Raw genomic sequence first — 56,699 nt, forward strand, 5'->3', positions numbered from 1 at the left:
TGCCGGATCCTGGTGACGCTGCTGCACGAGATGGTCAAGCGCGATGCGAAGCGCGGGCTGGCGTCGCTGTGCATCGGTGGCGGGATGGGCGTCGCGCTCGCGGTCGAACGCGGTTGAGCAGGGTCTGACGATATTGCACGCGTGCGGCGCCGGCCGGTGCCACCCGCGTGCGCAGCAACCTTCGCGCGGAACAAGCAACCAACAACAAGCGTGATGTACCGGTGCGCCGTGCCCGCCTTGCGGGTGCCAGCGCATCGCAGCGGTGGGGCGGCAGCATGTGCCATGCCGTCGCTCCGCATCATTGACTACCTTTTTGTCGGTAACTTATAGGATGACTAAGCGAATTGCAGTTGTGACTGGTGGAATGGGCGGCCTCGGCGAAGCGATCAGCATCCGGTTGAACGATGCGGGCCACCGGGTCGTCGTCACGTATTCGCCGAACAACGCGGGCGCCGGTCGCTGGCTGACGGAAATGCATGCGGCCGGCCGCGAATTCCATGCGTATCCGGTGGACGTGGCCGACCACGATTCGTGCCAGCAGTGCATCGACACGATCGTGCGGGACGTCGGCCCGGTCGACATCCTGGTGAACAACGCGGGCATCACGCGCGACATGACGCTGCGCAAGCTCGACAAGGTCAACTGGGATGCGGTGATCCGCACCAACCTCGATTCCGTGTTCAACATGACGAAGCCGGTCTGCGACGGCATGGTCGAGCGCGGCTGGGGACGCATTGTCAACATCTCGTCGGTCAACGGCTCGAAGGGCTCGGTCGGCCAGACCAACTACGCGGCCGCGAAGGCCGGCATGCACGGCTTCACGAAATCGCTCGCGCTCGAGATCGCGCGCAAGGGCGTGACGGTGAATACGGTATCGCCGGGCTACCTCGCGACGAAGATGGTGACGGCGATCCCGCAGGACATCCTCGATACGAAGATCCTTCCGCAGATTCCGGCGGGACGGCTCGGTCAACCCGAGGAAGTCGCGGCGCTGATCGCGTATCTGTGCTCGGAGGAGGCCGGCTTCGTGACGGGCTCCAACATCGCGATCAACGGCGGCCAGCACATGCACTGACGTGCGGCGGCCCGGGCGGCGTTCGCGCGCGCGCCCGGGCCGTGCTTCCGCTGTATCCAGCGCCGGGATGGCGCGGCACGCGCGCGGTGACGGATCACGGACGCAGGTTCGCCGCGCATGCGGCGGGCCGTGTGCGCCCGCGCTCCGACTACCGCGTCGCGGCACGCGCGCCGCCCCGGCCTCGCATTCCGGAGGAGGCATGGGTGACACCTGGATGGGACTCGCGATCGGCGGCTCGGCACTGGCCGTCGCGCTGACGATGGCGATCGCGCTTCACTGGCTCGAGCGGCGCCGTGCGCGGCTGCTGCGCAACTTCGATCCTCTCGATTGCTGGCTCGTCGCGTATGGCAAGCGCCTCGCGCGCGGGCCGGCGCGTCGCACGCGTAGCGGCGCGCGCTGACGGAGGCGGTGCGGCAACGGCGCGTTCACGCGTCGTGCCGCCTCGCGCGCGTTCGTGTGCGGTACGCGGAACGCCCGCGCTCAATCGCTGCTTTTCGCCGAACCTTCGCCCGAATCGTTCTTGTGGAAGATCCGCTTCGTCGTGCGCTTGGTGGCATCCCAGCCCTCGCGCGACGCGTGCGCGATGCCGTGGCCGACCGTCTTCGCGGCGCTCGCGGTTGCGTGGCCGAAGCTTCGCGCGGCCTCGCCGGTCTTGTGCGCAGCTTCTTTCGAATCGCGCTTGATGTCCTGCTTCACTTCCGACATGTCCGCGTGCGCGATCGGGCTGATCAGCGCGAGAACGAACGCGGTGCAAATGAACTGACGTACTTTCACGACCTGGTTTCCTTGGGGCTAGTCATCGAGGGTCCGCGCCGCCGGCAGGCGGCGGAACGAATACGCCGGCCGCCGATGCATCGAGCATCACCGCGGCGCGGCCGCCGAGCAGCACGCGCTCGCCGCAGCGCAGCGTGAAGCCGTACAGCACGGAGCGGTCGTCGCCGCCGATGCGCTCGGCGTCGACGATCAGCGGCAGCTCGAACGTGTCGAGCCGATCGACGAACGCGTCGACGTTGCGCACGCTCGCCAGATAGCCGGCGCGCGGCCGCGCAGGTTCCGTCTGCGCGTGTTGCGTACCGACCAGCGCGCCGTGCACGGCCATCGCCTGTGCCGCGTATTCGATTCCACAGACCGATGCGAGCCGGTCGTGCGAGCGAAGCGGGTTGTGCGGATCGCGATGGCTCGTCGCGCTGCAGCGGATCCGCACGGCATCCCATGCTTCGACGCGATCGAGCAAGCACATCGCGCCTTCGTGCGGAATGTGCGCGGCGATCCATGCGCGATCGAGCGTTGCCGTCGTCAGCGCAGGCGTCGGCGTCGTCATTGCGCGTGCTCCGCCGTGGGATTCGCCAGCGCGATATCGACCTGCACGCGCGTATCGTCCAGATAGTCGAGCACGACGCTCGCCGTGTGCCGAGCGGCGAGCGCGTCGAGCAGCGGCAGTGCGCGCGCGGCCGGATTGCCGGTGCGCAGCGCGTCGAGTTCGGGGTTCGCGAGCGTCGTCGCCGGCGCGTCGGTGAGCTGCACGTCGATGCGCGCGAGCGTGCGTTCGCTCGCGTCGGGCACGAGCACGAGCGCGACGCCGAATGCGTCGACGATCGGTCGCACCGCACGCAGCGGCTCCGGATAGTCGGTGTCGTAGGCGATCAGCAGGCTCGGCACATGATCGACCGCGACCTGGCACAGGCTCTCCAGCAAGCCTGCGGCAAAGCTGCCGTCGTGAGCGCACAGCACGTTCGACGTCGCCATCGCGCGGGTCGCGATGCTCCAGTAGCCGGCCGGCGCGTTGTGCACGGAGTTGTGAAAGCGGGTGGGCGACAGGTGGCGATCGTCGCCGGCGAGGGTCTCGCAGATCGCGTGGCAGTTCTGACCGTCGCCGCCGGACGCGCTGAACACGGTCGCGAGCGTGGCGGCATCGCGCCCGCTCGCGGCTGCCGCCTCGAGGCCGACTGCAAGCGCGACGCGCACGACGGGGCCGGTGCGGCGGCGTTCCGCCGGCGGCAGGCTGGCGGGCGGCGGCAGCACGGTGCGCGCGCTCGCATAGGCCGCGCGGCCCGCGAGCACGTCGGCCGCGTGTGGCCAGTCGTTCAATCCCGGCCCGACGAGGCCGACACTTTCGATGAAGGCGGTGAGGGTCATGTCGGCTCCCGGCGGCGGGCATGCTCGGCGCGGCCGAGGATCAGGCTGCAGTTCGTGCCGCCGAATCCGAACGAATTCGACAGGACCGCACGCACGCGCGCCGCGCGGCTCGCGAGCACGTAGTCGGTGGCCAGCGCCGGGTCGGGCTGCGTCGTGTTGACGCCGGCCGGCACGAACTGCTCGCGCAGCGCGATCGCGGCGACGACCGCTTCGAGCGCGCCGGCCGCACCGAGCGTGTGCCCGGTCGCCCCCTTCGTCGAGCTGCACGGCGTGCGCGCGAGCAGCGCGCCGACGGCGCGGCTTTCGGCGGCATCGTTGCTGGGCGTCGCGGTGCCGTGCAGGTTCACGTAGTCGATGTCGCCTGCCGCGAGGCCGGCCGATGCGAGTGCCTGTTCGATCGCGATGCGCGCGCCGAGCCCTTCCGGATGCGGCGACGACATGTGATGCGCATCGCTCGATTCGCCGATGCCGAGCAGCAGGATCGCGTCGTCGTCGAGCGCGGCGCGTGTATCCGGCACGCGTTCGAGCAGCGCGAACGCAGCCGCTTCGCCGATCGAGATGCCGTCGCGCGCGACGTCGAACGGCCGGCACGGCCTGCGCGACAGCAGTTCGAGCGAATTGAAGCCGTACAGCGTCGTCAGGCACAGCGAATCGACGCCGCCGACGACGGCCGCATCGATCAGCCCCGCTTCGATCATCCGGCGCGCCGAGCCGAATACCTTCGCGCCGGACGAACACGCTGACGAGATCGCCATCGCCGGCCCGCGCAGCGCGAAATACGCGCGCACGAACGCGGCCGGCGAATACGGGTTGTGCGTGTGCGCATAGCGGAACCCTGCGGGCAGCGCGCCGCTCGCCGGATCGCGTTGCGCGTACGCGCGTTCGGTCTCGAGGATGCCGGACGTGCTCGTGCCGATGAACACGCCGACGCGCGCGGCGCCATGGCGCGATACGGCCGCCGCGACGCGTGCGTCGAAGCCGTCCTGGACGAGGCCGAGTTGTGCGAGGCGGTTGTTGCGGCAGTCGAAGTCGGCCAGATCCGTGCGCACGGGATGCGCATCGACGCCGTCCACCGCGCCGATCCAGGTGTCGAGATCGGCGCGTTCGAAGTCGCACGGCGTGAGCCCGCCGCGTGCGTTGCGCAGCGCGTCGACGGTCGCATCGAGGCCGCTGCCGATGCAACTGGTGGCGGTGAAGTGCGAGAGCAGGAGAGGTTTCACGAGGGTCGTATCCGGTGGCCGGAACGGGCGCCGCAGCAGGGCTGGCGGGCGCGCCGGGCAGGGTCAGATTTTATCAAACGGGGGGGCCGGCGTGCCGGGCTGGGCGGGCGATTCGGGCGCGAGCGCGGCGCGCAGCGTGGTCCACTGCAACTGCGCATCGGCGGCGGCGCGCAGCAGCGCCGGCAGCACGTCGAGCACGACCGGTTCGCCGCGCGCGTCGCGTGCCGCGTGGCCGTCGTGCACGAGCAGGATGTCGCGCGGCGCCAGACCGTCGAGCAGGCGGCGCGTGACGATGTCCGCGTCGCTCGCGCGCGTGTCGAAGCCGCGGCGCGTCCAGCTGGCGAGCTGCAGGCCGAGCTCGCACAGCACCGGCTCGAGAAATGGATTGCGCAGGCCGGCCGGCGCGCGGAAGAAGCGCGGGCGCGTGCCGGCGATCTCGGTCAGCGTCTGCTGCGCGGCCGCGATCTCGCGCCGCAGCGCGGCGGGCCCCGACAGCGAGAACGTATGCCGGTGCCGCTGGCTGTGGTTCTCGACCGCATGGCCGCGCGCGACGATCGCTTCTATCCACCGCGGATGGCGGCGCGCGAGATCGCCGATGCAGAAGAACGTCGCGCGCGCATCGTGACGATCGAGCAGGTCGAGCACACGCGGCGTGACGTCGGGGTCCGGGCCGTCGTCGATCGTCAACGCGATCCGACGGCCGGCGCCGTCCGGCAGGCGCGTCCAGTTCGGTCCGAGCAGCGCGCTGCGCGGCCACAGGCCGGCGGCAGTCAGCGCGAGATGCGACGCGACCACGCCGCCGGCTGCCCACGGCCATGCAGCCGGTTGCGCGACGACGGCCGCGAGCGCGCCCGCGTGCAGCGCCGCCGTGCCCGCGATCAGCGGCGTCGGTTTCCAGCGGCGCGCATCGCCGGGCTGCCGCGGTGGAACGGACGACGGCGCATTCATGCGCGGGCTCCTGTCAGGTTGGGACGAGCGCTGCTCGTCGCTGCGGCGCGTGGCGCGAGAATCGCGGCGAACGCGAGCGCGAGCATCGCGCCAGGGCCGACGGTCAGCCCGAAGGTTTCGAGCAGCGGCACGCGCGACAGCGCGAGCAGGCCGAAGCCGGCCACCGTCGCGAGGTTCGCGATCAGCAGCGACACGAGCGTGTGCGGCGTGACCGGTTGTGCGTCGTCGCGCTTGTTGAAGAACAGCGCATAGTTCGAGCCGACCGCGACGATCAGCAGCATTCCGACGAGATGCAGGATGGTCAGCGGCACGCCGGCGAGCGCGAAGCCGGCCGTCACCACCAGCACGGCCGCGACCAGCGGCGCGAGCGCGCGCACGACGCGACGCGGCGAGCGCAGCGCGATCAGCAGCAGCACGGCGATCGCCGCGAAACCCGCGAGCGACAGCCGGATGTCCTCGTGCACGTAGTTCACGTACAGGCGGTCGGCCTCGGCCTTCATGTCGACGAACAGCGCATCCGGCACGCCGGCGCGCGCGACCGCCGCGCGGATCGACGCGGCATCGAGCGCCGGCGTGGCCGCCGACGCGGTACGTGCGGCATCAGGCGCGCGCAGCGGCAACATCGCGCTCCAGCGGCCCGCGCGCTCGGTCAGCAGCGCGTCGACGGCGAGCGCCATCGACGTGCCGCGCAGGTCCGCGCGCGTGATCGGCGGCGCGCGGCGTGCGGTCTCGATATCGGCGATGAACGGTGCGAACAGCTCGGGCCGGACCGAGATCGGCTGGTTCGCGACGGCCGCACGCATGCGCGCGGCAAGCACGTCCGCGTCCGGCAGGCTCGCCTGGCGCGCGCGCTGCGCGGCTTCGCTCGGCAGATAGCGCGCGGGACTTTCGAAGCCCGCGAGCGTGCCGCGATCGACGAGCGGCTGCAATTGCGCGGCGACCTGTTCCGCGCGTTCGAGCGCGGCCTGTTCGGTCGGCGCGGAAATCATGACGAGGTAGCGCACGTCCGGCGCGCCGACATCGGCGCGCAGGCGTGCGTCGAGTGCCTGCGCGCGGGCGGGAACGGGGCTCAGCGCTGCAAGCTCGCGGCTCCACAGGCCGTCGCGATGCAACACGAGCGTCGCGCACGCGGCGAGCACGAGCACGGCGAGCGGCCAGCGCAGCCGCGGCGCCGCGGCGGCCGCACGCGCGAGCACCGCGCCGACGCGCGACACGTCGCGAATCGCGACGTGCTCGCCGCGCAGGTGAGGCAGCACGAAGCGCGTGACGAGCGCGGCGGCCGTCAACCCGGCGATCGAGTACAGCCCGAGCTGCACGAGGCCCGGAAAACCGGAGAACAGCATCGACGCAAAGCCGCACACGGACGTCAGCACGCCGAGCCTGATCGTCGGCCAGTACGTGGCGACCCATGCGCGCGTCGCGTCGGCAGGCCGCGCAGTGCCGCGCGCGCCGACCTGCGCCGATTGCACGAACAGGTAGATCGAATAGTCGACGGCTTCGCCGATCAGTGTCGTGCCGAAGCCGAGCGTCAGCCCGTGGACCGTGCCGAACACGATGCTGACCGCCGCGATGCCGGCCGCGATGCCTGTCAGCACCGGCAGCAGCCCCAGCGCGAGCGTGCGCGGCGAGCGGTACAGCGTCATCAGCAGCGCGACGATCAGCACGACGCTCGCCGTCGACAGCCGCTCGACGTCGTGCCGGATCGTGTCGCGCGTGTCGACCGAGAACACGCCGGGGCCGGTCATCGCGAGCGTGTACGCGGCGCGGTTCGACAGCGTCTGCGTCGCGGCGGAGAACGCGTGGCGCACCGCGTCGATCGCGCGCGCCTGCGCGTCGGTGTCGGAGCCGGCGGCGGCCGTCTGCACGACCAGCACCGCGCGCGTGCCGTCGCGCGACGTCCACACGCCATCGCGCATCGCGGGCTGCGCGCCGCTGTCGAGCTGGTCGACGAGCGCGGTCACTTCGCCGGTCGGGTCGCGCGGCAACATCGCCTTCGCGACGAGGCCCGCCGACGAGCTCAGCAGGTCGAGGCTGTCGCCGAGCGCCTGGTGCAGGCCGCCCGCGCTGAAGCGTTGCGGCGAGACGGCCGGGCTCAGCAGATAACGATGGTCGAACACGAACTGCCGGTCTTGCACGTCGTTGACCGCTTCGCCGTTGTTGATCGCCGAGAATTGCCGGTCGGCGCGCAGCGTGCCGGCGACGCGCCGCGACAGCGCGGAGCGCGTGGCCGCATCGCCGCCGTCGATCGCGACGAGGATCAGCCGCGACACGATGCCGTCACGCAGTTGATCGACGAGCACGCGCTGCCCGGCGCTCGGCGCGCTCGGCAGGAATGCGGACAGGTCAGTCGTGAAATGCGCACGGGCGATCGCGATCCCGCATGCGACGAGCGCAACCAGCCACACGAGCACGGCGCGCTGCCGCCACGCGGACGGGCGATGCGCGACGGGGGCGGTCGGCCGGGTGCGCTCGTCCATCACTTCGCCGGGACGGGTTGCAGGCGCATCGTCGAATGGTCGCCGTCGGCCTGCCGGATCGCGACGCTGCGCAACTCGTCGCGCGAGCCCTCGAGCGTGATCGTGCTGACGACCTTCAGCATCCGCGAATCGAGCGGCGTGAGCATCAGCGTCCAGTCGTCGCCGCGACCGGCGAGTGCGACCTTGTAGACCTGCTCGAGCGCGTAACGATTGCCGGCGAGCGTCGCGCGGATGCTGTCGATGAACGCGCCGAGTTCCGGATAGCGCGCGAGCGCGAGCGTGTACTTGCGGTTGTTGCGCTCGACGGTGAGCATGTCGCCGTCGACGACGAGATGTTCGGGCTTCGGGCTCAGCGTGTGCTTCTCGAGGTGGTCGGGCGCGACGAACACGAGCTCGCCCGACGATTCGAGCGGTTGCGCGGCGATCGATAGCGTCTTCGTCTCGATGAACGTCGCGCGTCCGGACTTGTGCTGCGCGAGCGTCGACATCAGCCGGTCGAGGGTCCACGCCGAACCGGTGTCGGCCGCGTGCGCGGGCAGCGCGAGCGCGACGGCGGCCGTGATGGCGAACGTGCGCGCCGAGCGGCGCAGCGCGGGCGCGGACGGTAGCGGAAACAGCGACAGGAAGCGGAGAACGGCGGTCATGCGTCGGAATCCCTCGTGGCGGACAGGTTGGCGCACGCGCGCGCATCGTCGCGGCGCGCGGCGGCCGTGCCGGTCTGCCAGAAATCGAAATAGTTGAACCAGTTGTACGGGGCCGCGCGGCAATACCTGTCGAGCAGCGCGACGTAGCGCGCGAGCGCCGCGTCGACGGCCGCCGCGCGCGCGTCGCGGCGCACGTCGGAGAAATCGGCGAGCGTCTCGAAGTGCACGTCATAGCGGTTGCCGTCGCGATAGAGGCCCGTCATGAACAGCACCGGGCGCCGCAGCATCGCGGCCATGTACAGCGGCCCGAGCGGGAACGCGGCCGGTGCGCCGAGCAGCGGCAGCCGCCGCATCGAGGTTGCTGCATCGTCGAGCAGCGTGCGGTCGGCGAGCATGCCGACCATGCAGTTCGCGTCGAGACGCTCGCGCACCTTCAGCATCGAGTCGACCTGCCCGAGCGGAATCACGTCCGGTTTCGCGGCCGGGTTCACGGCGGCGAGCGTCGCGTTGATCTTGCGCGCGTTCTCTTCGAACATCGTGACGACGACGCGCAGGTCCGGACGCGTGCGGCCGATCGCGCGCACGACTTCGAAGCTGCCGAGGTGCGCGCCCATCAGGAATGCGCCGCGCCCGCCGGCGAGCGCATCGTCGACCCGCGTTTCGCCATGCAGCCGGATGTCGAACAGGTCGAAGCGGCCGTTCATCAGGTAGACGCGGTCGTGGATCGTCGCCGCGAACGTGAATACGTGCCGGTACACGTCGCGCCAGCGCGCTGGACGGCCGAGCACGCGGCGCAGATAGTCGCGTGACGCCGAGCAGGCGGCCGGCGAGAACAGCACGAAATAGGTCGCGATGGCGTGCAGCACGACACGCGACGGCCGCCGGCCGAACCGCAGCGAGATCCAGGTCATCGCGCGCAGCAACGCCGCGTTGCTGCGTTCCTGGCGCTCGGCCCATGCGGTGCGCTTCATGGCCGTGCACCCTCCGGCGCGGCGGCCGGTGCGGACAGCACGCCGGTGGCGACGTCGCGTGCGCCGGCGCGCAGCGTGAAGCGGATCGCGCCGCCGGCCGCTGCATCGAACGCGAGATCGAGCGGCTCGCCGGGCGCGACCGGGCTCAGGAATTTCGCGGAAGCCAGCCGCCACGTGTGCAGCGGGCGGTTCAGCGACGCACCGAGCGCGGCGATCGCGTGGTCGAGCAGCACGACGCCCGGCACGATCGGATGACCGGGGAAATGACCGGGCAGTGCCGGGTGATCGGCGGGAATCGTGAACGCGAGCGGCGCAGCCGTCACGACGCGCTCGCCCGCTTCGGCCGCTGCGGCGCGCGTGTGCCGTGCGACGAGCGTGGCGAGCACGTCGCGCGGCAGCTTGCCCGTTTCGTTGCGCGGCAAAGCGTCGACGAACACGAGCGGACGCGGCATGAACGCGGGATCGATCCGTTCGCGCAGCGCGCGCTGCAGGTCGGCCGCGGCGAGCGTCGGCGCGACCACGAGCGCGACGAGCCGCGTGACCGGTTCGCGGGTCGCATCGGCATCGGCCGGCGTGGCGTCGTCCGGCATGAAGAACACGCCGTCGACGACGTCGGCGATCGCGTTCAATTGGTGATTCAGATACGCGAGCGACGTGCGTTTGCCCGCGATGTTGACGAGGTCTGCCTTGCGGCCGTGCAGCAGGAACCGGCCGTCGCCGAGCAGTTCGAGCGCGTCGCCCATCGGCACGGGGGTTTCGACGTGTCCGCCCGACGCCCACACGGTCGGACCGCTGTCGTCGCCTGCGGTGTCGCGGCCCGGCGCGTCATGTGCCGGGCGTGCGTCGAGGCGGATGCCCGGGAACAGCTGCCACGTCGCGCCTTGCGACGTGCGGCGCGTCGCGATCTGGCCGGTCTCGGTGCTGCCGTAGATCTCGACGAGCGGCGCATCGAGCGCGGCCTCGGCTTCGCACGCGAGCTTTTCCGACAGCGGCGCGGTGGCGGACAGCACGAGCGCGGCCGGCGGCAGCGCATGGCCGGCCGACAGCAGTGCGCGCAGGTGAATCGGCGACGTGACGAGCACGCGCGGCTGCGGGATCGCGGCGAGTTCGTCGCGAATGTCGACGGGGTAGAACGGCTGGCGGTTGCTGAACGCGAGGCCGCCGATCAGTGCGAGCAGCACCGTCGACTCGAAGCCATACATGTGTTGCGCGGGCACGGTGCCGATCAGCGTGGCCGCGCGGCCGTCGAGCAGGCCGAGGCGGTCGGCCGCCGCGCGCACGCAGCCGACCAGGAAGCCCCAGGTCTTGCGATGCGGTACCGGCGCGCCGGTCGAGCCCGACGTGAACACGTACGCCATGATTCGCGACGCGTCGATCTGCGGCACCACGCACGGCGCGTCGTCGGGGAGGTCGACGGGTGCGGCGTCCGGATAGGCGAAGCGCGGCAGGTCGATCGTGCAGTCCGGCGCGTCGTGCAGGCAGAACGCGTCCGGTGCGAACGACGCGAGCTGGCGCACCATCTCCGGCGTGTGTGTCGACGGCAGCAGGCTGATCCTGCCGGTGACGAGCGCCGCGCACAGGCTGACGGCGAAGCGGTAGCGATCGCGGCACACGTTGAACACGTGGCCGCCGGCGGGCAGCGCGGCGGCCACGCGCGCGACGTCGGCGACGAACGCGCGCACGCTGACGGGCGTGCCGTCGCGCCAGGCAATCACCTGGTCCGGCGAGGAATGGAACACCAGCGGGTAAGTCGGCATAAATCGGCGAAAGCGGGAGACGGTCACCGGCGCGGCCGCGATGCGGCGCCGCGCCGGTCATGAATTCATCGTGACGGCTGCGTCGACGCGCGGTACGCGCGCACCGCGTCGATCATCCTCGGCCGTGCGTCGTGCGGCAGTGCGAAGCGCCGGCACGCATGCTCGGCGGCGAACATCACCGCGACGAGCGGCAGCGACAGGTAGTTCGCGAACGTCGACCATGCGACGATCGGCGCGGTCGCGAACAGCAGCGTCGACACGGCGGCGATCGCGACGAAGAACAGCGTCCATGCGAACGTGATGCGCCGCGTGTAGATCGCGACGGCCGGCGTGATCGTGCCGTGGATCATGGTCGCGAAGCGCGTGCACAGCGGCACCTGGCCGGCCGCGAGCGTGCGGCCGAACAGCAGCGCCAGCGCGAGGTTGAAGCTCGCGTGCTCCAGATACAGGCCCCATTCGAAATGGCGCGCGAGCGGAATGCGCGCGGCCCACAGCGCGGCCGCGGCGAGCAGCCATGCGGACACCAGCCATCCACGCCTCGGCGAGCGCAATGCCGCGCCGAGCGCGAGCAGCAGCGGCGGCACGAGCGCCATCGCGAGGCCGAAGCCGTGCGCGCCGGGAGTCGCGGCCGCGTAGTGCGCGCCGATCTGGTACGCCGCCACTGCGGCGACCGCGCCGACGCCGCGTGCGATGCCGAGCGGCGAGGTCATCGCGGCGCTCCGGGCGCGCGGCGCGTGCGCGCACTGCTGTCGTCCGTCGCGGCGCGGCGGCGGACGGGCGGGCAAACCGGGGCGAGACGAATGGACGGGCGCGGCATGGCTGCTGGAAACATCGGACGGATCGGGGCCGGACGCATTCGTCGGGCCGTCAAACATCATATGAATGGCGGCCGGGACGCGTGTCCGGGCCGGCTGTCGTGCACGCACATTTTAGGGCCGCGGCGCGGCCGTTCGAGGTCGACGCAGCCGGGTTTTGTAACCGAATGTATGGCAGCGCACTGAACCTTTCGCGACGGCGATTCATTTCCGCCCGAAGCGGCTCAAGCGTCTGCTGCGATCGGGGCCTGAAACCGGCCGCGGCGGGGGGCCTTCAGTCTGTAACCAATCCCCGTATACGTGCCGATACCCATCGTCTAGAATCCGCGTAACTTTTACAAACGACCCCCAATAACGCAGGCGGGGAAGCCGGCAGACGCCGGAGGGACGGAGATTCGCGCGCGCTTCGCACGTGCCGGGCGTGCACGACGATTGCCGTTTCCGGGTGCCTCCCGCTGCCATGCGCCGCCTGCCCGCAAGCATGATGAACGCACTGGAACAAGAGCTCGCCACGCTGATCATCGGCGAACTGAATCTCGAAGACGTCCCGCTCGAAACGGTGACGGCCGGGACCCCGCTGTATGGCGAGGGCTTTGGGCTCGACTCCATCGACATCCTGGAAATCGCGCTGCTGATCTCGAAGAAATACGGCTTCGAGCTGCGCTCGGACAATCCGGACAACCAGAAGATCTTCGCGACGCTCGGCGCGCTTGCCGAGTACGTCGCCGCGCATCGCACCAAGTGACGGCGGCGCGCGCGAACGCGACGCGGCACGCAGACGATGACGGCACGCGGCGGCGGTCGCTGGACGAACCACGGCCGCGTCGATCGAGAGGAAACGCCATGAACGGAGCAATGCGATGCGGGCGCTCGTAACGGGTGGCAGCGGCGCACTCGGGCAGGCGATCTGCGCGGCGCTCGCGCAGGCCGGCCACGAAGTCTGGGTGCACGCGAACCGGAATCTCGCGCAGGCGGAGGCGGTCGCGCAGCAGATCGTCGCGGCCGGCGGCACCGCGCATGCGATTGCATTCGACGTGACCGACGCCGATGCGACGCTCGCCGCGCTCGCGCCGTTCATCGACGACGCACCGGTGCAGATCCTCGTCAACAACGCGGGCATTCACGACGACGCACCGATGGCCGGCATGTCGCGCCGGCAGTGGCATAGCGTGATCGACGTGACGCTCAACGGTTTTTTCAACGTGACGCAGCCGTTGCTGCTGCCGATGATCCGCACGCGGCGCGGCAGGATCGTCAACATCGCGTCGGTCGCCGGCGTGACCGGCAACCGCGGGCAGGTCAACTACGCGGCCGCGAAGGCGGGGCTGATCGGCGCGACGAAGTCGCTGTCGCTGGAGCTCGCGTCGCGCGGCATCACGGTGAATGCGGTCGCGCCCGGCATTATCGAATCGCCGATGGCCGACCCTGCATTTCCCGCCGAACGGATCAAGCAGCTCGTGCCGGTGCAACGCGCGGGCCGGCCCGACGAAGTCGCGGCGATGGTCGCGTATCTGGTATCCGATGCGGCCGCTTATGTGACGGGACAAGTGTTGTCCGTCAACGGCGGGCTCGCATGACGACGCGCGCGGCGTCGGCCTGACGCGAAGCAACGGCGCGCAACGCGGCGCGTGGCCACGACGCCGCGAGCCCGCACCGCATAGTGAGGAAATCGAAGTGTCAGTGTATCCAGTCGACGCCGAACGGCGAGCATGTTCCCCGTCGTCCGCCACGACCGCGGTCGCGCGCGAACACATGACAGGCGGAGCCGCCGCATCGCGAGCGGGCATCTCGCCCGCCGCGAACGGCGGCAACCGCGCGCTGCGACTCGTCCAGATCGATCATGCGCGGCTGGCTGCGCTGCTGCACGATGCGCGGCAGCGCGGCGACGCATTCGATGACGTGTTTCCCGGTGCGCTCGGTGCCGTCTGCATCGGTGCGGCCGGAGCGCCGACCGACGCGATGGCCAGCATGCTTGCCGCCGCCGCGCCCGACCTGCCGAGCGCACCGGTGCAGATGGCGCTGCTCGATGCCGGCGGCCACGCACGCGCCGGTGCGGTCTGCGAAATCTGGCAGTGCGACGCGCCCGATCTGCGCAGCGAGCGACGCGGCGCACTGCAGTATCGCTACAGCGAAACGGCGGGGCTCGTGTTCGGCAGCATCGTCGTGCAGGAAGAGCAGGAAGCGGCCGATGCGGATCGCGACGGTGGCACGCCGCTCGAGCGCGCGACATACGATGCATACCGCGCGCTGTTCCACGTGCTCGATGCGCTCGGCATTGCGCATCCGCTGCGAATCTGGAATACCGTGCCCGCGATCAACGCGCTGCAGTTCGGGATCGAGCGCTATCGTCAGTTCAATATCGGCAGGCAGCGTGCGTTCGACGCGTGCCGTCGCGCGCTGACGGGCAGCGTGCCGGCGGCCTGTGCGCTTGGCTCGGTCGTGCCCGTCACGGGCGACACGCCGCCGGCCGCGCCGCTCGCGATCCATTTCATCGCGACCCGCACGCCGGCCGATCCGGTCGAGAACCCGCGCCAGGTCAGCGCGTATCACTACCCGGCGGAGTACGGCCCGCGTGCGCCGACGTTCGCGCGCGCGGCCGCGTGGCCGGGCGACGATGCCGCGCCGCTGCTGTTCGTGTCGGGCACCGCCAGCATCGTCGGGCATCGCACCGTGCATCGTGGCGACGTCGTCGCGCAAACACGCGAGACGATCGCGAACCTGGCCGCCGTGCTCGAGCAGGCCGCGCGACAGGGGCACGGCCCGTTCGCGCTCGCCGACCTGAACTATCGCGTCTACGTGCGCGACGCCGGCGATGCCGTGGCGCTCGCCGCGATCGAACGCGCGCTGCGCGATGCGGCGGGCTCCGGCGTGCGGCCGTTGTTCGTCCACGCGGACGTGTGCCGCGACGATCTGCTGGTCGAGATCGAAGCGAGCGCCGGCCATCCGCTGGAGCACCTGTCGTGAAGCGCGCGGGCCTGTCGCTGCGCGAAGGCGGCGTCGACGAAGCCTGTCGGCAGTCGCCTGCAGGTCATAAACTTTTGTCAGGATCCTCGTCTTCGCAATCGGCCGTTCCCATGTTCAAGCTGCACGCCTCGTCCACCCATCTCGTACTGATTCCGAGCTACAACCCGGGCGTCAAGGTCGACACGACCGTGCGCAACGCCCGCGCGCAGTGGAACCCGGTGTGGGTCGTCGTCGACGGCAGCACCGACGGCAGCGCCGAGCGGCTGCAGGCGATGGCCGAGCGCGACCCCGGGCTGCGAGTGATCGTGCTGCCGGAGAACCGCGGCAAGGGCGCCGCGGTGCTGGCCGGGCTCGACGCGGCGGCCGCAAGCGGCTTCACGCACGTGCTGACGATGGACTCCGACGGCCAGCATCCGGCCGACCTGATTCCCGAATTCATGGCCGCGTCGCAGGCGGCGCCGGATGCGATGGTGCTGGGCCTGCCGAAGTTCGACGCGAGCGCGCCGCAGTTGCGCGTGCAGGGCCGGCGGCTGTCGAACGGATGGGCCGACCTCGAGACGCTATGGGCCGGGATCGGCGATTCGCTGTACGGCTTCCGCGTGTACCCCGTCGCACCGCTCGCCGCGATCATGCATCGCCAGCCGTGGATGCGCGGTTTCGACTTCGATCCGGAAGCCGCCGTGCGGCTGTGCTGGGCGGGGGTTCGACCGATCCGCATCGAAGCGCCGGTGCGCTACTTCGGCGCGCACGAGGGCGGCGTGTCGCATTTCCACTATGGCCGCGACAACGCGCTGCTCGCGTGGATGCACCTGCGGCTCTTCGCCGGTTTTGTGGTGCGGCTGCCGATGCTGGTCGCGCGGCGGCTCACGCGCCGGTCGCGTTCGACGTTCAGCCGGTCATCCGGTCACGGCGATTGATGACCTGATTGCTATCAAATTACTGGGCAATCGCGCCGTTCGTTTCGAATCGGTGAGTAATCAAGCTGTCATTTGATGTAAACGTCTGGTAATTTTCTGCCGGATTATGCAAAATCCCCGCTTCCAAATACAACTACCGAGGGATCCGGGATGCATATCAAGAAAGCGGCGGCAGCGTGTGGCATGGCGTTCCTGTTGAGCGCATGCGGCGGCGTGCAGAATCTCGACGCGAACAGCCTGACGTCGGCGGGGACCAGCCTGTTCAAGGCGGCGACGCTGTCCGACACCGACATCGCGGCGCTGTCGAACGACTCGTGCAAGGCGAGCGACGCCGAATCGAAGATCGCCGCGCCGAACAGCGCGTACTCGAAGCGCCTGACGAAGGTGATGAAGGGCTTCGGCGACATGACGCTGAACGGCCAGAAAATCAACTACAAGGTCTACGTGACCAAGGACGTCAACGCGTGGGCGATGGGCAACGGCTGCGTGCGCGTGTACAGCGGCCTGATGGACATGATGAACGACGACGAACTGCGCGGTGTGATCGGTCATGAAATGGGCCACGTCGCGCTGGGTCACTCGAAGAAGGCGATGCAGACCGCCTACGCGGTCAGCGCGGCACGCACCGCGGCCGGTGCGGCATCGCCGGGCGTCGCGGCCCTGACGAGCTCGCAGCTCGGCGACATCACCGAGAAGTTCATCAACGCGCAATTCTCGCAGACGCAGGAAAGCGCGGCCGACGACTACTCGTTCGACCTGATGAAGCAGAAGAACATGAACCAGAAGGGCCTCGTCACCGCGTTCCAGAAGCTTGCGCAGCTCGATGGCGGCAAGAGCTCGATGATGAGCTCGCACCCGTCGTCGGCTAGCCGTGCGCAGCACATCCAGGATCGCATCGCGAAGGGCAGCTGATCGCCGCCGGGGGCGCCGGCCGCGTTCGGCGCCCGGGATGAACGAAACCCCACGCTCTTGCGGGCGTGGGGTTTTTGTTTTTCGGGGAACCGGAAAAGGGCCGTGCCTCTTGCTTACGGCACCATCCCCGGCAGCACGTAGGCCTGCACGAGCGTGATCAGGCCGACGATCACCGCGAACAACAGGCTGTGGCGCACCGTGAAGCGGAACAGCTCCGATTCCTTGCCGACGAGGCCGGTCGCCGCGCATGCCACCGCGATCGACTGCGGCGAGATCATCTTCGCGGTCACGCCGCCCGTGGTGTTCGCGGCGACCGCGAGCGTCTCGGGCACGCCGAGCTGATGGGCCGTGGCTTGCTGCAGCGAGCAGAAGAGGGCGTTCGACGACGTGTCCGAGCCGGTCAGGAACACGCCGAGCCAGCCGAGGAACGGCGAGAAGAACGGGAACGCGGCGCCGGTCGCGGCCAGCATCAGCGCGAGCGTCGACGACATCCCCGAGTAATTCGCGACGAATGCGAACGCGAGCACGAGGCCGATCGACAGGATCGGGCGCGTGAGTTCCTTCAGCGTCTCGCCGAACGTGACGAGCGCGTCGCGCGGCTTCATCCGCAACAGCGCCATCGAGATCAGCGCGGTCACGAGGATTGCGCTGCCCACCGCCGACACCAGATCGATCTTCAGCACGGCGTCGAGCGCCTTCGGCGTCGCGGCGATCGGCGCGGTCTTCACGACGAGCTGGTCGAGCCCTGCCACATGGAACTTCAGCACGGTCGACGCGAGCGCGCCGTGCGCGGCGAACAGCGCCTTGAACGGCGCGATGCTCCACACGGTGACGACGGCCGTCAGGATCAGGAACGGCGACCACGCGCGCACGGTCTGTGCGAGCGTGTACGGCGACGCCTGCCGGCTCGTGCCGGTGCCGCTAGCGCCGAACCTGCCCGCGCCGAACCCGGCCAGCGCCGCGCCGCCGCCGGACGCGACGACGCCGCCGGCCGGCTGCTGCGCGGTGCGCGGCTGCCACACCTTCAGGAACGCCGCGAGCGCGACGAGGCTGACGAGCGACGACGTGATGTCCGGCAGCTCGGGCCCGATGTGGTTCGACGTGAAGTACTGCGTGAGCGCGAAGCTGCCGCCCGCGACGAGCGCGGCCGGCCAGGTCTGCCGCACGCCGCGCAGCCCGTCCATCATGAACACGAGCCAGAACGGCACCGCGAGCGACAGCAGCGGCAGCTGGCGGCCGGCCATCGCGCCGATGTGGAATGGGTCGATGCCCGTCACCTGCCCCGCGACGATGATCGGGATGCCCATCGCGCCGAATGCGACCGGCGCGGTGTTTGCAATCAGACACAGTCCGGCCGCATGCAGCGGCTTGAAGCCGAGGCCGACGAGCAGCGCGGCCGTGATCGCGACGGGCGCGCCGAAGCCTGCCGCGCCTTCGAGGAATGCGCCGAACGAGAAGCCGATCAGCAGCATCTGCAGGCGCTGGTCGTCGGTGATCGACAGCACGGACGCGCGGATGATGTCGAACTGGCCGGTCTTCACGACGATCTTGTACAGGAACACGGCCGCGACGATGATCCACGCGATCGGCCACAGGCCGTACGCGAAGCCGAAGCCGGCGGCCGCGAGTGCCTGTGGCACGGGCATGCCGTAAGCGAGGATCGCGACGCCGAGCGCCAGCAGCAGCGTGATCGCGGCCGCGACGTGGCCCTTCATCCGCAACGCGGCGAGCGCGACGAAAAAGAAGATGATCGGGATCGCGGCGACGAACGCCGACAGCCCGAGGCTGCCGAGCGGGGTGTAGATCTGATGCCAAACCTGCATGGTTGTCTCCTCCATGGATTTCTATCGGTACGGGTTTGAAAGCGAGGTGGTCTATTCGGGCTGGCCGCGTGCGCGCAGCAGGTCGGACAGGCTGCGCGGCGCCGGTTCGAGCGGCGTGCGGTGCTGCGTCCAGCCCATCTGCTTCGCGGGCGTCAGCGCGCGCAGGCGCGTCGCGGTCCAGCGGAACGCGCGGTACGCGCGCGGATGCGCGAATGCGCCGGACCAGAAACGCCACACGAGGTCTTCCGCGCGGTTGTAGTTCGCGCCCTGGCCGCGCAGCGGATGCGCGACGGGTTCGTCGGGCTTGCGGTTCGCCTCGGTGCGCAGCCGCACGAGCAGTTGCGGGATCGGGATCCGGACCGGGCACACCTCGCCGCATGCGCCGCACAGCGTCGACGCGGTCGGCAGGTCGGCCGTCGCGTCGAGGCCGAGCAGGTGCGGCGAGATGATCTTGCCGATCGGCCCCGGGTAGGTCGTCCCGTACGCGTGGCCGCCGATGCGCGTGTAGACCGGGCAGTGGTTCATGCACGCGCCGCAGCGGATGCACTGCAGCGTCGCGCGCAGTTGTTCGTCCGCGTAGGCCTGCGTGCGCCCGTTGTCGAGCAGCACGAGATGCAGTTCGCGCGGGCCGTCGCGTTCGCCGTCGCGGCGCGGGCCCGAGATCAGGTTGAAGTAGGTCGTGATCGCCTGGCCGGTGGCCGAGCGCGTGAGCAGGCTCGACAGCGGCACGATGTGCTCGAGTTTCTCGACGACCTTCTCGATGCCCATGATCGCGACGTGCGTGTCGGGCACCGTCGTCGACAGGCGGCCGTTGCCTTCGTTCTCGACGAGCCACAGCGTGCCCGTGTCGGCCGCCGCGAAGTTCACGCCCGACAGGCCGATGTCGGCTTCCGCGAATGCGCGGCGCAGCGCGCGCCGGCCGGTCTGGATCAGCTCGTCGACGTCCTCCGTGTAGCGCGTGCCGGGGATGTGTTTCTCGAACAATCCGGCGATGTCGCCGCGCGTCTTGTGGATCGCCGGCATCACGATATGCGACGGCTTCTCGCCCGCGAGTTGCACGATGAACTCGCCCATGTCGGACTCGATGCAGTCGACGCCGTGATCCGCGAGGTAATGGTTCAGCTCGATTTCCTCGCTCGCCATCGACTTGCCCTTGATCACGCGGCGCGCCTTCTTCGCCTGCGCGATGCCGAGCACGATCGCGTTCGCGTCGGCGGCCGTCTCGGCCCAGTGCACGTGCACGCCGGCTGCCGTGAGCTTCGCCTCCAGCCGCTCGAGCAGCGCGGGCAGTTGCGCGAGCGCGTGCTGCCGCACGGCTTCGCCGAGATCGCGCAGCTGCTGCAGCTCGGTGTCGTCGGGGAACTGGGTCGCGCGCTTGCCCTGCAGGAAGTCCATCGCGCCGCGAAAGCTCCGGCGCAGTGCGGGATCGTCGAGCGCGGCGCGCGCGCGGGCCTTGAAGTCGCCGGGGGCGACGAATTGCAGCGGTTGGTCGCTCATCGCGGCAGGTCCTGGCAGGCGGTTGCGGTCGGTTCGGTGACGATCACGACCCAGAGGTTGCGCGGCCCGTGTGCGCCATACGCGAGGGTCTGCTGGATGTCGGAGGTCTTCGACGGGCCCGACACCAGCACGACGTTGGTCGGCATGCCGGCGTGCCAGCGCTCCGCGTGCACGGCCGCGTGGAGGTCCGCGTGCAGCGTGTTCGCATGGACGAGCGCGACGTGCAGCGGCGGCACCAGCGACACCGTGCGCGGCGTGGCGGCATCGGGCGCGAGCACGATGGTGCCGGTTGCCGCGATGCCCGAGCGCGCGACGGTGAAGCCGGCGTCGATCGTGTCGAACAGTTCGGCTTTCCACACGTCGATCGGCCGGTCGAACGGCACTGGCGCGACCGCGTCGGGGAGCGCGCGCGCGAGGGCAGCGGATTCGGCCCGGGCCGGGTCGAGCAGCAGGCGACGCACCCCGGCGTCGGCGAGCCGCGCGGCAAGCTGCGCGGGCCACGCATCGGCGGTGGCGCACCAGACGTCGGCGTGCGACGCGGCGAGTGCGGCCTGCATCGTCTGCGCGAGCGCATGGGAATCGGGGGCGACCGGTGCGCGGCGCGCCGCGTAATGCGAGTCGATGCGCGCATCGAGGGCGGGGGCGGCGTTCGCTGCGACGCCGGGCGCGGCGGCGCGCAGGCGTGCGAGGATCGTGTCGCGCGCGCTCATTGCGCGTCTCCGCGCAGCGAGCCGGCGCCTGCCGTGCGGCGCCACAGGAAGCTCGCGAGATGCTCGACGGGCAGCGTCGCGCCGGCCTTGGCCGCTGCGTGGCCGATGTTCAGCAGGCAGCCGCAGTCCGCCGACACGAGTCGGTCGCAGCCCGTCGCGCAGGCCGATGCGACCTTGTCGTGCACCATCGCGCCGGAGATGTCGGGGTGCTTCAATGAGAACGTGCCGCCAAAGCCGCAGCATTCCGATTCGCGTTCGTGTTCGACGCGCGTGACGCCCGGCAGCGCGTCGACGAGCGCGACGCCGTGCACGCGCGTGCCCATTTCCCGGCGGGCCGCGCACGACGTATGCAGCACCACGCGCTCATCAGGTCCGGCGTTCGTGTCGATGCGGTCGAGCCGCACGTCGAGCACGTGGACGAGGAATTCGGCGAGTTCGTAGGTGCGCTCCGCGATCGCGCGCGCCTTGGGGCCGTGCACGGGGTCGTCGGCGAACAGGGCCGGCCAATGGTGCCGGATCATGCCCGCGCACGAGCCGGACGGCACGATCACGGGCCACGGCTCGGCGAACAGATCGAGCTGCGCGGCGGCGACGCCGTGCGCCTCGTCGGGATTGCCGCTGCTATAGGCCGGCTGCCCGCAGCAGCTCTGGCCGCGCGGATAGTGGACGGTCAGGCCTTCGCGTTCCAGCAGGCGGACCGCGTCGAGCCCGGCTTCGGGGACGAACAGGTCGACCAGGCAGGTCGCGAACAGATAGACGTGCGCGGGGGCGGCGCCGGGGTAGTGCCTTTCGTTCATGTCTCGCTCCAGGGGGCCGGCCCGGCAGGTGAATGCGGGACGACGATTTCGCTGCATAATTCCCGCGACGGCGCCGTAGCTCAAATTGGTTGGGCCAATCGGCGCGGCGGGTATTCCGATGGAGAGACGGCGATGGCGGCGATGACGGCACGGGGCCGGACCGAAGTGGTGATGCGCAAGATCGAGACGGCGCTGCTCGACGGCACCTGGCCGGCCGGTGCGCGGCTGCCGGCCGAGCGCGTGCTCGCGCAGCAGTACGGCGTGGCGCGCAATACGGTGCGCGAGGCGACCCAGCGGCTCGTCGCGCGCGGGTTGCTGCAGAGCCGGCGCGGCGCGGGCGTGTACGTGACGGACCAGTTGCGCGCGGGCATCGCGTCGCCGTGGGGCCAACTGGTCGCCGACCACCCGGCGCTGCGCGACGACATACTCGAATTCCGTCGCGTGCTCGAAGGCGCGACCGCGTATTTCGCCGCGCTGCGCGCGGATGCGAACGACCGGCGCCGGATCCGTACGCTGCTGCGCGAGCTCGAGACCGCGCACGCGAACGACGACGCGGCCGTCGAGGCATCGACCGACGCGAAGCTGCACGAGGCGATCGCGCTGGCGTCGCACAACACGATGTTCCTGCACCTGCACACGAGCGTGATCGGGATGCTGCGCGAGCACATCTCGATCAACGTCGCGGGGATGACGACGCACGACGAGCAGGCGTCCGAGCTGCTGTTGCTGCAGCACCGGGTGGTCTGCGAGGCGATCTGCGCGCACCGGCCCGAGGAGGCGCGCACCGCGATGCAGACCCATATCGACTATGTGCGCAGCCACTTCGAGCGAAGCGGCGATACGCCCTGAGATTGGTTGGACCATGGGTGCCGCAGGCCTGTCCGGCGGCCGAGCCGCGGGCTGCCGTTCCTGGATGCCCTCGCCGGCGGCGCGCGTAGCGGTTGCACGGCGCCGCATGCGCGAGCCGCGCGATTGACCGGTTCATCGGGCGCCCACTAGAATCGACCGGAGCCACCCGTCAGCCGCACGCTGCGGCGTTTGCGGACCCGTTGATCCGCCTGTCGAGGAAGTTTCCGTGCTTACGTCTTTGATCCGGCGCGCGCCGGCCGCGCTGTCGTGGCGCGCCGCCTGCCGCCCGGCCCGTGCGCTCGCCGTCTGCGCGCTGCTGTCGCTGGTCGCCGCCTGCGCGACGCATCCGCCCGCCACCACGCTCGATCGCCCCGTCTCGCACGCATTGCCGACCGATACCGCGACGCCGCTGCGCAACGCGCTGGCCGCGCCGGAAGCGGCGCATCCGGGGCAATCGGGCTTCCGGCTGTTGCCCGACGGCGCGACCGCGCTGCAGATGCGCATCGCGCTCGCGCGCGCGGCGACGAAGACGCTCGACATGCAGTACTACATCGCGACCGAGGACACGACCGGCAAACTGCTGCTCGGCGCGGCGCTGTATGCGGCCGATCGCGGCGTGCGTGTGCGCATGCTGGTCGACGATCTGAATTTCCGCGACATCGACCGCGTCATGGCCGCGCTGAATACGCACCCGAAGATCGAGATTCGCGTGTTCAACCCGTTCGGCGCGTCGCGGTACGGAATGATCGAGCGCACGGCCAACTCCCTGACGCGAATCGACAGGTTTACGCGGCGGATGCACAACAAGGCGATGATCGCGGACAACCAGATCGCGATCGTCGGCGGCCGCAATCTCGGCGACGAATACTTCAGCGCGAGCCCGACGCTGCAGTTCCGCGATCTCGACGTGCTCGCGGCCGGCCCCGTGACGAACGACATCTCGACGAGCTTCGACGACTACTGGGCAAGCGCGAGCAGCTATCCGCTGCGGGTGCTGAATCATCAGACGTTCGATCCGAAGGATCTCGACGCGATGCGCGACGAGCTGCGCGACCACTGGCGCAAGAACGCAGATCCGTACAACGCGAAGCCGCTGAACGCGACGCCGCTCGCGCAGCAGATCGCGCGCGACGAGCTCGAGCTCGTGTGGGCGCCCGCCGAATTCAAGGTCGACGCACCGGACAAGGTCATGCGGCCGACCGACGCGTACGTGAGCCCGCCGATGCAGCGCCTCGTCGAACTGACGCGCGGCGCGCAGCAGGAATTTCTCGCGTTTTCGCCGTATTTCGTGCCGCACGACGCGGGCGTGAAGATCCTCGGCGACACGACCGCGCGTGGCGTGCGCGTCGCAATCCTGACCAATTCGCTCGCCGCGACCGACGCGGTCGCCGTACAGGCCGGCTACGCGCCGTACCGCGTGCCGCTGCTGCTTCACGGTGTCGAACTGTACGAATTCAAGGCGCGGCCGAACTCGCCGCGTGCGGGCCTGTTCGGCTCACGCTCGCGCGCGAGCCTGCATGCGAAGGCGTATGTGATCGACCGCAAGATCCTCGTGATCGGCTCGTTGAACCTCGATCCGCGTTCCGCGCACCTGAATACGGAACTCGCGCTCGTGATCCACAGCGCGACGATCGCGCAGCAGGCCGCGACGATCTTCGCGCGCGTGACGCAGCCCGACGAAAGCTACCGCGTGAGCCTCGCGACGCCGGCGGGCGGAGGCACGCCCGAACTCGTGTGGACCGGCACCGACAACGACGAGCCGGCCACCTATCACGTCGATCCGCATGCCGGGCTGATGCGCAACCTGATGACCGGCCTCTTCATGCTGCTGCCGTTCGACGACCAGTTGTAAGGGCCGGAACGGCTCGGGCCAAACCCGCGATACCGGCGCGCGGGGAAAGGTGATATGGTTGTGCGCGCAACGATATTCGTATCGTGACGGGTGCCGTCTGACGGCTCGCGCAATGCGGGCCGCGGCGGTGCCGAACGACGCAGCGCACGCGCCTGCGCTTGACGCACCGGCGCGCTGCGTGCGCCGCCAGGAGACGAGGGACGTTGCGCGAGCCGCCCGCGCGGCCGCCGCGCCCGCAACCGGAGTGCCCCATGCAACGTGTACCGAACCAGCCGTTCACGCGTCCCGCCCGCTTTTCCGAAGCCGAATGGCAGGCGCGCGTGCAGCTCGCGGCCGCCTACCGGATCTTCGACCATCTCGGCTGGACCGAGCTGATCTACAACCATATCTCGCTGCGCGTGCCGGGTGAGGACGGCCATTTCCTGATCAATCCGTTCGGGCTCCATTACCGCGAGGTATGCGCGTCGAACCTCGTGAAGATCGACATCGACGGCAACGTGACCGGCCATTCCGACTGGCCGATCAATCCGGCCGGCTTCACGTTCCACAGCGCGATCCATGCGGCGCTGCCCGACGCGCACTGCGTGATGCACGTGCACACGACGCCGACGATGGCCGTGTGCTGCTCGCGCGACGGGCTGTCGTTCTCGAACTTCTATTCGGCGCAGTTGTACGGGAAGATCGCGTATCACGACTTCGAGGGCATCACCGTGCATCTGGAGGAGGGGCGGCGCATCGTCGAGAGCGCCGGCGGGCGGCCCGTGCTGCTGCTGCGCAACCATGGGCCCGTGACGATCGGCGCGACGCTCGCGCAGACCTTCTCGTTGATGTGGCTGCTCAATCGCGCGTGCGAGGTGCAGGTCGCGACCCACGCGATCGGCGACGCACTGCCGATCGCGCCGCCGGTGCTCGAGGGCTGCGTGCGCGATTCGCTTAACTTCGATCCGAAGCACGGCGCGGGGCAGGACGCATTCGACGCGTTGCAACGCATCGTCGATCGGATCGATCCGGGCTATCGCGCGTGAGGGCGCGGTGTCTGCGACGTCGGACTCAATCGCCGCGGCGACAATTGATTCGTGATGCTTGACGGCCCGCGAAGCGGAACGTGCCCGACGATGCGTGCACGCCACCCGGGCACGGGAAAAAAAAACGCGGCCGGATGGCCGCGTGAATACTCGCAGACTCCTTCGGACGAAGGAAACAAGCAACTGTGAGACGAAGTGTAGCGAAAGGCCGCGCGCGGATTCAGGGCTCCCGCTGCAAAGGTCTCTTCCAGGTTCCGTCAAGCTGGCGAGCGACGCAGCGGTGCCGGATCGGCGGCGATCGACTACCATCATGGAACGTCCCCGTCCGGGCGGCGTACCCCGTCGTACAAGGAGGATTCATGCCGAAGCTGCGTTTGCTCCAGGTGGCGTTGCTCGCGGGCGTCCTGGCCGCCGGCAGTGCCGCCGCCGAAACGGTGCGCCTGTCCGCCAGCCTGCAGCCGTCGAGCGAAGTGCCGCCCACCGCGACCAAGGGCGCCGGCGCCGTCGATGCGACCTACGACACGGCCACCCACATGCTGCAGTGGACGGTGACTTACGAACACCTCACGGGGCCGGCCACCGCCGCGCATTTCCACGGGCCCGCGCCGGTCGGCCAGAACGCCGGCGTGCAGGTGCCGATCCCGAAGGACGCGCTCGCGAGCCCGATCAAGGGCTCGAAGGAGCTCACCGACTCGCAAGTGACCGACCTGATGGGCGGCAAGTGGTACTTCAACGTGCACACGAAGGAGCATCCGTCCGGCGAAATCCGCGGCCAGATGATGCCGGCAAACTGAGGCCGGCGTTTGATATAGAGGCTCCCGTCGAGCAGCGCGGCGACGATCGCACGTACCATCGTCACACTGCGACGACGGAGTGTGTATTCGATGAGTTGGCAAAGCAAGTTCGCGTGCTGGCTGCTGCGCTGGCAGTTTCGTCCCGAGACCACGCGCCCGGTGCTCGATCCTGCCCGCGCGCGGCGCTTTACCGACCTGAGAATGATCGTGCCGCGTCGCGCGCCGTCGGGCTACCGGCTGCGCGAATGCTACGGTCCCGGCGACGCGCCGCTGCGCGGCGAATGGCTCGAACGCACCGATGCGGTCGCCGCTCGCGGGCCCGGCCGCACGCTGCTGTACTTCCACGGCGGCGGCTACTACTTCTGTTCGACGAAGACCCATCGGCCGCTCGTGTTCGGCCTCACGAAGCGCGCGGGCGTGCGCTCGTTCTCGCTCGACTACCGGCTCGCGCCCGAGAACCGCTTCCCGGCCGCGCTCGACGACGCGCTGGCCGCGTACCGGCAATTGCTCGCGCTTGGCACGCCGCCCGAGTCGATCGTGTTCGGCGGCGATTCGGCGGGTGGGGGCCTCGCGCTCGCGACGCTCGTCGCGCTGCGCGATCGCGGCGAGCCGTTGCCGGCAGGCGCGATCCTGTTCTCGCCGTGGACCGACCTGGCCGGCACCGGCGACACGATGCGCAGCAACGACGGCCTCGACCCGATGTTCGCGGCTGCGGCGCTGCCGAAGGCAGCGAAGCTGTATCTGGGAGACGAATCGGCGACGCATCCGTACGCGTCGCCGCTCTACGCGGACTTCACGGGGCTGCCGCCGCTCTTCATCCAGGCCGGCAGCACCGAGGTGCTCCTCGACGATTCACGCCGTGTCGCCGACAACGCGAAGGCGGCCGGCGTGCCGGTGGAGATCGAGGTGTGGCCCGACATGCCGCACGTGTGGCAGCTGTACACGCCGATGGTGCCGGAGTCGCGCGACGCGCTCGACCGTGCGGCCGCGTTCCTGCGCCGCGTCGCGGTCGAGCGGGCGGTTCAGCGCGTGGGCGAGCCGTCGATCGCCTGATACGCGGCCTGCACGGCGACCGGGCCGTACTTGCGCTCGAGCCGGCGCACGGTGAAGTGGCCGTGCGCCATCTGCTGGAAGTGGTCGATGAACAGCGTGTTGACGGTCGCGCCGAGCACCGCGCCGATCGCCGGGATCGACTTCGCGGCCATCTGCTCGGTGACCTGTACCGAAAAGCGTGATGCCACTGTCTGCACGAGCTTGAACACCGCCGCCGAGCTGTGCGCGGCGATCCCTTTCGTCGTGATGTCGGACGACGCCTTCGAAATCGCCTGCGCGAGCGCGCCGCGCAGCACGAAATAGCCGAGATCGGCGTCCTCTTCCCGCTCGTCCGCATTGCCGCCCATGCCGAGCACGGCCAGGCACTGCAACTGCGTATCCACCGAGCCCAGGTCCTCGCCCTCGCTGCGCGCGATGTCGCACACCGAGCGGAAGATCAGCGTGGTCGTCACCGGCAGCTCGACCGGCAGCGCGAGGAAACCGAACGCGCCGCCCGCCGCGCCGGTCGTCGCGACCGCGAGCTTGTGCAGCAGGTTGCTCGGCTTGTCCGGCTCGGCATCGGGCGTCTGCGGCTTGCCGAGCGTGCGCAGCGCGATGTTCAGGCACTTGCGCAGCGCAAGCTGCGTCGCGTCGTTGATCTTGCCGGTCGCGAAGTCGGGCAGCCGTGCGATCATCTTCTCGACTGGCGCGCCCAGCACGCCCGTCAGCTTCATCGTCAGCGACGGGCTTTCCAGCACCTGTTTCGCGCGCCGCAAGGCGTCCTGGTCGTCCGGCGACAGCGTCGCGGCAGGCGTGATTGAAATCGGTTCCATCTTTCTCCCTGGCGGCCATAGGCCCCAAATCCGTCGCCAGCCTAGATTACTCCGGCGTGCTAGAATTTTGAGATTGTTTGACTCGTCAAAAGTTGCATCAACAAAAAATGGCCGTCCATACTGCCGCCCACCATTCGAGCGGGCAAGTCCTGCCGTTCCGTGAATCGCTGCTGGCGATGATCGGGATTTCGTTCGTCACCATGCTCGTCGCGCTCGACCAGACGGTCGTCGGCACCGCGTTGCCGACCATCGTCGCCGAGCTCAAGGGGTTCGACCTGTATGCGTGGGTTGCGACCTCGTATCTGCTCAGTTCCGTGATCACCGTGCCGATCTTCGGCCGGCTCGGCGACTATTACGGCCGCAAGCCGTTCGTGATCGTGTCGATCGTCGTGTTCACCGGCGCGTCGGTGCTATGCGGGATGGCCAACGACATGCTGTTCCTGGTGCTGGCGCGTGGCCTGCAGGGGATCGGCGGCGGGATGCTGGTCGGCACCGCGTTCGCGTGCATTCCGGACCTGTTTCCCGATTCCGTCGTGCGGCTGCGCTGGCAGGTATTGATGAGCTCCGCGTTCGGCATTGCGAACGCGGTCGGGCCGTCGCTCGGCGGGATTCTGACCCAGTCGTTCGGCTGGCGCTCGGTGTTCTACGTCAACCTGCCCGTCGGCTTGCTGTCGCTGTTCTTCGTGTGGCGCTACCTGCCGCATCTGCGCCATGTCGAACACGACCGCAAGATGCAGCTCGACTGGCCCGGCGCGCTGCTGATCGCGCTGTCGCTCGGCGCGCTCCAGCTGTTCGTCGAATGGCTGCCGAAGTATGGCGTCATGAGCTGGGCGTCGCTGCTGCTGGTCGTCGCGGTCGGCGCCGGCGTCGGCCTGTGGCATTGGGAAAAGCGCTGCACGCAGCCGATTCTGCCGTTCGACATGTTCGGCAACCGCGCGCTGTCGGCGCTGTTCGTGCTCGCGATCCTTGCCGGCTTCTCGATGTTCTCGCTGCTGTTCTACGCGCCACTGCTGTTCCAGGGCGGCTTCGGAATGTCGCCGAAGGAGGCGGGGCTCGTGATCACGCCGCTCGTCGTGTTCATCACGATCGGCAGCATCATGAACGGCCGCGTCGTCACGCGCATCCGCAATCCGAATACGATGCTGCACGTCGGTTTCGTGCTGTTCGCGATCGCGTGCGCGGGCATCGTCGTGTCGACGCACACGACGCCGACCTGGGTGCTGATGGCGCTGATGGTCGCCGGCGGCATCGGCCTCGGCTTCGTGCTGCCGAACCTCACCGTGTTCGCGCAGCAGACGGCCGGCCGCGAGCACCTCGGCATCGCGACGGCGCTGCTGCAGTCGCTGCGGATGGTCGGCGGGATGATCGGCACCGCGCTGACGGGCACGCTGGTCAACCAGATGTATTCGAGCGGCGTGCGCGATGCGTTGTCGGGCGACCACGCGCTGCAGTGGCACGCGCAACTCGCCGATCCGCAGATCCTGATCGACCGCGCCGCGCAGGGTGGTCTCGTCGCGGAACTGACCCGCGCCGGGCATAATGGCGCGCTGCTGCTGGAAGCGGCCCGCGAATCGCTGGTCGGCGCGATTCACCTGGGGGTCGCGATGGCGGCCGTCGTCGCCGTGGTGTCGGTGTGGCAGTGTCGCCGCGTGCCGCCGATCGCGCTGCGGCGCAAGATCGAACCGCATGTCGCGGCCGATTGAACGATTCACCGATTGAACGAGTAGACATCAGCGCATGGAAGAACAGGACCGCGTCGCGATCTTGCAGCAATTCGGACGCACGTATCGCGCATTCATGAGCGCGTTCGAAACGCACGTCGGGCAGCCGATGCCGCGCTGGCGCATCATGGTCGCGCTGCACACGATGGGCGGGCATTCGTCGCAGAAGAAGCTCGTCGAGGTGTTGCGCATCGATCCGGGCGCGCTCACGCGCCAGCTGAAATCGCTCGACGCGCTCGGCTGGATCGAGCGCGCGTCCGACGCCCGCGACAACCGCGTGACCAACGTCACGCTGACCGAAGACGGCCGCGCCGCGTTCGACGCGTGCCTGCCGCGCCGCAAGGCGTTTCTCGACCAGACGATGGCGCAACTGCCGGACGACGTGCTGACCGCGCTGTCGGGTGCGCTGGCGATGCTGGAGTCGCGGATTGCGGAAGTCGGCTCGACGCCGGCGCAGCACTGAACGGACGGGCGGAAGCGGCACGACGGGGCGCGCCCCGTCGACCGATCCGGATCGGCACGGCATGCGGGTCGCGCGAACCCGCCGCTGGCCGGCGTTTCACTTCATTTCATTCAGCTTCGTCTACAGCTCGATGCGCGTGCCCAGCAACGTGAGGAACTGCGCGAGCCATGCCGGATGCGCGGGCCACGCGGGTGCGGTGACGAACGGCGCGTCGGTCACGGCCGCATCGACCGGGATGTCCGCGTACTCGCCGCCCGCGAGCTTCACTTCCGGCGCGCAGGCCGGGTAGGCCGAGATGCGCTTGCCGCGGATCACGTCGGCGGCCGCGAGCAGCTGCGCCGCATGGCAGATCGCGGCGATCGGCTTGCCGGCTTCGGCGAACGCGCGCACCAGCGCGATCACCTTCGCATCGAGACGCAGGTACTCGGGCGCGCGGCCGCCCGCGATCGCGAGCGCGTCGTAGGCCGACGCATCGACATCGTCGAACGTCGCGTTCAGCGTGAAGTTGTGGCCGGGCTTTTCGGTGTAGGTCTGGTCGCCCTCGAAATCGTGGATCGCGGTCTTGACCTTGTCGCCCGCGCGCTTGCCCGGGCAGACCGCATCGACGTGATGGCCGACGGCCTGCAGCGCCTGGAACGGCACCATCGTTTCGTAGTCTTCGGCGAAATCGCCGGTCAGGAACAGGATCTTCTTCGCGGCCATGGCTTTCTCCATTCAACAGCGTTGAGGGCCCGTTCGCGCCGCGTACGGCAGACGGCGCTGCGGCGGCGAAGCGGCCCCGAGGACGAAAGCGCAGTGTACTCCGGCCGCTTGAAGCGCGCGTGACGGCCGCCCCGCGCGGCGGCAGGGCCGTGTGCGCGGAGCTTCAGAAGAAGGTTTCGACGACTTCCGTCACGCGGAACTGCGGATCGAGGACGAGCAGCTGGCGCCACTTGTCGAACGTCAGGCACGGGTGCGAGATGTCGAACGCGACCATGTCGCCGACCTTCACGTCCGCGCCCGGCGGGATCTGCAGGTACGCGTGCTGGTCCATCATCCCGGTGACGGCCCAGCCTTCGCTCGCGGCGACATCGCGCGGCGCGCTGTCGCGGCCCGGGCGGAAGTGGCGCGCCGGCTCGGGCAGGCCCGCGTCGAACGCCGCGTCGCGCTTGCCGAGCGCGATGATCGCGCGATCCTGCTCGGGCACCGACTGCACGTACGCCCACAGCTGCAGCGCCGGCAGCAGCCCTTCGCCCATCCTGCGGGCGATCGGGTTGCGCGCGAACACGTCGGTCTGCGCCTTCTTGTAGATGCCGACGTCGTGCGTCAGGTAGCAGCCCGGACGCAGCACGACTTCCGCAAAACCGGCGTCGGATGCCTTCGCGAATTCCTCCGCGACCACGTCGTACCACGCAGACCCGGCGCCCGACAGGATCGCCGGCGTGCGCGCGAAACGGCCGGCTTCGGCCAGCTCTCGCGTGAGCGCGACCGCGTCCTGCAGGAACGTGCGGATCTCGCCTTCCTCCTTCAGCACGCCTTCGTAGAGTTCGATGCCGGCCAGCTTCAGCGTGTCCGGATAGCGCGCGATTGCGTCGAGCACGGCCTGGCGTTGCGCGGCGTCGCGCACACCGGCGCGGCCGCCTGGCACGCCGAGCTCGAGCAGGACGTTCAGCGTCTTCTTCGCGTCGCCGAAGAAACGGCCGAGCTGGTCGACGCCGTCGGCCGAATCGACGAGGCAGAAGAATTCGAACTCGGGATCGGACAGCAGCTGAGCGATGATCGTCATGTTCTGGCGGCCGACCAGCTGGTTCGCGAGCAGCACGCGCCGTACGCCGCCGTGATACGCGGCCTGCGTCTGATGCGCGGTCGCGAGCGTGATGCCCCATGCGCCGGCGTCGAGCTGGCGGCGGAACAGTTGCGGCGCCATCGTCGTCTTGCCGTGCGGCGCGAACTTCACGCCGTACTGCTGGACGAACGCCTGCATCCAGTTCAGATTGTGCTCGATGCGATCCGCGTACAGCACGGCGGCCGGCAGGCTGACGTCTTCCGCAAGCAGGTTCCACTCGAGGCGGCCCGCGTCGTCGAGCGGCACGCTCGCGCTCGGCAGGTTGCCGAGGCCCTTGCCCAACGGATTGATTGTCGGTTCCTGATAGTTTGTAACTTTCATGTCATCCCGCTCCATCATCACTATGCATTGCACTGAAGTTGACACGCAGATGGTACAGAAAGTAGCATCGGCGCGGTGATGTTATTTAGTAACATGAGGCGCCACACACTTTTCAGCAGATGAATTCGCACGCTACCCCGTCCGCTCCGTTCGCAACCGAGCAACCGGCTTCGGTCGCCCAGCCGGTCCTCGACATCGTCGCGCGGATTGCCGAATGCGCGCCCGAGTTGCGCGAGGCCGAACGCAAGGTCGCCGCATTCATCCTCGCCGATCTCGCGCGCGCCGCGCATGCGAGCATCGGCGCGCTCGCGCGCGACGCGGAGGTCAGTGTCGCGACGGTCACGCGTTTCGCGAAGGCGGTGGGCTGCCGCGACGTGCGCGAACTGAAGGTGCTCGTCGCGCAGGCGGCGGCCGTCGGCCAGCGCTTTCTCGTGCCGGCCGATGAGCATCCGGAAGAAGACGCGAGCCCCGCATCGGTCGTCTACGACGAAATCCGCGTGGCACTCGCGCACAACCACCAGTTGCTGCGCAACACGTCGTTCGACGCGGCGGCCGACCTGCTCGCCGGCGCGAAGATGATCTACGTGTACGGGCAGGGCGGCGGCTCGACTGCGCTCGCCGACGAGTTGCGCTTCCGGCTCGTGCGCTTCGGCCGGCCGGTCGCGACCTACCAGGACAGCCTGCTGCAGCGGATGGTGTCGGCAACGCTGTCGCGCGACGCCGTGGTCGTCGCGCTGTCGGTGAGCGGGCGCGTGCCCGAGCTGCTCGAGAGCTGCCGTCTCGCGAAGCGCTACGGCGCGAAGCTGATCGCGATCACCGCGCCGGCTTCGCCGCTCGCGAAGCTCGCCGACCACCTGATCCCGGTCGTCGCGTTCGAAACCGATTTCATTTACAAGCCTTCGACATCGCGCTACGCGATGATGATGGCGATCGACGTGCTCGTCACCGGCGTCGCATTGCGGCTCGGCGATGCGGGCCGAGAATCGCTGCGCCGCGTCAAGCATGCGCTCGATGCGCACCGCGGCGGCGGAGACCGTCAACCGGTAGGAGACTGACCATGCATTCGCATCCCGAAGCCGCCGATACGCTGATCGTCGGCGCGCAGCTGTACGACGGCACCGGCGCGCCGCCCGTCACGCGCGACGTCGCGATCCGCAACGGCGTGATCGCTGCGATCGGCAATCTGTCGAACTGGCTTGCCGAGACCGTCGTCGATGCGAACGGCCGCGCGCTCGCGCCGGGCTTCGTCGACGTGCACACGCACGACGACACGCACGTGATCCGCGCGCCGGAGATGCTGCCGAAGATCTCGCAGGGTGTGACGACGGTGATCGTCGGCAACTGCGGGATCAGCGCGTCGCCGGTGACGCTCGTGGGCGATCCGCCCGACCCGATGAACCTGCTCGGCGAGCGTGGCGCGTTCCAGTACCCGACCTTCGCCGCCTATGTCACGGCCGTGAACGACGCGCGTCCGGCCGTGAACGTCGCGGCGCTCGTCGGGCACACCGCGCTGCGCAACAACCAGATGGACCGCCTCGATCGCGCGGCGACCGACGGCGAAATCGCCGGCATGCGCGCGCAGCTTGAGGAGGCGCTCGCGAACGGCGCGCTGGGGTTGTCGTCGGGCCTCGCCTACGGCTCCGCGTTCGCGGCGCCGACCGAAGAGGTGATGGCGCTCGCCGAGCCGCTCGCGAACGCGGGCGCGCTGTACACGACGCACATGCGCACCGAGTTCGACGCGATCCTCGACGCGATGGAAGAGGCGTACCAGGTTGGCCGCCATGCGCGCGTGCCGGTCGTGATCTCGCACCTGAAGTGCGCGGGTCCGTCGAACTGGGGGCGCAGCACGGAAGTGCTCGCATCGCTCGAAGGCGCGCGCCGCTACCAGCCGGTCGGCTGCGACTGCTATCCGTACAGCCGCAGCTCGTCGACGCTCGACCTGAAGCAGGTGACGGGCGACATCGACATCACGATCACGTGGTCGGAGCCGCACCCGGAGGTGGCGGGCAAGCTGCTGAAGGCGATCGCGGCCGACTGGGGCGTGACCGAGCAGGAAGCCGCGCAGCGCATCCGCCCGGCGGGCGCCGTGTACCACAACATGTCCGAGGACGACGTGCGGCGGATCCTGGCGCATCCGGCGACGATGGTCGGCTCCGACGGCCTGCCGAACGATCCGCTGCCGCACCCGCGGCTGTGGGGCGCGTTCCCGCGCGTGCTCGGCCACTACGTGCGCGACACGAACCTGCTGCCGCTCGAGGAGGCGATCCGCAAGATGACGTCGCTGTCCGCGCGCCGCTACGGGATCGCGCGGCGCGGCGAAGTGCATGTCGGCTACCACGCGGATCTCGTGCTGTTCGATCCGGCGCGTGTGATCGATGCCGCGACGTTCGAGAAGCCGCAGCAGCCCGCGCACGGGATCGACGCGGTGTGGGTGAACGGCGTGCTCACGTATGAAAACGGCCAGCCGACCGGCGAGCGCGCCGGCGGCTTCGTCGCGCGCGGCGAGCGCGTGCCGGCGAGTGCCGACGCCGCGTTCTGAGCGCGGTCGTCGTTCCGATCTGCCGCGCGTGCCGTCGTCGGTGCGCGCATCCGCAACCGTGCGTTGCATGGGCCGGAGCCAGCGCTGACGCGCGGGCTGCGGTCGACATACAAGGAGTGAAACGATGAAGCGATATGGCGTGGGCGAAGCGAAGGGCACGGGCGGCCAGGTGATGCCGTTTGCACGTGCGGTCGAGGCCGATGGCTGGCTGTACGTGTCGGGCCAGACGCCGATGGTGAACGGCGAGGTCGTCGAAGGCGGCATCGTCACGCAGTCGAAGCAGACGATCGAGAACGTGATCGCGATCCTGAAGGAAGCCGGCTACGGCCTCGAACACGTCGTGCGCTGCGGCGTGTGGCTCGACGACGCACGCGATTTCGCATCGTTCAACAAGGTGTTCGTGTCGTACTTCGGCGAGCATCCGCCGGCACGCGCATGCGTGCAGTCGAGCATGGTCATCGACTGCAAGGTCGAAGTCGACTGCATCGCTTACAAGGCGCCGGCGAAGTAACGCGCCCGCGCAATCCCCTGCGCACAGTGAAACAGCCCCGTCGACGCGAGCCGGCGGGGCTGTTTCGTTTCCGGCGGGCCGGTGTTACTGCCGCGCGGTCCGCGCGTTGTCCGGCATCGGCTGGTTGTAGTTGGTGCGGAACGGATTGATGTCGAGCCCGCCGCGGCGCGTATAGCGCGCATAGACGGCGAGCTTCACCGGTTTGCACGCATGCAGGATGTCGAGGAAGATCCGCTCGACGCACTGCTCGTGAAAGCCCGTGTGGTTGCGGAACGAGATGATGTAGCGCAGCAGCCCCGCGTGATCGATCTGCGGCCCGACGTAGTGAATTTGCACGCTGCCCCAGTCGGGCTGGCCGGTGACCGGGCAGTTCGAGCGCAGCAGATCGGACACGAGCGTTTCCTCGACCGGCGCTTCGTCCTCGGCCGCCGACAGCAGCGACGGATCGGGTTCGTACACGTCGGTGTCGAGGTCGAGCCGGTCGAGCGACAGCCCGTCGAGCTCTTCCATCTCGAGCTTGCCGAAATCGTGCGCCGACACGAGCTGCACCGAGACGCTCGCGCCGCATGCGGCCGAGACGTCGCGCTTGAGCGTGTCGCGCACCGCGTCGATCGAGTCGAACTTCGACTGCGCGAACGAGCCGAGATACAGCTTGAACGACTTCGATTCGACGATGTTCGGCGATTCGGCCGGCACGTAGAAGGTCGCGACCGCGACTTGCGGCTTGCCGCGCGCATTGAGCCACGACAGCTCGTACGCGTTCCAGATGTCGGTGCCGAAGAACGGCAGCGCGGCCGTGATGCCGAGCTGCTCGCGCGCGCCCGCGCGCGGGATCGGGAACAGCAGCGACGCGTCGTACTGGGCTGCGTAGACGGTGGCCTTGCCGAGCGGGGAGTGTTCGGGATTCATTGCGCGAAGCCTTTACGACAGGAAGAGGCGGTAAGCCGGATTGGCGCTCTCTTCGACATATGGATAGCCGAGCGCCGCGAGGAAGCGTTCGAATTCGGCGCGATCGGCCTGCGGCACCTGCAGCCCGACGAGGATCGAGCTGTAGTCCGCGCCCTGGTTGCGGTAGTGGAACAGGCTGATGTTCCAGTCCGGCGCCATCGACGACAGGAACTTCATCAGCGCGCCCGGCCGCTCCGGGAATTCGAAGCGGAACAGGCGTTCGTCGAGCGCGAGCGGCGAGCGGCCGCCCACCATGTAGCGGATGTGTTCCTTCGACAACTCGTCGTGCGTCAGGTCGACGGTCTTGAAGCCGTGCGACTCGAAGTTCGCGGCGATCTCGGCGGATTCGTCACGCCGCTTGATCTGCACGCCGACGAAGATGTGCGCGGATTGCGCATCGGCGATCCGGTAGTTGAACTCGGTCACGTTGCGGTCGCCCACGAGCGAGCAGAAGCGCTTGAAGCTGCCGCGCTCCTCGGGGATCGTGACCGCGAACACGGCTTCGCGCGCCTCGCCGACTTCCGCGCGTTCGGCAACGAAGCGCATCCGGTCGAAGTTCATGTTCGCGCCGGACGTGACCGCGACGAGCGTCTGGTTCTCGATGCCTTCGCGCTCCGCGTAGCGTTTCGCGCCCGCGACCGCGAGCGCGCCGGACGGTTCGAGCACGCTGCGCGTATCCTGGAACACGTCCTTGATCGCCGCGCACAGCGCGTCGGTGTCGACCGTCAGCACGCCGTCGAGGAATTCGCGGCAGAGCCGGAAGGTTTCCTCGCCGACGAGCTTCACCGCGGTGCCGTCCGCGAACAGGCCGACCTCGCTCAGCTCGACGCGCTCGCCCTTCTGCAGCGACTGCGCCATTGCGCACGAATCCTCGGCCTGCACGCCGAACACCTTGATTTCCGGCCGCACCGCCTTGACGTAGGCCGCCACGCCGGCCGCGAGCCCGCCGCCGCCGATCGGCACGAAGATCGCGTGAATCGGCCCCTGGTGCTGACGCAGGATTTCCATCGCGATCGTGCCCTGGCCTGCGATCACGTACGGATCGTCGAACGGGTGGACGAACGTGAGGTCGCGCTCCGCCTGCACCTTGACCGCGTGCGCGTAAGCATCGCTGTACGACTCGCCCGCCTGGATCACCTCGACGCTCGGGCCGCCGTGCGCGCGCACCGCGTCCACTTTCACCTGCGGTGTCGTGATGGGCACGACGATCACCGCCTTGACGCCCATCCGTGCCGCCGAGAACGCGACGCCCTGTGCATGGTTGCCGGCCGATGCGGTAATCACGCCGCGCGCGAGCGCGTCGGCCGGAATGTGCGCCATCTTGTTGTACGCGCCGCGCAGCTTGAACGAGAACACCGGCTGGTTGTCCTCGCGCTTCAGGTAGACGGGGTTGCGCAGTCGGGCCGACAGGTTGCGGGCGGATTCGAGTTCCGTCTCGAGCGCGACGTCGTAGACGCGCGCGGTAAGGATTTTCTTCAGGTAATCGTGGGATGCCATGGGCGCTCGCGTGCAGTGCGGAAGCAGACGGTAAAAGATCAATGATAGCGCCAAGGGTCCGTCCGCACGCAAGCGGCATGCCGGGCATACGGTCGCGGAACCGCGCCGGCGGGCATGTTTGCCGCTCGGAGTGTTCTTTTTTACCGGTTTAACCGCATGGTTACCGACCGGACGGACGGCGAATACGGGCGCGAAATCGCGCCGAAGCAGGCCCGGCGCGGGTTGCGGCGAAAGCCCCACGCGCTGTCCGGCGTCTCACGGGCGGGCCGATCATGGGTTAGAATTCCGTTTTGAATCAAGGATCGGAAGATGCAGAGGCACCCTCGGATCGCCCCGTTGAAGCCGACGCCGCGCGCAGCCAGCCCCGCGGCGGAGCGGCATGCGCGCCGCGCGCGATCGTGCTGATGGCTCCGAGTGCCGCCAGGCCCCGCCGGCCCGGGACGGTGAGTTCAGACCCGCTCCGGCCCCATGCGAGATAGTCGCGCGCCTGGCACCAGAACAGATTTCCCCAAGATTGCGCCCACGCGCTTGCCGACGCCCGTGCACGGGGTATCGGCCCTCCGAGTCGTCCGAACATGAACGCACCACAAGTTTTCGATCCGAATGGCGCGGCCGCCGCCGTCGCCGCCGACCCCGCGCCCCGTCTGCGCGAGATTCCCTATAACTACACGTCCTTCTCCGACCGCGAGATCGTGATCCGTCTGCTCGGCGAGGAGGCGTGGTCGGTGCTCGACGAGCTGCGTGCCGAACGCCGCACGGGCCGCTCGGCACGGATGCTGTACGAAGTGCTCGGCGATATCTGGGTCGTGCGCCGCAACCCGTACCTGCAGGATGACCTGCTCGACAACCCGAAGCGCCGCGCGCTGCTGATCGAGGCGCTGAATCACCGCCTGACCGAGATCGGCAAGCGCCGTCGCGCCGACCTGACCGAGCACCGCGACGACGCGGGCCGCGAACGTGCGGGACGCGTCGAGATGCTCGAAGCCGCCGCGCAGCGCGCGGTCAACGAGTTCGCCGACGAATTCGAGAAAATGGCCGACCTGCGCCGCCGCGCGACCAAGGCGCTCGGCCGCTGCACGCAGAAGGACAACATCCGCTTCGACGGGCTGTCGCGCGTGTCGCACGTCACCGACGCGACCGACTGGCGCGTCGAATACCCGTTCGTCGTGCTGACCCCCGATACCGAAGCCGAGATCGCCGGCCTCATCAAGGCCTGCTTCGAGCTCGGCCTCACCGTGATCCCGCGCGGCGGCGGCACCGGCTACACGGGCGGCGCGGTGCCGCTCACACCGTTCTCCGCGGTGATCAATACCGAGAAGCTCGAACAGCTCGGCGCGGTCGAGCTGACCGAGCTGCCGGGCGTCGCGCACAAGGTGCCGACGATCTTCTCCGGCGCGGGCGTCGTCACGCGCCGCGTGACCGAGGCGGCCGAGGCGGCCGGCTACGTGTTCGCGGTCGATCCGACCTCGCTGGACGCATCGTGCATCGGCGGCAACGTCGCGATGAACGCCGGCGGCAAGAAGGCCGTGCTGTGGGGCACCGCGCTCGACAACCTGGCCTGGTGGCGGATGGTCGACCCGGACGGCAACTGGCTCGAAGTCACGCGCCACGAGCACAACCAGGGCAAGATCCACGACATCGCGGTCGCGCGTTTCGAGCTGAAGTGGTTCGACGGCGCGTACGCGCCGGGCGAGAAGCTGCTGAAGAGCGAGATGCTCGAGATCGAAGGCCGCCGGTTCCGCAAGGAAGGCCTCGGCAAGGACGTCACCGACAAGTTCCTGGCCGGCCTGCCGGGCGTGCAGAAGGAAGGCTGCGACGGGCTGATCACGTCCGCGCGCTGGGTGCTGCACAAGATGCCCGCGCACACGCGCACCGTCTGTCTCGAATTCTTCGGCCAGGCGCGCGAGGCGATCCCGAGCATCGTCGAGATCAAGGATTACCTGTTCGAGACGTCGAAGCAGGGCGGCGCGATTCTCGCGGGCCTCGAGCACCTCGACGAGCGCTATCTGCGCGCGGTCGGCTACGCGACCAAGAGCAAGCGCAACGCATTCCCCAAGATGGTGCTGATCGGCGACATCGTCGGCGATGACGCCGATGCGGTCGCGCACGCGACGTCCGAAGTGATCCGGATGGCGAACGGCAAGAGCGGCGAAGGCTTCGTCGCGATCAGCGCGGAGGCGCGCAAGCGCTTCTGGCTCGACCGCAGCCGCACGGCCGCGATCGCGAAGCACACGAACGCGTTCAAGATCAACGAGGACGTCGTCATCCCGCTGAACCGGATGGGCGAGTACACCGACGGCATCGAGCGGATCAACATCGAGCTGTCGCTGAAGAACAAGCTGCAGCTGGTCGACGCGCTCGAAGCGTTCTTCCGCGCCGGCAACCTGCCGCTCGGCAAGACCGACGACGCGAATGAAATCCCGAGCGCCGAACTGCTCGAGGATCGCGTGCAACAGGCGCTGGAGCTGCTCAAGCGCGTGCGTGCGCGCTGGGAATTCGTGCGCGACCGGCTCGACCAGCCGCTGCGCGAGGCGCAGCACTATCTCGTGCAGCTCGGCTACGAGGCGCTCGCCGAGAAGTTCGCCGATCGGGCGGACGATCAGCCGGGCGCGACCGTGTTCCACGTCACGCAGGACCGCACGGTGCGCATCTCGTGGAAGCAGGAGATCCGCGCGGAGCTGCGCGCGATCTTCAACGGCGGCGCGTTCAAGCAAATCCTCGACGAGGCGCAGGCGATCCACAAGCAGGTGCTGCGCGGGCGCGTGTTCGTCGCGCTGCACATGCACGCGGGCGACGGCAACGTTCACACGAACCTGCCGGTCAACTCCGACAACTACGAGATGCTGCAGGACGCGCACGCGGCGGTCGCGCGCATCATGACGCTCGCGCGTTCGCTCGACGGCGTGATCTCCGGCGAACACGGCATCGGCATCACGAAGCTCGAGTTCCTGACCGACGACGAGATCGCCGAGTTCCGCGCGTACAAGCAGCGCGTCGACCCGAACGGCCGCTTCAACAAGGGCAAGCTGCTCGAAGGCGCCGACCTGCGCAACGCTTATACGCCGAGCTTCGGGCTGATGGGCTACGAGTCGCTGATCATGCAGCAGTCCGACATCGGCGCGATCGCCGATTCGGTGAAGGACTGCCTGCGCTGCGGCAAGTGCAAGCCGGTGTGCGCGACGCACGTGCCGCGCGCGAACCTGCTGTACAGCCCGCGCAACAAGATTCTCGCGACCTCGCTGCTGGTCGAGGCGTTCCTGTATGAAGAACAGACGCGCCGCGGCGTGTCGATCAAGCACTGGGACGAGTTCAACGACGTGGCCGACCACTGCACGGTGTGCCACAAGTGCGCAACGCCGTGCCCGGTGAAGATCGACTTCGGCGACGTCACGATGAACATGCGCAACCTGTTGCGCAAGATGGGCAAGAAGAAATTCAACGCCGGCAATGCGGCGGGCATGTTCTTCCTGAACGCGACCAATCCGCAGACGATCAACGCCGCGCGCAGCGTGATGATGGGCGTCGGCTACAAGGTGCAGCGCTTCGCGAACGACATGCTGAAGAAGGTCGTGACGAAGCAGACGCAGCACCCGCCGGCGACGGTCGGCAAGCCGCCCGTGGTCGAGCAGGTGATTCACTTCGTCAACAAGAAGATGCCGGGCAACCTGCCGAAGAAGACGGCGCGCGCGCTGCTCGACATCGAGGACAACAAGATCGTGCCGATCATCCGCAACCCGAAGTCGACGACCGTCGATTCGGAAGCGGTGTTCTACTTCCCGGGCTGCGGCTCCGAGCGCCTGTTCTCGCAGGTCGGGCTGGCTACGCAGGCGATGCTGTGGGAGGCGGGCGTGCAGACCGTGCTGCCGCCGGGCTACCTGTGCTGCGGCTATCCGCAGCGCGGCTCGGGCCAGTACGACAAGGCCGAGAAGATCGTCACCGACAACCGCGTGCTGTTCCACCGGGTCGCGAACACGCTGAACTACCTCGACATCAAGACGGTGGTCGTGTCGTGCGGCACCTGCTACGACCAGCTCGCCGGCTACGAATTCGACAAGATCTTCCCGGGCTGCCGGATCATCGACATCCACGAGTTCCTGCTCGAGAAGGGGATGAAGCTCGACGGCGTGACGGGCACGCGCTACATGTATCACGACCCGTGCCACACGCCGATCAAGACGATGGACCCGGTCAAGCTCGTCAACGAGCTGATGGGCACGGAGAAGGACGGCTACAAGATCGAGAAGAACGACCGTTGCTGCGGCGAATCGGGCACGCTCGCGGTCACGCGCCCGGACGTGTCGACGCAGGTCCGCTTCCGCAAGGAAGAAGAGATCCGCAAGGGTGCCGCGAAGCTGCGCAGCATCCCGGTCGTCGCCGACGGCGCGAGCGCACCGGCGCCGGCCGCGAACGGCGGCCCGGACGTGAAGATCCTGACGAGCTGCCCGTCGTGCCTGCAGGGGCTGTCGCGCTACAACGAGGATGCGAACATCGAGGCCGACTACATCGTGGTCGAGATCGCGCGCCAAGTGCTCGGCGAGAACTGGATGGCCGACTATGTCGCACACGCGAACAATGGCGGGATCGAGCGCGTGCTGGTCTAATGCGGGCATGACGACCGCCCGGCCGGGCCAAGGATGAGAGCGGGCGCCTGCGCTGAAGCGCCGGCGCCCGTCCACATGGGAGCGACGATGGAATGCGTGTTTTGCCGTGAAGACGGCGGCGAGGTGCTCTGGCAGGACGATGCGCTGCGCGTCGTGCTGGCGACGGCCGAGCACGACTACCCGGGTTTCTGCCGGGTGATCTGGGGCGCGCACGTGGCCGAGTTCTCCGATCTCGGCGAGCCCGAGCGGGCACACCTGATGCGCGTGGTCTACGCGGTCGAACGGGCGGTGCGCCGCGTGATGCAGCCGAACAAGGTGAATCTCGCGAGCCTCGGCAACATGGTGCCGCACGTGCACTGGCACGTGATCCCGCGCTTCTCCAACGACGCCCATTTCCCGCAGCCCGTCTGGGCGCCGCGCCAGCGCAGCGTGTCGGAGGCGCTGCTGCGCGCGCGCGCGGCGCAGGCCTCGCTGCTGCACAATGCGGTGCGCGAGGAAATTCAACGCATGACAGATTCGAGGCAGCCATGAGCGGTTTGACTTCCACGACGCCGATTCCGTCCGGCGTCGTCGTGCACGCGGTGTCGCGCGTGCTTGAATTGCAGTACCCGAACGGCGAGAGCTACCGGATTCCGTTCGAGCTGATGCGCGTTTATTCGCCGTCGGCCGAGGTGCGCGGCCACGGGCCAGGCCAGGAGACGCTGCAGACGGGCAAGCGCGAAGTCACGATCACCGCGCTCGAGGGCGTGGGCAACTACGCGCTGCAGCCGACGTTCTCGGACGGCCATTCGACCGGCATCTACTCGTGGGATCTGCTGTACGAACTGGCGACGCAGCAGGACGCGCTGTGGCGCGACTATTTCGACAAACTGAAGGCGGCGGGCGTCGAGCGCGACGCGCCGATGCAGGCGGCCCCCGCGCCGCACGGCCACTGCCACTGAAATCGACGGCGCCCGATCGGCGCCGTCTTGCCATTAACTGAGGATCAACGCGATGAGCAAAACCCACTTCGGCTTCGAAAGCGTCGAGGAAACCGAAAAAGCGAAGAAAGTGGCGGGTGTGTTCCATTCGGTCGCGAGCAACTACGATCTGATGAACGACCTGATGTCGGCGGGCATGCACCGCGCGTGGAAGGCGTTCACGATCGCGCAGGCGAACGTGCGCCCCGGCTTCAAGGTGCTCGACATCGCGGCTGGCACGGGCGACCTGACCAAGGCGTTCGCGAAGGCGGCGGGCCCGACGGGCGAGGTCTGGCACACCGACATCAACGAATCGATGCTGCGCGTCGGCCGCGACCGGCTGCTCGACAAGGGCATCGTGACGCCGTCGCTGCTGTGCGACGCCGAGAAAACCCCCTTTCCGGACAACTACTTCGATGTGGTCACGGTCGCGTTCGGGCTGCGCAACATGACGCACAAGGACGCCGCGCTGGCCGAGATGCGCCGCGTGACGAAGCCCGGCGGCCGCGTGATGGTGCTGGAATTCTCGAAAGTCTGGGATCCGCTGAAAAAAGCGTACGATTTGTATTCTTTCAAAGTATTACCGTGGCTTGGCGACAAGTTCGCGAAAGATGCTGAAAGTTACAGGTATCTTGCTGAATCTATCCGGATGCACCCCGATCAGGACACGCTGAAGACGATGATGGAACAAGCGGGCCTCGACGCCGTCAAATATTACAATTTGTCAGGTGGCGTGGTAGCTTTACACATGGGAACCAAGTACTAAGGGGTTCTTTCCATACATTCGCCTTACATCTGGAGAAAGTGATGTCCGAATCGCGTTCGTTGTTCAACCGTAGCAAGCCGTCGAAGCCGTGGGCTCGACGGGTCGGCACGCTGCTGATGGTCGGCCTGCTCACGGCCGGCACGTTCGCATCGCTCGATGCCGAAGCCAAGCGCATGGGCGGCGGGCGCAGCATCGGCCGTCAAAACTCCACCGTCACGCAGCGCCAGGCCACGCCGCCTGCGCAGCAGCCGATGCAGCAGGCCGCGCCGGCGCAGGCGCAGCGCGCGAACCCGGCCGCACCGGCTCCGGCCGCGCAGCCGAACCGCTCGCGCTGGCTCGGGCCGATCGCCGGTCTCGCGGCCGGCCTCGGCATCGCGGCGCTGCTGTCGCACTTCGGCCTGGGCGGCGCGTTCGCGAGCATGATGGCGAACGTCATCGTGATCGCATTGCTCGCGATGGTCGGCATCTGGCTGATCCGCAAGTTCATGAACCGTCGCCGCCCGCACGAACCGGCGTACTCGGTGGGCGGTTCGGCATCGTCGTCGGGCGGCTACTCGCAGAGCCCGTCGTTCCAGCAGGGCAGCACCGGTAACAACTATGCCGGCAGCGGCAGCAGCTATGCGAACGAAGCGCAAGGCGTGTTCGGCGGCGGCGCAGCCGCCGCCGGCGCGGCGGGCGCGATGGCGGCCGCGCCGCTGCAGGTGCCGGCGGGCTTCGACACCGAAGCGTTCCTGCGCAGCGCGAAGGTCTATTTCGTGCGCCTGCAGGCCGCGTGGGACCAGGGCAACCTGGCCGACATCCGCGAGTTCACGACGCCCGAAATGTTCGCCGAGATCAAGATCGACCTCGATTCGCGCGGCAACGAGTCGAACCAGACCGACGTCGTGCAGCTCGACGCGGAGCTGGTCGCGATCGAGGATCGCGGCATCGAGCAGTCGGCGAGCGTGCGCTTCCACGGGCTGATCCGCGAATCGGCGAATGCGTCGGCCGCACCGTTCGACGAGGTGTGGAACCTGTCGAAGTCGGGCAGTCAGGGCTGGCTGCTCGCGGGCATCCAGCAACTCAACACGCATTGAGCGTGACCGGCGGCCCGCGCCGCCGGATGCCTGGTCGACGGCTGCCGCACTGCGACCGCTTGCCGCCCGGGTGTGCGGTTGGCCGCGGTCTACCGACGATCCGACGTTACAATAGAAACCCGCGTGGGCGCCCGGCCCGCGCGGGTTTTTTCTTTCCCAGCCCGATGACCTTTGCCGCCAAGCCTTTTGCTGCTGCTGTCAATCACCTGCTCGCGCGCGAATCGTGGGCGCGCGACCGCCTGATCCCCTACGCGGGCAAGACCGCCCGGCTCGACGTGCCGCCCGTCACGCTGACGCTGCTCGTGCAGCCCGACGGCTATCTGTCCGCTGTGGAAGCGCACGATGCGAAACACGTCGACGTGTCGATCGCACTCGCGGGCGACACCGTCGCCGCATTCCTGCAGGGCGGCCAGGCGGCCGTGATGAAGCACGTGAAGATCGAGGGGGACGCGGAGTTCGCGACGCAGATCGCGAAGCTGGCCGAGCACCTGCGCTGGGAACCTGAGGAAGATCTCGCGAAGCTGGTTGGCGACGCGGCGGCGCACCGGATCGCGACGGTCGTGCGCGACGCCGGCGCGCGCGCGCGCCGCACCGGCCGCAACGTGCTCGATTCCGTCGCCGAATACTGGCTCGACGAAAACCCCCAAGTCGTCCGGCGCACGGTGCTCGGCGGTTTCGACGCCGAACTGGCGCGTGCGCGCGATGCGCTCGCGCGGATCGAGAAACGGGTCGAGCGACTCGAACAAAAAATCGGCGCGCGCACGGGCTCCGGCCCGCGCGGCGCGCACTGAGGGCCGCAGGGCATGCGCATTTTCCGTTTCATCAAGATTGTCTATACCGTCATCCGCTTTGGCCTCGACGAAGTGATGCTGTCCCGGATCGACGACCGGCGCGTGAAGCTGCTGTTGCGGATCACGACGATCGGCCGCCGCTATTCCGATCCGCCCGCCGTGCGGCTGCGTCACGCGCTCGAAAGCCTCGGCCCGATCTTCGTGAAGTTCGGCCAGGTGCTGTCGACACGCCGCGACCTGCTGTCGGTCGATTTCGCGAACGAACTCGCGAAGCTGCAGGACCAGGTGCCGCCGTTCGATTCGGCGGTTGCGATCGCGATCATCGAGAAGTCACTCGGCGCGCCGGTCGACGAGCTGTTCGACGAATTCGAGCGCGAGCCGGTCGCGAGCGCGTCGATCGCGCAGGTGCACTTCGCGAAGCTCAAGCAGGGCGTGCACGCGGGCAAGGCCGTCGCGGTCAAGGTGCTGCGCCCGAACATGCTGCCGGTGATCGATTCGGACCTCGCGCTGATGCGCGATATCGCGACGTGGACGGAGCGCATGTGGGCAGACGGCCGGCGCCTGAAGCCGCGCGAAGTCGTCGCCGAATTCGACAAGTATCTGCACGACGAGCTGGACCTGATGCGCGAGGCCGCGAACGGCAGCCAACTGCGCCGCAACTTCGCGGGCCTCGACCTGCTGCTCGTGCCCGAGATGTTCTGGGATTTCTCGACGTCGCAGGTGCTCGTGATGGAGCGCATGACCGGCGTGCCGATCAGCCAGGTCGAGACGCTGCGCTCGGCCGGCGTCGATATCAAGAAGCTCGCGCGCGAAGGTGTCGAGATCTTCTTCACGCAGGTGTTCCGCGACGGTTTCTTTCATGCGGACATGCACCCGGGCAACATCCAGGTGAGCCTCGATCCGAACACGTTCGGCCGCTATATCGCGCTCGATTTCGGGATCGTCGGCGCGTTGTCGGATTTCGACAAGAACTACCTCGCGCAGAACTTCCTCGCCTTCTTCAAGCGCGACTACCACCGCGTCGCGACGCTGCACCTCGAATCGGGCTGGGTGCCGCCCGAGACACGCGTCGAGGAGCTCGAAAGCGCGATCCGCGCGGTGTGCGAGCCATATTTCGACCGCGCACTGAAGGACATCTCGCTCGGTCAGGTGCTGATGCGTCTGTTCTCGACGTCGCGCCGCTTCAACGTCGAGATCCAGCCGCAGCTCGTGCTGCTGCAGAAGACGATGCTGAACGTCGAGGGGCTCGGCCGTTCGCTCGATCCTGAACTCGACCTGTGGAAGACGGCGAAGCCGTATCTCGAGCGCTGGATGACCGAGCAGATCGGCCTGCGCGGCTGGTACGAGCGCTTCAAGGTCGAAGCGCCGCAGTGGAGCAAGACGCTGCCGCAACTGCCGCGCCTGATCCACCACGCGATGGCGGCGCACCACGACGCACCGCGCGCGGCGAGCGAGGACCTGATGCGTCAGATCCTCGTCGAGCAGAAACGTACCAACCGGCTGCTGCAGGCATTGCTGATCTTCGGCCTTGCCGTCGGCGTCGGGGCGCTCGTCGCGCGCGTGCTGCTCGCGCTCGCATACGGCGCATGACCGAAGGGAGCCGCGCGATGTCCGAACCGAAACGACCGCCCGCATCGAGCACCGCCGATTTCGAGACGCGCGACCCCGGCAACGCTGCGTTCTGGGACGAGCGTTTCGCGCGCGGCGTGACGCCGTGGGAGTTCGGCGGCGTGCCGAACGGGTTTCGCGCGTTTGCCCAGCGCCTCGAGCCTTGTGCGGTGCTGATTCCGGGCTGCGGCAGTGCGCAGGAGGCCGGCTGGCTCGCGCAGGCCGGCTGGCCCGTGCGCGCGATCGATTTCTCGGCGCAGGCGGTGGCGGCGGCGAAGGCGCAGCTCGGCGCGCATGCGGACGTCGTGGAGCAGGCCGATTTCTTCGCGTACCGACCGCCGTTCGATGTGCAGTGGGTGTACGAGCGCGCGTTCCTGTGCGCGTTGCCGCCGAGCCTGCGCGCCGGCTATGCGGCGCAGATGGCCGAACTGCTGCCCGCCGGTGCGCTGCTGGCCGGTTATTTCTTCGTGACGGCGAAACCAAAGGGGCCGCCGTTCGGCATCGAGCGCGCGGAACTCGATGCGCTGCTCGCGCCGCACTTCGAACTGATCGAGGATCTGCCGGTGACCGATTCGCTGGCCGTGTTCGAAGGGCACGAGCGCTGGCTCACGTGGCGCCGTCGCTGAAGCTCGGGCGTCGCGGCCGTTGCCGGAGCGCGCCGGGGTTTCAGCTATAATTCAAGGTTTTGCAAGCCGTTTCCAGTTTCTGCGGGAAAAATATCATGCCGATCTACGCCTATCGATGCGAAGCGTGCGGTTTCGCGAAGGACGTGCTCCAGAAGATGAGCGACGCGCCGCTGTCGCAATGCCCCGAATGCGGGAAGGATGCTTTTCGCAAGCAGGTCACCGCCGCCGGCTTCCAGCTGAAGGGCTCCGGCTGGTATGTCACCGATTTCCGCGGTGGCTCGAGCGGCACCAGCGCGCCGGCGACGGCGTCCGGCGACACGGCGGCAACACCGGCCGCCGCGGCGCCTGCGGCAGCCGCGCCCGCTGCCGCGAGCTCCGAAAGTACGACGACGAGCGCCGCGCCCGCCCCGGCTGCAGCGCCCGCCGCCAGCAGTTGACTGTCGCGGCCCGGCCGGGCCGCGACCAACCCGCGCTTCCGGCGCGGTTCATTGACGGCAGATGATGAAAAAGACGACCCTGAAAACGGTGTTCCTGACCGGCCTGCTGGTTCTCGTCCCGCTCGCGATCACGCTGTGGGTGCTCGGCCTCATCATCGGCACGATGGACCAGACGCTGCTGCTGTTGCCCGAATCGTGGCAGCCGGAGCGGATGCTCGGCTTCCACCTGCCGGGGATCGGCGCGGTGCTGACGCTCGCGTTCATCTTCGTCGTCGGGCTGGCCACGCAGAACTTCATCGGCCAGAAGCTCGTCACGTGGTGGAACGCGGTCGTGCGTCACATCCCGGTCGTCGGGCCGATCTACACGAGCGTCAAGCAGGTGTCGGACACGCTGCTGTCGAGCAGCGGCAACGCGTTCCGCAAGGCGCTGCTGATCGAATACCCGCGTCGCGGCTCGTATACGATTGCGTTTCTGACCGGCACGCCCGGCGGCGACGTGGTCAACCATCTGACGGAAGAGTACGTGAGCGTGTACGTGCCCACGACGCCGAACCCGACGTCGGGCTTCTTCCTGATGCTGCCGAAGAGCGAAGTCATCGAACTCGACATGTCGGTCGATGCCGCGCTCAAGTACATCGTCTCGATGGGCGTCGTGGCGCCTTCGGCGCCGGCTCCGGCGCCCGCCCGTCGTCCCGTCGAGCCGCCGCTGTAAGTAAAGAATCATCGCCCGGGCCGCGCGTTGCGGCACCCGTTGATCAAACCGAACGAAAGCAAACATCATGTCGATGCGTACTGAATACTGCGGTCTCGTGACCGAACACCTGCTGGGCCAAACCGTGTCGCTGTGCGGCTGGGTGCAGCGCCGCCGCGATCACGGCGGTGTGATCTTCATCGACCTGCGCGATCGTGAAGGCCTCGTGCAGGTGGTGTGCGATCCGGATCGCGCGGAGATGTTCGCGACCGCCGAAGGCGTGCGCAACGAGTTCTGCGTGCAGATCAAGGGTCTCGTGCGCAACCGTCCGGAAGGCACGGTCAACGCCGGCCTGAAGAGCGGCAAGATCGAAGTGCTGTGCCACGAGCTGATCGTGCTGAACGCGTCGGTCACGCCGCCGTTCCAGCTCGACGACGACAACCTGTCGGAAACGACGCGTCTCACGCACCGCGTGCTCGACCTGCGCCGTCCGCAGATGCAGCACAACCTGCGCCTGCGCTACCGCGTCGCGATCGAAGCGCGCAAGTACCTCGACGAGCAGGGCTTCATCGACATCGAAACGCCGATGCTGACGAAGAGCACGCCGGAAGGCGCGCGCGACTACCTCGTGCCGTCGCGCGTGAACGCGGGCCAGTTCTTCGCGCTGCCGCAGTCGCCGCAGCTGTTCAAGCAGCTGCTGATGGTCGCGAACTTCGACCGTTACTACCAGATCACCAAGTGCTTCCGCGACGAGGACCTCCGTGCCGACCGTCAGCCGGAATTCACGCAGATCGACTGCGAGACGTCGTTCCTCGGCGAGCAGGAAATCCGCGACCTGTTCGAAGACATGATCCGTCACATCTTCAAGACGACGATCGACGTCGAACTCGACGCGAAATTCCCGGTGATGCCGTACTCGGAAGCGATGGCGCGTTTCGGTTCGGACAAGCCGGACCTGCGTGTGCAGCTCGAATTCACCGAGCTGACCGACGCGATGAAGGACGTCGACTTCAAGGTGTTCAGCACGCCGGCCAACGCGAAGGACGGCCGTGTCGCGGCGCTGCGCGTGCCGAAGGGCGGCGAGCTGTCGCGCGGCGACATCGACGGTTACACGGAATTCGTGCGCATCTACGGCGCGAAGGGCCTCGCCTGGATCAAGGTCAACGAGAAGGCGAAGGGCCGCGACGGCCTGCAAAGCCCGATCGTCAAGAACCTGCACGACGCATCGATCGCGGCGATCCTCGAGCGCACCGGCGCTGAAGACGGCGACATCATCTTCTTCGCGGCCGACCGTGCGAAGGTCGTCAACGACAGCCTCGGCGCACTGCGCCTGAAGATCGGCCATTCGGAATTCGGCAAGGCGAACGGCCTCGTCCAGGCCGGCTGGAAGCCGCTGTGGGTCGTCGACTTCCCGATGTTCGAATACGACGACGAAGACGCGCGCTACGTCGCCGCGCACCACCCGTTCACGAGCCCGAAGGACGAGCACCTCGAGTACCTCGAGACGGATCCCGGCCGTTGCCTCGCGAAGGCGTACGACATGGTGCTGAACGGCTGGGAAATCGGCGGCGGCTCGGTGCGTATCCACCGCGAGGAAGTGCAGAGCAAGGTGTTCCGCGCGCTGAAGATCGGTGCGGAAGAAGCGCAGGCGAAGTTCGGCTTCCTGCTGGACGCGCTGCAGTACGGCGCGCCGCCGCACGGCGGTATCGCGTTCGGTCTCGACCGCATCGTCACGATGATGGCCGGCGCCGACTCGATCCGCGACGTGATCGCGTTCCCGAAGACGCAGCGTGCGCAGGATCTGCTCACGCAGGCGCCGAGCCCGGTCGACGAGCGTCAGCTGCGCGAGCTGCACATCCGTCTGCGTCAGCCGGAACAGCCGAAGGCGTAACGCTTGTCACAGGTCGTGTGCGCGGTGACGCGCGCACGACGCCCAACGAAAAAGGCGCCGTTGTGCGCCTTTTTCGCTTTTTGCGGTACAGTCGCAGCACTTGCCGCACGTTCGGGCCCAGGCCCGGCGCACGGCCCTGTGCCGCATGAAACAAAGATGACGAAGCCGCCGAAAATCCCCGAATCCGTTCTCGTCGTGATCTACACGCCCGAACTCGACGTACTGGTGATCAAGCGTGCCGACCAGCCCGATTTCTGGCAATCGGTGACCGGATCGAAGGACGCGCTCGACGAGCCGCTCGCGCTCACGGCCGCGCGCGAAGTCGCCGAGGAAACCGGCATCGCGGTCGGGTCGCCCGACGTGCCGGCCACCGCGCTGATCGACTGGCACCACCGGATCGAATACAGCATCTATCCGCAATACCTGCATCGCTATGCGCCGGGTGTCACGCGCAATATCGAGCACTGGTTCGGCCTGTGCGTGCCGCGCCGCGTCGACGTGACGCTGTCGCCGCGCGAGCATGTCGACTACGCATGGCTGCCGTTCCGCGAAGCGGCCGCGCGCTGCTTTTCGCCATCGAATGCCGAAGCGATCCTGCAACTGCCCGTGCGCGTGTCGCTCGCGCAATCGCCGCACGGCTCTTCCGCATGAATGCGGAAACCCGCAAGCGCTTCGCGCAATTGCGGCAGATGTTCCTGCAGGAGCGCGGCTCCGCGTCGCGGCTCGCGTTCACGGCCGGCAACACGGTGCGCCTTTGCGAGACCGGCAACGAATTCTTCCACGCGCTGATCGAACGGATCGATGCGGCGCGCGAGCAGGTGATGCTCGAAACCTACATCTTCTGCGACGACGCGGCCGGCCGCCCGGTGTCGGATGCGCTGATTCGCGCGGCGCAGCGCGGCGTGCGCGTGCGCGTGATCACCGACGGCGTCGGCACCGCGCGCCTGCCGCTGTTCGATACGTGGGCCGAGGCCGGTGTCGAGCACTGCATCTACAACCGATTCCTGTTCGGCCGCTTCGGCTTCTCGCGCACGCACCGCAAGCTCGCGGTGATCGATCATGCGGTCGCGTTCTGCGGCGGCATCAACATCGTCGACGACTACACGCAGGGCAGCGCGACGCTGCCGTTCCCGCGCTGGGATTTCGCGGTCGAGATGGCCGGGCCGGCGGTGTCGGACGTGCGCGCCGCGTTCGAGCTGCAGTGGCACCGCATCCAGTTCGGCCACAAGCCTTATGCGCAGTACGCGGCCGGGCTGCACGGCGGCGAGGCGTTCCCGGACATGTTCCGGCGCTGGATGCGCAGCCACCGGTGGATCAAGGCCGGTGCGCTGCGGGTCGTGACGGAGCCGAGCGTCGCGTTCGTCGCGCGCGACAATGTCGTGAACCGCCGCGCGATCGAGAAGGCGTATCTCGCCGCAATCGGCCAGGCGCGCCAGCGGATCCTGCTCGCGAATCCGTATTTCATGCCGGGCCGCAAGCTGCGCCGCGCGCTGACGGGCGCCGCACGCCGCGGCGTCGACGTGCGGATCCTGATTGGCCGTAACGAGTTCACGGCGCTCGATACGGCCGTGCCGTTCCTGTATCACGCGCTGCTGCGCGCGGGCGTGCGCGTGGCGGAATACGACAAGACGATCCTGCACGGCAAAGTGGCGGTGATCGACGACAACTGGGCGACCGTCGGCTCGTCGAACCTCGACGCGCTGAGCCTGATGCTGAACAATGAGGCGAACGTCGTGCTGGTGCGCTACGATGAGATCACCAACGAACTGCGCGACGCGATCGCGGCCGCCTTCACCGAAGGCCGTGAAATCGATGCGGCCCGGTATGCCGCACGGCCGCGCATCGAGCGTATGCTGAACTGGCTCGCGTACAACACGTACCGCATCGTGATGAAGGCGCTGACGGTCGGTGGTTACGACTGACGAAGACTAAGCGTTCGCTTCAAAAATCTGTCCGCACGTTCGTGCGGAAAAGCCGCTCCGGTCCCGCCGGAATCGCGCAAAATAGCGGCTCGGTTAGACACCGGTTTCTAATAATTTCCTTGTTTCGCGAGCGGCCGCACTCAATAATAGTACGGCCGTTCGATTTTATTCGAACCCCCGAACGGTTACAGAAATAGCTATGCGAAAAGGCGAACAGACGCGTGCCGCGATACTCGAAGCTGCTTTGGACCTCGCCAGCCGTGACGGGCTGGAGGGGCTGACGATCGGCCTGCTGGCCGAGCGCATGCAGATGAGCAAGAGTGGTGTGTTCGCGCACTTCGGATCGCGCGAGGACCTGCAGGTCGAGGTCGTCCGCGAGTATCACCATCGTTTCGAAAACGAGGTGTTCTTTCCGAGCCTGCGTGAGCCGCGAGGGTTGCCGCGCCTCCGGGCGATGCTGGCCCGCTGGACGGAGAAGCGCATCCAGGAAGTGACGACCGGATGCATCTACATCAGCGGCGCCGTCGAGTACGACGACCGGCCCGACAGCCCCGTGCGCGAGCAGTTGATCGCGAGCGTGACGGCCTGGCGTGCCGCGATGCTGCGTGCCATTTCGCAGGCGAAGGAAGAAGGCCATCTGCGTGCGGATACGGATCCGGACCTGATGCTCTTCGAGTTGTACAGCTTCACGCTCGGCCTGCATCACGACGCACGATTCCTGCATTCGCCGGATGCCGTGCGCCTCACGTGGGCCGCGCTGGAAAAGACGATCGTTTCGTATCAGAGCGAGAGCCGTTAGCGGCGCGTGATCCGCCCGCCAGGAGCTCGAGCCGTTTTGCCCACCTTTGGAGAGAGTCATGGGACAGTACGCCGCGCCGCTGCGCGACATGCAATTCGTGTTGCACGAGCTTCTGAACGTCGAAGCCGAGGTCAAGCAAATGCCGCGGCATGCGGACCTCGACGCCGACACGATCAACCAGGTCCTCGAGGAGGCGGGCAAGTTCTGCTCCGAGGTACTGTTCCCGCTGAACCAGGTCGGCGACCGTGAAGGCTGCACGTATGAAGGCGACGGCGTCGTGAAGACCCCGACCGGCTTCAAGGAAGCGTACCAGCAGTACGTCGAGGCCGGCTGGCCGGCGCTCGGCTGCGATCCGGACTACGGCGGCCAGGGCCTGCCCGCGTTCGTGAACAACGCGCTCTACGAAATGCTGAACTCGGCGAACCAGGCATGGACGATGTATCCGGGCCTGTCGCACGGCGCCTACGAATGCCTGCATGCGCACGGCGCGCCGGAACTCCAGAAGCAGTATCTGCCGAAGCTCGTGTCGGGCGAATGGACGGGCACGATGTGCCTGACCGAGCCGCACTGCGGCACCGACCTCGGCATCCTGCGCACCAAGGCCGAACCGAACGGCGACGGCTCGTACTCGATCAGCGGCACGAAGATCTTCATCTCGAGCGGCGAGCACGACATGTCGAAGAACATCGTCCACCTCGTGCTCGCACGCCTGCCGGATGCGCCGCAGGGCACCAAGGGGATCTCGCTGTTCATCGTGCCGAAGTTCATTCCGGACGCCGCGGGCGAGCCGGGCGAGCGCAACGGCATCAAATGCGGCTCGATCGAACACAAGATGGGCATCCACGGCAACTCGACGTGCGTGATGAACCTCGACAACGCGAAGGGCTGGATGGTCGGCGAGCCGAACAAGGGCCTCAACGCGATGTTCGTGATGATGAACGCCGCGCGTCTGGGCGTCGGCATGCAGGGTCTGGGTCTCACGGAAGTCGCGTACCAGAACTCGCTGACGTACGCGAAGGAGCGCCTGCAGATGCGCTCGCTGACGGGCCCGAAGGCACCGGACAAGCCGGCCGACCCGATCATCGTGCACCCGGACGTGCGCCGCATGCTGCTCACGCAGAAGGCCTACGCCGAAGGCGCGCGCGCGTTCACGTACTGGTCCGCGCTGCAGATCGACAAGGAACTGTCGCACGCTGACGAAGCGGTGCGCAAGGAAGCGGCCGATCTCGTCGCGCTGCTCACGCCGATCATCAAGGCGTTCCTGACCGACAACGCATTCGAGTCGACCAACCACGCGATGCAGATCTACGGCGGCCACGGCTTCATCTCCGAGTGGGGCATGGAGCAGTACGTGCGCGACGCGCGGATCAACATGATCTACGAAGGCACGAACTCGATCCAGTCGCTCGACCTGCTGGGCCGCAAGGTGCTCGGCGACATGGGCGCGAAGCTGAAGAAATTCGGCAAGCTCGTCACGGAATTCGCGGAAGCCGAAGGCGTGAAGCCGGAAATGGCCGAGTTCATCAACCCGCTCGCCGACATCGGCGACAAGGTGCAGAAGCTGACGATGGAAATCGGCATGAAGGCGATGCAGAACCCGGACGAAGTCGGCGCTGCCGCCGTGCCGTACCTGCGCACCGTGGGCCACCTGGTGTTCTCGTACTTCTGGGCGCGCATGGCGCGCCTCGCCCTCGACAAGGAAGCGTCGGGCGACCCGTTCTACAAGTCGAAGCTCGCGACCGCACGCTTCTACTTCGCGCGCCTGCTGCCCGAAACGGCGGCGACGATCCGCGCCGCGCGCGCCGGTTCGAAGACGCTGATGGAAGTCGACGAATCGCTGTTCTGACGCGAGTCCGGGCGGTGCGCGCCGCGCGCCGCCCGAACGCAACGGTTCCTGGTACTCAATTCGCCGTGCAGCCCTCACAACCCGCGCTGCACGACACTATCCGGAGACATCCCGTGAGCAATTTCCTGATTCGCAAGGTCGCCGTGCTGGGCGCCGGCGTGATGGGCGCGCAGATCGCCGCGCATCTCGTCAACGCGCGCGTGCCGGTGCTGCTGTTCGACCTGCCGGCCAAGGAAGGCCCGAAAAACGCGATCGCGCTGAAGGCGATCGAGAACCTGAAGAAGCTGTCGCCCGCGCCGTTCGGCGTGAAGGACGATGCGAAATATCTCGAAGCCGCGAACTATGAAGACGACATCGCGAAGCTCGCCGAATGCGACGTCGTGATCGAGGCGATCGCCGAGCGGATGGACTGGAAGCACGACCTGTACAAGAAGGTCGCGCCGCACATCGCACCGAATGCGATTTTCGCGACCAACACGTCGGGCCTGTCGATCACGAAGCTGTCCGAAGGTTTCTCGGACGAGCTCAAGTCGCGCTTTTGCGGCGTGCACTTCTTCAACCCGCCGCGCTACATGCACCTCGTCGAGCTGATCCCGACCGCGCATACGCGCCCGGAGATCCTCGACCAGCTCGAAACCTTCCTGACGAGCATCGTCGGCAAGGGCGTCGTGCGCGCGAAGGACACGCCGAACTTCATCGCGAACCGCGTCGGCATCTTCTCGATCCTCGCGGTGATCACCGAGGCCGCGAAGTTCGGCCTGCGCTTCGATGAAGTCGACGACCTGACGGGCAGCCGCCTCGGCCGCGCGAAGT

At 68.2% G+C, this 56,699-nt stretch carries 53 protein-coding genes (1 of these 53 running past the window's edge); 34 read left to right on the top strand and 19 right to left on the bottom strand.

What is annotated here, in order from left to right:
• The 3 genes from DIE11_RS02205 to DIE11_RS02215 form a co-directional block, all read left to right on the top strand.
• The coding region (locus DIE11_RS02205; RefSeq protein WP_143289751.1) for a hypothetical protein at window positions 1-117 on the top strand (117 nt) is incomplete at its 5' end.
• A gap of 214 nt (window positions 118-331) precedes the next feature.
• Window positions 332-1,075, top strand: coding sequence for an acetoacetyl-CoA reductase (gene phbB / locus DIE11_RS02210; protein ID WP_124621248.1), 744 nt, complete (start codon window positions 332-334; stop codon window positions 1,073-1,075).
• Between the two features lie 199 nt (window positions 1,076-1,274).
• Window positions 1,275-1,475: a hypothetical protein gene (locus DIE11_RS02215; RefSeq protein ID WP_059683846.1), complete on the top strand. Its 201-nt coding sequence runs from the start codon at window positions 1,275-1,277 to the stop codon at window positions 1,473-1,475.
• An 80-nt stretch (window positions 1,476-1,555) separates the two neighbouring features.
• Here DIE11_RS02215 and DIE11_RS02220 read toward each other — a convergent pair whose 3' ends face one another.
• The 10 genes from DIE11_RS02220 to DIE11_RS02265 form a co-directional block, all read right to left on the bottom strand.
• Window positions 1,556-1,849, bottom strand: coding sequence for a hypothetical protein (locus tag DIE11_RS02220; RefSeq protein WP_124621250.1), 294 nt, complete (start codon window positions 1,847-1,849; stop codon window positions 1,556-1,558).
• 22 nt (window positions 1,850-1,871) lie between these two features.
• On the bottom strand, window positions 1,872-2,396 hold the full coding sequence (locus DIE11_RS02225) for a hotdog family protein (protein ID WP_124621252.1): 525 nt from the start codon (window positions 2,394-2,396) through the stop codon (window positions 1,872-1,874).
• Window positions 2,393-3,211: a beta-ketoacyl synthase chain length factor gene (locus DIE11_RS02230; protein WP_124621253.1), complete on the bottom strand. Its 819-nt coding sequence runs from the start codon at window positions 3,209-3,211 to the stop codon at window positions 2,393-2,395. Before DIE11_RS02230 ends, DIE11_RS02225 begins: the two co-directional genes overlap by 4 nt.
• Window positions 3,208-4,431: a beta-ketoacyl-[acyl-carrier-protein] synthase family protein gene (locus DIE11_RS02235; RefSeq protein WP_124621255.1), complete on the bottom strand. Its 1,224-nt coding sequence runs from the start codon at window positions 4,429-4,431 to the stop codon at window positions 3,208-3,210. Before DIE11_RS02235 ends, DIE11_RS02230 begins: the two co-directional genes overlap by 4 nt.
• Before the next feature lie 63 nt (window positions 4,432-4,494).
• Window positions 4,495-5,379, bottom strand: a complete 885-nt coding sequence (locus DIE11_RS02240) for a polysaccharide deacetylase family protein (RefSeq protein ID WP_124621257.1) — start codon at window positions 5,377-5,379, stop codon at window positions 4,495-4,497.
• Window positions 5,376-7,856, bottom strand: a complete 2,481-nt coding sequence (locus tag DIE11_RS02245) for an MMPL family transporter (protein WP_124621259.1) — start codon at window positions 7,854-7,856, stop codon at window positions 5,376-5,378. Before DIE11_RS02245 ends, DIE11_RS02240 begins: the two co-directional genes overlap by 4 nt.
• Window positions 7,856-8,500 carry a LolA-related protein gene (locus tag DIE11_RS02250; protein ID WP_124621261.1) on the bottom strand — a complete coding sequence of 215 codons (645 nt, stop codon included), beginning with the start codon at window positions 8,498-8,500 and terminating at the stop codon, window positions 7,856-7,858. Before DIE11_RS02250 ends, DIE11_RS02245 begins: the two co-directional genes overlap by 1 nt.
• Complete coding sequence (locus DIE11_RS02255) at window positions 8,497-9,471, bottom strand: acyl-CoA synthetase (RefSeq protein WP_124621263.1); 975 nt, start codon at window positions 9,469-9,471, stop codon at window positions 8,497-8,499. Before DIE11_RS02255 ends, DIE11_RS02250 begins: the two co-directional genes overlap by 4 nt.
• Entirely contained in the window at window positions 9,468-11,228 is a 1,761-nt protein-coding gene (locus tag DIE11_RS02260) for an AMP-binding protein (protein WP_124621265.1), read from the bottom strand. Before DIE11_RS02260 ends, DIE11_RS02255 begins: the two co-directional genes overlap by 4 nt.
• A gap of 65 nt (window positions 11,229-11,293) precedes the next feature.
• Window positions 11,294-11,938, bottom strand: coding sequence for a hypothetical protein (locus DIE11_RS02265; RefSeq protein ID WP_124621267.1), 645 nt, complete (start codon window positions 11,936-11,938; stop codon window positions 11,294-11,296).
• A gap of 565 nt (window positions 11,939-12,503) precedes the next feature.
• On the opposite strand from DIE11_RS02265, the gene DIE11_RS02270 reads away from it, so the two are divergent.
• From DIE11_RS02270 to DIE11_RS02290, 5 genes are all read left to right on the top strand, one after another.
• Window positions 12,504-12,788 carry a phosphopantetheine-binding protein gene (locus tag DIE11_RS02270; protein WP_124621269.1) on the top strand — a complete coding sequence of 95 codons (285 nt, stop codon included), beginning with the start codon at window positions 12,504-12,506 and terminating at the stop codon, window positions 12,786-12,788.
• Window positions 12,789-12,903: 115 nt separating this feature from the next.
• On the top strand, window positions 12,904-13,620 hold the full coding sequence (gene fabG, locus DIE11_RS02275; protein WP_124621271.1) for a 3-oxoacyl-ACP reductase FabG: 717 nt from the start codon (window positions 12,904-12,906) through the stop codon (window positions 13,618-13,620).
• 175 nt (window positions 13,621-13,795) lie between these two features.
• Window positions 13,796-15,007: an endoribonuclease L-PSP gene (locus DIE11_RS02280; RefSeq protein WP_409364560.1), complete on the top strand. Its 1,212-nt coding sequence runs from the start codon at window positions 13,796-13,798 to the stop codon at window positions 15,005-15,007.
• Between the two features lie 110 nt (window positions 15,008-15,117).
• A complete protein-coding gene (locus DIE11_RS02285) occupies window positions 15,118-15,924 on the top strand; it encodes a glycosyltransferase family 2 protein (protein WP_059607714.1) in 807 nt (268 codons plus the stop codon).
• Window positions 15,925-16,074: 150 nt separating this feature from the next.
• Complete coding sequence (locus DIE11_RS02290) at window positions 16,075-16,836, top strand: M48 family metalloprotease (RefSeq protein ID WP_059607712.1); 762 nt, start codon at window positions 16,075-16,077, stop codon at window positions 16,834-16,836.
• A 113-nt stretch (window positions 16,837-16,949) separates the two neighbouring features.
• On the opposite strand, the gene DIE11_RS02295 is transcribed toward DIE11_RS02290, so the two are convergent.
• Genes DIE11_RS02295 through DIE11_RS02310 form a run of 4 tightly spaced genes read right to left on the bottom strand, consistent with a single transcriptional unit; the run spans window position 16,950 to window position 21,663 of the window.
• Complete coding sequence (locus DIE11_RS02295; RefSeq protein WP_124621275.1) at window positions 16,950-18,659, bottom strand: lactate permease LctP family transporter; 1,710 nt, start codon at window positions 18,657-18,659, stop codon at window positions 16,950-16,952.
• 51 nt (window positions 18,660-18,710) lie between these two features.
• Window positions 18,711-20,156, bottom strand: a complete 1,446-nt coding sequence (locus DIE11_RS02300; RefSeq protein ID WP_124621277.1) for a LutB/LldF family L-lactate oxidation iron-sulfur protein — start codon at window positions 20,154-20,156, stop codon at window positions 18,711-18,713.
• Window positions 20,153-20,866, bottom strand: coding sequence for an LUD domain-containing protein (locus DIE11_RS02305; protein ID WP_124621279.1), 714 nt, complete (start codon window positions 20,864-20,866; stop codon window positions 20,153-20,155). The genes DIE11_RS02300 and DIE11_RS02305 overlap by 4 nt, the downstream gene beginning before the upstream one ends.
• Window positions 20,863-21,663: a (Fe-S)-binding protein gene (locus DIE11_RS02310; protein ID WP_124621280.1), complete on the bottom strand. Its 801-nt coding sequence runs from the start codon at window positions 21,661-21,663 to the stop codon at window positions 20,863-20,865. The genes DIE11_RS02305 and DIE11_RS02310 overlap by 4 nt, the downstream gene beginning before the upstream one ends.
• Window positions 21,664-21,795: 132 nt before the next feature.
• Here DIE11_RS02310 and DIE11_RS02315 point away from each other — a divergent pair, with 132 nt between their 5' ends.
• The 5 genes from DIE11_RS02315 (at window position 21,796) to DIE11_RS02335 (ending at window position 27,236) form a co-directional block, all read left to right on the top strand.
• Complete coding sequence (locus DIE11_RS02315) at window positions 21,796-22,512, top strand: FadR/GntR family transcriptional regulator (RefSeq protein ID WP_059607701.1); 717 nt, start codon at window positions 21,796-21,798, stop codon at window positions 22,510-22,512.
• A gap of 226 nt (window positions 22,513-22,738) precedes the next feature.
• Window positions 22,739-24,364, top strand: coding sequence for a phospholipase D family protein (locus tag DIE11_RS02320; RefSeq protein WP_124621281.1), 1,626 nt, complete (start codon window positions 22,739-22,741; stop codon window positions 24,362-24,364).
• A 251-nt stretch (window positions 24,365-24,615) separates the two neighbouring features.
• Entirely contained in the window at window positions 24,616-25,389 is a 774-nt protein-coding gene (locus tag DIE11_RS02325) for a class II aldolase/adducin family protein (protein WP_059607698.1), read from the top strand.
• A 359-nt stretch (window positions 25,390-25,748) separates the two neighbouring features.
• Complete coding sequence (locus DIE11_RS02330) at window positions 25,749-26,183, top strand: CHRD domain-containing protein (protein WP_059607696.1); 435 nt, start codon at window positions 25,749-25,751, stop codon at window positions 26,181-26,183.
• A gap of 90 nt (window positions 26,184-26,273) precedes the next feature.
• The gene (locus tag DIE11_RS02335) at window positions 26,274-27,236 is read left to right on the top strand and encodes an alpha/beta hydrolase (protein WP_124621283.1); all 963 of its coding nucleotides are present in this window, start codon (window positions 26,274-26,276) and stop codon (window positions 27,234-27,236) included.
• Here DIE11_RS02335 and DIE11_RS02340 read toward each other — a convergent pair.
• A complete protein-coding gene (locus DIE11_RS02340; RefSeq protein WP_124621285.1) occupies window positions 27,206-28,048 on the bottom strand; it encodes an EcsC family protein in 843 nt (280 codons plus the stop codon). The two genes, DIE11_RS02335 and DIE11_RS02340, sit on opposite strands and share 31 nt — an antisense overlap.
• Before the next feature lie 107 nt (window positions 28,049-28,155).
• Here DIE11_RS02340 and DIE11_RS02345 point away from each other — a divergent pair, with 107 nt between their 5' ends.
• Together DIE11_RS02345 and DIE11_RS02350 are read left to right on the top strand one after the other, a co-directional pair.
• The gene (locus tag DIE11_RS02345; protein WP_059607690.1) at window positions 28,156-29,751 is read left to right on the top strand and encodes an MDR family MFS transporter; all 1,596 of its coding nucleotides are present in this window, start codon (window positions 28,156-28,158) and stop codon (window positions 29,749-29,751) included.
• Window positions 29,752-29,785: 34 nt separating this feature from the next.
• Entirely contained in the window at window positions 29,786-30,232 is a 447-nt protein-coding gene (locus DIE11_RS02350) for a MarR family winged helix-turn-helix transcriptional regulator (protein WP_059607688.1), read from the top strand.
• A gap of 120 nt (window positions 30,233-30,352) precedes the next feature.
• Here the strand turns inward: DIE11_RS02350 and DIE11_RS02355 are convergent, their stop codons facing one another.
• Both DIE11_RS02355 and DIE11_RS02360 read right to left on the bottom strand, forming a co-directional pair.
• Window positions 30,353-30,934 carry a DJ-1/PfpI family protein gene (locus tag DIE11_RS02355; protein WP_059607685.1) on the bottom strand — a complete coding sequence of 194 codons (582 nt, stop codon included), beginning with the start codon at window positions 30,932-30,934 and terminating at the stop codon, window positions 30,353-30,355.
• A gap of 163 nt (window positions 30,935-31,097) precedes the next feature.
• Window positions 31,098-32,378 (bottom strand): amino acid deaminase, encoded by a 1,281-nt coding sequence (locus DIE11_RS02360; protein ID WP_059607683.1) that lies wholly within the window; start codon window positions 32,376-32,378, stop codon window positions 31,098-31,100.
• Between the two features lie 119 nt (window positions 32,379-32,497).
• Between DIE11_RS02360 and DIE11_RS02365 the strand changes: the two genes are divergently transcribed.
• The 3 genes from DIE11_RS02365 (at window position 32,498) to DIE11_RS02375 (ending at window position 35,428) form a co-directional block, all read left to right on the top strand.
• Complete coding sequence (locus DIE11_RS02365; RefSeq protein WP_124621287.1) at window positions 32,498-33,433, top strand: MurR/RpiR family transcriptional regulator; 936 nt, start codon at window positions 32,498-32,500, stop codon at window positions 33,431-33,433.
• 2 nt (window positions 33,434-33,435) lie between these two features.
• Complete coding sequence (locus tag DIE11_RS02370; RefSeq protein ID WP_124621289.1) at window positions 33,436-34,917, top strand: amidohydrolase family protein; 1,482 nt, start codon at window positions 33,436-33,438, stop codon at window positions 34,915-34,917.
• Window positions 34,918-35,041: 124 nt separating this feature from the next.
• Window positions 35,042-35,428 carry a RidA family protein gene (locus DIE11_RS02375; RefSeq protein ID WP_006751946.1) on the top strand — a complete coding sequence of 129 codons (387 nt, stop codon included), beginning with the start codon at window positions 35,042-35,044 and terminating at the stop codon, window positions 35,426-35,428.
• Window positions 35,429-35,512: 84 nt separating this feature from the next.
• Here DIE11_RS02375 and queF read toward each other — a convergent pair whose 3' ends face one another.
• Together queF and ilvA are read right to left on the bottom strand one after the other, a co-directional pair.
• A complete protein-coding gene (gene queF / locus DIE11_RS02380; protein WP_059607677.1) occupies window positions 35,513-36,337 on the bottom strand; it encodes an NADPH-dependent 7-cyano-7-deazaguanine reductase QueF in 825 nt (274 codons plus the stop codon).
• A gap of 12 nt (window positions 36,338-36,349) precedes the next feature.
• Window positions 36,350-37,873 carry a threonine ammonia-lyase, biosynthetic gene (ilvA, locus tag DIE11_RS02385; protein ID WP_059607674.1) on the bottom strand — a complete coding sequence of 508 codons (1,524 nt, stop codon included), beginning with the start codon at window positions 37,871-37,873 and terminating at the stop codon, window positions 36,350-36,352.
• Window positions 37,874-38,448: 575 nt separating this feature from the next.
• Here ilvA and DIE11_RS02395 point away from each other — a divergent pair.
• From DIE11_RS02395 to DIE11_RS02470, 16 genes are all read left to right on the top strand, one after another.
• Window positions 38,449-42,474, top strand: a complete 4,026-nt coding sequence (locus tag DIE11_RS02395) for a DUF3683 domain-containing protein (RefSeq protein WP_059607673.1) — start codon at window positions 38,449-38,451, stop codon at window positions 42,472-42,474.
• An 87-nt stretch (window positions 42,475-42,561) separates the two neighbouring features.
• Entirely contained in the window at window positions 42,562-43,005 is a 444-nt protein-coding gene (locus DIE11_RS02400; RefSeq protein WP_124621291.1) for an HIT family protein, read from the top strand.
• Window positions 43,002-43,415 carry a gamma-butyrobetaine hydroxylase-like domain-containing protein gene (locus DIE11_RS02405; RefSeq protein WP_011886002.1) on the top strand — a complete coding sequence of 138 codons (414 nt, stop codon included), beginning with the start codon at window positions 43,002-43,004 and terminating at the stop codon, window positions 43,413-43,415. Before DIE11_RS02400 ends, DIE11_RS02405 begins: the two co-directional genes overlap by 4 nt.
• 52 nt (window positions 43,416-43,467) lie before the next feature.
• Window positions 43,468-44,199, top strand: coding sequence for a bifunctional demethylmenaquinone methyltransferase/2-methoxy-6-polyprenyl-1,4-benzoquinol methylase UbiE (gene ubiE / locus DIE11_RS02410; RefSeq protein WP_059607669.1), 732 nt, complete (start codon window positions 43,468-43,470; stop codon window positions 44,197-44,199).
• A gap of 41 nt (window positions 44,200-44,240) precedes the next feature.
• Window positions 44,241-45,275: a Tim44 domain-containing protein gene (locus DIE11_RS02415; protein ID WP_059607667.1), complete on the top strand. Its 1,035-nt coding sequence runs from the start codon at window positions 44,241-44,243 to the stop codon at window positions 45,273-45,275.
• 164 nt (window positions 45,276-45,439) lie between these two features.
• Window positions 45,440-46,066: an SCP2 domain-containing protein gene (locus tag DIE11_RS02420; protein WP_124621293.1), complete on the top strand. Its 627-nt coding sequence runs from the start codon at window positions 45,440-45,442 to the stop codon at window positions 46,064-46,066.
• A 12-nt stretch (window positions 46,067-46,078) separates the two neighbouring features.
• Entirely contained in the window at window positions 46,079-47,656 is a 1,578-nt protein-coding gene (gene ubiB, locus DIE11_RS02425) for a ubiquinone biosynthesis regulatory protein kinase UbiB (RefSeq protein WP_124621295.1), read from the top strand.
• Between the two features lie 17 nt (window positions 47,657-47,673).
• A complete protein-coding gene (locus tag DIE11_RS02430; RefSeq protein ID WP_124621297.1) occupies window positions 47,674-48,300 on the top strand; it encodes an SAM-dependent methyltransferase in 627 nt (208 codons plus the stop codon).
• 95 nt (window positions 48,301-48,395) lie between these two features.
• Window positions 48,396-48,737: an FmdB family zinc ribbon protein gene (locus DIE11_RS02435; protein ID WP_059607660.1), complete on the top strand. Its 342-nt coding sequence runs from the start codon at window positions 48,396-48,398 to the stop codon at window positions 48,735-48,737.
• 61 nt (window positions 48,738-48,798) lie between these two features.
• Window positions 48,799-49,449, top strand: a complete 651-nt coding sequence (locus DIE11_RS02440; RefSeq protein ID WP_006477842.1) for a DUF502 domain-containing protein — start codon at window positions 48,799-48,801, stop codon at window positions 49,447-49,449.
• A 67-nt stretch (window positions 49,450-49,516) separates the two neighbouring features.
• Window positions 49,517-51,319 carry an aspartate--tRNA ligase gene (aspS, locus tag DIE11_RS02445; protein ID WP_059607657.1) on the top strand — a complete coding sequence of 601 codons (1,803 nt, stop codon included), beginning with the start codon at window positions 49,517-49,519 and terminating at the stop codon, window positions 51,317-51,319.
• Between the two features lie 156 nt (window positions 51,320-51,475).
• A complete protein-coding gene (gene nudB, locus DIE11_RS02450; RefSeq protein WP_124621299.1) occupies window positions 51,476-51,970 on the top strand; it encodes a dihydroneopterin triphosphate diphosphatase in 495 nt (164 codons plus the stop codon).
• Window positions 51,967-53,241, top strand: coding sequence for a cardiolipin synthase ClsB (clsB, locus tag DIE11_RS02455; RefSeq protein WP_059607656.1), 1,275 nt, complete (start codon window positions 51,967-51,969; stop codon window positions 53,239-53,241). Before nudB ends, clsB begins: the two co-directional genes overlap by 4 nt.
• Before the next feature lie 199 nt (window positions 53,242-53,440).
• Window positions 53,441-54,040 carry a TetR/AcrR family transcriptional regulator gene (locus DIE11_RS02460; RefSeq protein WP_006751498.1) on the top strand — a complete coding sequence of 200 codons (600 nt, stop codon included), beginning with the start codon at window positions 53,441-53,443 and terminating at the stop codon, window positions 54,038-54,040.
• Between the two features lie 58 nt (window positions 54,041-54,098).
• Window positions 54,099-55,886: an acyl-CoA dehydrogenase C-terminal domain-containing protein gene (locus DIE11_RS02465; protein ID WP_059607654.1), complete on the top strand. Its 1,788-nt coding sequence runs from the start codon at window positions 54,099-54,101 to the stop codon at window positions 55,884-55,886.
• Window positions 55,887-55,999: 113 nt separating this feature from the next.
• Window positions 56,000-56,699: the start of a 3-hydroxyacyl-CoA dehydrogenase/enoyl-CoA hydratase family protein gene (locus DIE11_RS02470; RefSeq protein ID WP_124621301.1), read on the top strand. The gene runs 1,736 nt beyond the window's last position; the window shows 700 of its 2,436 coding nt (coding positions 1-700); its start codon is at window positions 56,000-56,002; its stop codon lies off the right edge, out of view.

The sequence above is a fragment of the Burkholderia sp. Bp9012 genome, assembly GCF_003853825.1.
Classification (GTDB): domain Bacteria; phylum Pseudomonadota; class Gammaproteobacteria; order Burkholderiales; family Burkholderiaceae; genus Burkholderia; species Burkholderia diffusa.

Bases quoted from the DNA above. Each gene is read 5' to 3' on its own strand.
- DIE11_RS02285 (WP_059607714.1), top strand. From the start codon at position 15,118: ATGTTCAAGCTGCACGCCTCGTCCACCCATCTCGTACTGATTCCGAGC.
- DIE11_RS02215 (WP_059683846.1), top strand. From the start codon at position 1,275: ATGGGTGACACCTGGATGGGACTCGCGATCGGCGGCTCGGCACTGGCC.
- DIE11_RS02270 (WP_124621269.1), top strand. From the start codon at position 12,504: ATGCGCCGCCTGCCCGCAAGCATGATGAACGCACTGGAACAAGAGCTC.
- DIE11_RS02255 (WP_124621263.1), bottom strand. From the start codon at position 9,471: ATGAAGCGCACCGCATGGGCCGAGCGCCAGGAACGCAGCAACGCGGCG.
- DIE11_RS02325 (WP_059607698.1), top strand. From the start codon at position 24,616: ATGCAACGTGTACCGAACCAGCCGTTCACGCGTCCCGCCCGCTTTTCC.
- DIE11_RS02265 (WP_124621267.1), bottom strand. From the start codon at position 11,938: ATGACCTCGCCGCTCGGCATCGCACGCGGCGTCGGCGCGGTCGCCGCA.
- aspS (WP_059607657.1), top strand. From the start codon at position 49,517: ATGTCGATGCGTACTGAATACTGCGGTCTCGTGACCGAACACCTGCTG.
- DIE11_RS02280 (WP_409364560.1), top strand. From the start codon at position 13,796: ATGACAGGCGGAGCCGCCGCATCGCGAGCGGGCATCTCGCCCGCCGCG.
- DIE11_RS02245 (WP_124621259.1), bottom strand. From the start codon at position 7,856: ATGGACGAGCGCACCCGGCCGACCGCCCCCGTCGCGCATCGCCCGTCC.
- DIE11_RS02250 (WP_124621261.1), bottom strand. From the start codon at position 8,500: ATGACCGCCGTTCTCCGCTTCCTGTCGCTGTTTCCGCTACCGTCCGCG.
- queF (WP_059607677.1), bottom strand. From the start codon at position 36,337: ATGAATCCCGAACACTCCCCGCTCGGCAAGGCCACCGTCTACGCAGCC.
- phbB (WP_124621248.1), top strand. From the start codon at position 332: ATGACTAAGCGAATTGCAGTTGTGACTGGTGGAATGGGCGGCCTCGGC.
- DIE11_RS02370 (WP_124621289.1), top strand. From the start codon at position 33,436: ATGCATTCGCATCCCGAAGCCGCCGATACGCTGATCGTCGGCGCGCAG.
- DIE11_RS02225 (WP_124621252.1), bottom strand. From the start codon at position 2,396: ATGACGACGCCGACGCCTGCGCTGACGACGGCAACGCTCGATCGCGCA.
- DIE11_RS02350 (WP_059607688.1), top strand. From the start codon at position 29,786: ATGGAAGAACAGGACCGCGTCGCGATCTTGCAGCAATTCGGACGCACG.
- DIE11_RS02440 (WP_006477842.1), top strand. From the start codon at position 48,799: ATGATGAAAAAGACGACCCTGAAAACGGTGTTCCTGACCGGCCTGCTG.
- DIE11_RS02405 (WP_011886002.1), top strand. From the start codon at position 43,002: ATGAGCGGTTTGACTTCCACGACGCCGATTCCGTCCGGCGTCGTCGTG.
- DIE11_RS02345 (WP_059607690.1), top strand. From the start codon at position 28,156: ATGGCCGTCCATACTGCCGCCCACCATTCGAGCGGGCAAGTCCTGCCG.
- DIE11_RS02430 (WP_124621297.1), top strand. From the start codon at position 47,674: ATGTCCGAACCGAAACGACCGCCCGCATCGAGCACCGCCGATTTCGAG.
- DIE11_RS02310 (WP_124621280.1), bottom strand. From the start codon at position 21,663: ATGAACGAAAGGCACTACCCCGGCGCCGCCCCCGCGCACGTCTATCTG.
- ubiE (WP_059607669.1), top strand. From the start codon at position 43,468: ATGAGCAAAACCCACTTCGGCTTCGAAAGCGTCGAGGAAACCGAAAAA.
- DIE11_RS02465 (WP_059607654.1), top strand. From the start codon at position 54,099: ATGGGACAGTACGCCGCGCCGCTGCGCGACATGCAATTCGTGTTGCAC.
- DIE11_RS02355 (WP_059607685.1), bottom strand. From the start codon at position 30,934: ATGGCCGCGAAGAAGATCCTGTTCCTGACCGGCGATTTCGCCGAAGAC.
- DIE11_RS02240 (WP_124621257.1), bottom strand. From the start codon at position 5,379: ATGAATGCGCCGTCGTCCGTTCCACCGCGGCAGCCCGGCGATGCGCGC.
- fabG (WP_124621271.1), top strand. From the start codon at position 12,904: ATGCGGGCGCTCGTAACGGGTGGCAGCGGCGCACTCGGGCAGGCGATC.
- nudB (WP_124621299.1), top strand. From the start codon at position 51,476: ATGACGAAGCCGCCGAAAATCCCCGAATCCGTTCTCGTCGTGATCTAC.
- DIE11_RS02415 (WP_059607667.1), top strand. From the start codon at position 44,241: ATGTCCGAATCGCGTTCGTTGTTCAACCGTAGCAAGCCGTCGAAGCCG.
- clsB (WP_059607656.1), top strand. From the start codon at position 51,967: ATGAATGCGGAAACCCGCAAGCGCTTCGCGCAATTGCGGCAGATGTTC.
- DIE11_RS02365 (WP_124621287.1), top strand. From the start codon at position 32,498: ATGAATTCGCACGCTACCCCGTCCGCTCCGTTCGCAACCGAGCAACCG.
- DIE11_RS02295 (WP_124621275.1), bottom strand. From the start codon at position 18,659: ATGCAGGTTTGGCATCAGATCTACACCCCGCTCGGCAGCCTCGGGCTG.
- DIE11_RS02395 (WP_059607673.1), top strand. From the start codon at position 38,449: ATGAACGCACCACAAGTTTTCGATCCGAATGGCGCGGCCGCCGCCGTC.
- ubiB (WP_124621295.1), top strand. From the start codon at position 46,079: ATGCGCATTTTCCGTTTCATCAAGATTGTCTATACCGTCATCCGCTTT.
- DIE11_RS02400 (WP_124621291.1), top strand. From the start codon at position 42,562: ATGGAATGCGTGTTTTGCCGTGAAGACGGCGGCGAGGTGCTCTGGCAG.
- DIE11_RS02435 (WP_059607660.1), top strand. From the start codon at position 48,396: ATGCCGATCTACGCCTATCGATGCGAAGCGTGCGGTTTCGCGAAGGAC.
- DIE11_RS02290 (WP_059607712.1), top strand. From the start codon at position 16,075: ATGCATATCAAGAAAGCGGCGGCAGCGTGTGGCATGGCGTTCCTGTTG.
- DIE11_RS02375 (WP_006751946.1), top strand. From the start codon at position 35,042: ATGAAGCGATATGGCGTGGGCGAAGCGAAGGGCACGGGCGGCCAGGTG.
- DIE11_RS02305 (WP_124621279.1), bottom strand. From the start codon at position 20,866: ATGAGCGCGCGCGACACGATCCTCGCACGCCTGCGCGCCGCCGCGCCC.
- DIE11_RS02300 (WP_124621277.1), bottom strand. From the start codon at position 20,156: ATGAGCGACCAACCGCTGCAATTCGTCGCCCCCGGCGACTTCAAGGCC.
- DIE11_RS02230 (WP_124621253.1), bottom strand. From the start codon at position 3,211: ATGACCCTCACCGCCTTCATCGAAAGTGTCGGCCTCGTCGGGCCGGGA.
- DIE11_RS02260 (WP_124621265.1), bottom strand. From the start codon at position 11,228: ATGCCGACTTACCCGCTGGTGTTCCATTCCTCGCCGGACCAGGTGATT.
- DIE11_RS02360 (WP_059607683.1), bottom strand. From the start codon at position 32,378: ATGAAAGTTACAAACTATCAGGAACCGACAATCAATCCGTTGGGCAAG.
- DIE11_RS02330 (WP_059607696.1), top strand. From the start codon at position 25,749: ATGCCGAAGCTGCGTTTGCTCCAGGTGGCGTTGCTCGCGGGCGTCCTG.
- DIE11_RS02340 (WP_124621285.1), bottom strand. From the start codon at position 28,048: ATGGAACCGATTTCAATCACGCCTGCCGCGACGCTGTCGCCGGACGAC.
- DIE11_RS02460 (WP_006751498.1), top strand. From the start codon at position 53,441: ATGCGAAAAGGCGAACAGACGCGTGCCGCGATACTCGAAGCTGCTTTG.
- DIE11_RS02420 (WP_124621293.1), top strand. From the start codon at position 45,440: ATGACCTTTGCCGCCAAGCCTTTTGCTGCTGCTGTCAATCACCTGCTC.
- ilvA (WP_059607674.1), bottom strand. From the start codon at position 37,873: ATGGCATCCCACGATTACCTGAAGAAAATCCTTACCGCGCGCGTCTAC.
- DIE11_RS02315 (WP_059607701.1), top strand. From the start codon at position 21,796: ATGGCGGCGATGACGGCACGGGGCCGGACCGAAGTGGTGATGCGCAAG.
- DIE11_RS02335 (WP_124621283.1), top strand. From the start codon at position 26,274: ATGAGTTGGCAAAGCAAGTTCGCGTGCTGGCTGCTGCGCTGGCAGTTT.